This is a genomic window from Streptomyces cyaneofuscatus (genome assembly GCF_000718135.1).
Classification (GTDB): Bacteria; Actinomycetota; Actinomycetes; order Streptomycetales; family Streptomycetaceae; genus Streptomyces; species Streptomyces cyaneofuscatus.
The window spans coordinates 55763-112587 of sequence record NZ_JOEM01000018.1 but is presented as its reverse complement, the minus strand read 5'-3'; the positions used below and the strand labels follow the sequence as shown (position 1 = coordinate 112587).

The following is a 56825-nucleotide window of genomic DNA, read 5'->3' as shown; positions in this document are numbered from 1 at the left end:
GGTCAGGAAGTCGGGCAGCGAGAGCTTCACAGCGCCACGCCCAGCGAGGTGATGCGTCTGAACACCATCCGGGGGGCGTACACCGGCGGGGAGGCGGACCGCAGAGTGGGGAAACGATCCAGCATGCGGGCCAGCAGCGTCCGCGCCTCCAGCTTGGCGAGGGCCGCGCCCAGGCAGTAGTGCACCCCGCCGCCGAAGGTCAGGTGGCTGCCGCCGCGCAGGATGTCGAAGGCACCGGGGTCGGGGTTGCGCCGGGGGTCGTGGTTGGCGGCGCCGTACAGGACGTGGACCATGCTGTCCTTCGTGATCGGGACGCCGGCCAGGACGGTGTCCTCGGCGGCGATCCGGGTGTTGATGTGGATGGGCGGGTCGTAGCGCAGCACCTCGTCGACGGCCGCGTCGATGTGCTCGGGGTGGTCACGCAGCCACTGCCACCGGCCGGGCTCGGCCAGCAGCAGGGAAGTCATCGACGTCAGCAGCGTCGCCGTGGTCTCCAGCGAGGCGATGGTGACGAACATGGTGAGCCGGTAGAGGATCTCGTCCGCCCGCTCCCGGTCCGGCTCCATCGCGTCCCAGGTGTGGATCCACCCGGTCAGCACGTCGTGGCGGGGCTCGGCGCGGCGGCGGGCGACCAGGGCGGTGAAGTACGCGCGCAGCTGCACGGTCGCCTCGGCGGAGATCGCCAGCTGGCTCTTGGTGGGCAGCAACTCCTGGGCGTACACCTGGTTGTGGGTGATCTCCAGGATGTGGGGATAGTCCTCGGGCGGCAGCCCCAGCCAGGAGCCGACCGTGTGGATCGGCAGCTGCTCGCTGACCGTGGAGACGAAGTCCGCCTCACCCCAGCGGAGCTTGTCGGCCAGCTCGTCCAGGAGCCGGTCGGCGTCGCGCTCGACGTCGGGGGTGAGGCGTTCGATGGTGGAGCGGTCGAAGAGGTTGCCGAAGGAGCGGCGCTGGCAGGTGTGTTCGGGGGCGTTCAGCCGGGCGAGGGTGCCGGTCATCTCCCGGGTCGCGATCGCGTCCCACTGCTTGGAGTCGTCCTGCCGCTCCTGCCAGGCGAAGTCGGGGGCGAGCCAGTTGCGGCCGCGCAGCACCTGGCTGCAGGCGTCGAAGCCGGTGACGAAGTAACCGTTCCAGGGAGCGCGGACGACGTCACCCATCGCCCGCAGCTCCGCGAGTATTCCGTAAGGCTCGGCCTGTCCTTCGGGTGAATTGAGCCGTCGGAGCAAGCCGATGACCGCGCGCCGTCCGTCGGGGGTCCTGGTTGTACCGCCAGTGATGCTCACGCACAGTTCCTTGACCTAGGCCCGTGGCTACCGACCAGAACCTACCCTTCCGGATAGCTGCGCCAAGCATCGATCTTTGTTGCCCCCGTCACATGCAATCGTCACAAATGCCCGTTGTTATACGCGAATTGTCGGTCCGTGAGGGAAACGCCGACGACGGTGCGTCAGACCCGGAAAACGTCCAGGAATGAACTCCACCAGCCCTTGGGCTTCTTGGCCGGTTCCGCAGCGTGACGACCGGCGGGAGCCGGCTGGGGCGCCGCGTTCCGGTACGGGTCGGGCAGCTGCGCCGAGGTCGGGGCCGGCGGCTGGGTGCCGGTCGTGGTGCGGCGGGCGGCGGTCGGGGTGAACCGTACGGGCAGGGAGATCAGGGCCCGGTGGAAGGGGCCGGGACGCCAGCCGACGCCCGAGGCCGGGACGGCCAGCGAGAGGTCGGGCACGGTGTTGAGGATCTTCTCGATCGCGGTCAGCGCGATGAGGGTGGCGGGCGACTTGGCGGGGCAGACGTGCGGGCCCGCGCCCCAGGCCAGATGGGCCCCCTTGCTCAGGGTCTGGCGGGCGTCGGTGAGGGACGGGTCGCTGTTCGCGGCGGCGAAGCTGATCAGCACCGGGGTCTCCGCCTTCAGCACCACCCCGTCCAGCTCGATGTCCCGCACCGGGTAGTGCGTCGCGTAGTTGGCGATCGGCGGGTTGTTCCACAGGACGTCGTCCAGCGCGTCCTCCACGAGCATCCCCGAACCGCGCCGCTCGGGCCCACCCGGCTGGTCACCGGCGAGCATCAGCAGCAGCGCGTTGGCGATGAGGTTTCGCTCCGGCTCCACCCCGGCGCCCATCAGCATCACCAGCTGGTCCTTCAGCTCCTCGTCCCGCAGCCCCGCCGGGTGCTGGATCAGCCAGGAGGTGACGTCCTCACCGGGCTGGCGCCGCTTCAGCGCGACCAGCTCCATCAGGCACTCCGTCAGCTCCCCGTTGGCGCGCAGCACGTCCTCGCCGTCGAAGATGGCGGACATCGACCGGGTCAGCCGGTCGCCGATGTCGCCGGGGCAGCCGAAGAGCTGGTTGAACAGCAGCAGCGGCAGGAGCTTGGCGTACTCGTTGAGCAGGTCGGCGGTGCCGCGCTCGATGAACTGGTCGATCAGGTAGTCGGCGATCCGCTCGACGTCCCGGCTCAGCCGGCTGCTGTTGAGCCGCGCCAGCGACTCGGTGACCGCCTTGCGCAGCCGCAGGTGCTCGGCGCCGTCGGTGAACAGGCAGTTGGGCCGGTACATCATCATCGGCAGCACCGGGCTGTCCATCGGTACGGCGCCCTCGCGCAGCGCCGCCCAGCGCCGGGAGTCCCGGGCGAACAGCGCCGGGTTCTGGAGCACCCGCAGCGCCGCCTCGTGCTGCACGATCAGCGTGGCGTCCACCCCGGGCGCCAGCTCGATCGGCGCGGCGGGGCCGTGCGCCCGGAACGCGTCGTACGCGCGGTGCGGGTCGGCGGCGAACTCCGGCCCGTACAGCGAGGTCTGCTGCTGGCTCATGGGGCACCCGGCGGGCGCGCTGTACGGGGTGGCTCCCGGCGACGGGTCCATGTTCGGCTTCCTCGGTGTGATCGCGGGGACGGTCGCCCCGGCTTCGGTTGGGGGTGTGCGGGAGAGCGGGCTCAGGCCGCGTGCGCGAGGAGGTGACGTACGAGCGTGATCAGGGCCTGCGCGGAGGACTTCTGGTCCCGGGCGTCGCAGTAGACGACCGGGGTGGACGGCAGCAGGTCGAGCGCCTCGCGCAGTTCGTCCTCGGCGTGCCGCGAGTACGGGTCGAAGCTGTTGACGGCGACCGCGTACTCCAGCCCGTACGTCTCGACCAGGTCGATCACCGGGAAGGTGTCGGCCAGCCGCGCCGGGTCGACCAGGAGGAGCGCGCCGAGCGAACCGCGCGCCATGTCCTCCCACAGCTCCACGAACCGCTGCTGCCCCGGCGTACCGAACAGGTAGAGCACCAGCTCGTCGCTGAGGGTCAGGCGCCCGAAGTCCAGGGCGACCGTGGTCGTCTTCTTGTCGGGCGCCCCGCGCAGGTCGTCCACCTGGGCCGCGGCCTGGGTCATCCGCTCCTCGGTGCGCAGCGGGGTGATCTCGGAGAGCGTGCCGATCAGGGTCGTCTTGCCCACGGCGAAGTGCCCGACGACGAGGATCTTCGCCGCGCGCTGGACCGCGTCCGGCACATAGATGCTCTCAGCCGAACCGGACTTGGAGTCCATGCAACACCTCTTCGAGGATCTTTCTGTCGACGAGCTGGGCCGGTGGCGGCGCCTTGCGGCGCAGCAGGTGTCCCTGCTGGTTTAAGTCCTGGAGCAGCAGCCGGGCCACCCCGACCGGCAGCCCCAGGTGGCCGGCGACCTCGGCCACCGACAGATAGCCGCCGGAACACAGCTCCCAGATCGCCTTGACCTCGGGGCTCGGGTTGGGCGGCGGCTGCCGGTCGGGGGCGAGGGTGACCAGCGTGACGAGGGAGAGGTCCTCCGCGTCCGGCAGCCCCCGTCCCCCGGTGATGACGTAGGACCGGACGAACCCGCTGCTGACGCTGGACTCCTCGCCCGGTGAGCTCATATCTCGCTGCCCGCGTTCTGGCGGGGCGGCGTGGTCATCGCCTTCCCCAGCGCGGTGACCTGCTGCTGCATACGGAAGGACATCGCCTCCATGTCCACGTCGGCGGCGGCGGTGGCGGCGAGGTAGGCGCCGGTGCCGGCGGCGATGAGGAAGATCCAGCCGTCCTCGTACTCCAGGAGCGTCTGCCGCCAGCGGCCCGGGCTGCGGGTGCCGATGAAGGGGGCGACGGCCCGGCTGAGGGACTGCATGGAGCTCATGGCGGCGGCGACGGTCTCCGCGTCGTCCCGGCCGATCTCGCTGGAGTTGGCGAGCAGCAAGCCGTCGGCGGATACGAGGATCGCGTGCCGGGCTCCGGGTACCTGGAGCACATCGTTGAGTACCCAGGACAGATCGGGGTTCACTGGATCTCGGATCCTTCCGTGGTCGTCGTCGTGTCCCGCCCGGAGCGGGTGCCGCGCTGGAACGCACCCAGGCGGGAGGCGGTCTCCTCGTTGCTGCGGACCGGCTGCGGGGCGGCCGGGGGCACCGCGGAGACCGGGCTCTTGCGACGACGCTTGGGCAGCCCGCCGGAGGTGGTGGTGATCTGGGCGAGCTGCTGGGTCGCGGTGTCCTGGCGCCGGTCCGCCGGCGGGAAGAGCGGGGTGGGCGCGGGGGCCTGCTGCCACTGGTCGGGCTGCGGGGCGGCCTGCGGCTGCTGCTGGGTCCCGTAGGTGTCGTACGCCTCCGGGGCCTCGGCGGGTGCGGCGGACTGCGGCACCTCCGTGGTGAGCAGCTCGTCGGGGATCAGTACCACCGCGCGTACGCCTCCATAGGGGGAAACGGAGTCCACCGAGACCCGGAACCCGTAGCGGGCGGCGAGCATCCCGGAGACGGCGAACCCGAACTGCGGCGGGATGCCCAGGCTGGAGACGCTGATCGCCGCCTGGGGGGAGAGGAGGGCCGCCGCGCGGTCCTTCTCCTCCTGGCCCATGCCGAGTCCGGCGTCGTCGACGATGAGGCAGACGCCCGTCGGCACGGCCTGGATGTTGATCTCCACCGGGGTGCCGGGGGCGGAGTAGTTGGTGGCGTTGGCGAGCAGCTCGGCGAGGACCACCGCGACCGGTTCGACGGCCCGGCTGACGACCGAGAAGTTCACCTGGCCGTTGACCCGGACCCGGTCGAAGTGGCGGATACGGCCCTGGGCGCTGCGGGCCACGTCGAAGACGGAGGCCACGGTCTCGCGCCGGCCGAGCCAGCCGCCGCAGAGTACGGCGATGCCCTGGGCGCGCCGCCCGAACTGGCTGTTGGCGTGGTCCATGGCCATCAGGTCGGCGAGGATCCCGGGGTCGTCGCCGTACTTGCGCTGGGCCTTCTCGATCACGACCTGCTGCTCGTCGGCGAGGCCCTGGAGGGTGCGGACGGCCGCCTTGAGGACCGCCTTGGTCTCCTCCTCGGCGTCCTTGCGGACCTCGGCGAGCTCGGAGGCCTGCCGCTGGAGGAGCCCGTTGTGGACGACGTGGAGCTCGTCACGCTGGCGCAGGAGCGTGTCGCGCTCCGCGCTCAGCTCGGCGTTGCCTCTGCGCAGTTTGATGTTGGTCGCGCGAGCCCGCAGAACGGCACCCACGGCGACCAGTGCTACGACAACCAGCGCCCAGATGACGGGGCCCTGTGGAAATGTCATGAGACTCACTTCAAGTGCCATGGCTGGAAACGGCTTGACACCCCGTCATGCGGCACGCAGTCAGGGCTCGTTCGCCACGACCGTGCGCCGCTTCGGGAGGTGCCCCTCCGAAGGTGGGGCCGAGGAATTCATCCCTCCCGGAATGCCCCCATACGCCATCAGCCCACTGGAAGTAAGATGATCTTATCACCGGCCGCACGACGAAATGTCAAGCTCGCCATGCCAGTTGCCACTCGACGCAGAACGTTCACATTGCGGAGACGTGGAGGAGGCCGTTCCGGCCGGATTCCCGTCATGGGGAGGGGCGTTGGGGGCGGGTGGTTCCGTGCTCCATCGCATACGACGCCGGTGTGGTGGCAGGGGCCGGTGCCGGGGTCCGTCAGGGGGACACCGGGGTGAAGCGGAGCGGCAGGGCCTTCGGGCCGCGGGTGAAGACGCCGTGCTCCACCGGGCCGAAGCCGTCGGCGACGCGTAGGCCGGGCATGGCGTCGAGGAGGTGGCCGACGCCGGTCTCGACCTCGGCCTTGGCCAGCAGGGCGCCGACGCAGAAGTGGCGGCCGAGCGCGAAGGCGAGATGGTCGGCCGCCGCCGAGAAGGCGGTGGTGGTGGTCAGGTCGGTGCGGAAGATGTCGAAGGTGCCGGGGTCGCGGTAGCGGCTCTCGTCGCGGTTGGCGGCGCCGATCAGGCAGGTGACAGTGGCTCCGGCGGGTACGGTGCCGCCGCTGAGCTCCACGTCCGTCGCCGCCTGCCGCATGATCATGTGGACCGGCGGGGTGTAGCGGAGCGTCTCGGCGAACGCCTGCGGGATCAGGGAGCGGTCGGCGCGGACCGCCTCCAGCTGCTCGGGGTGGCGGAGCAGGTTGGCGAAGATGCCCGCGATCGCCTTGTCGGTGGTCTCGCCGCCGGCGGCGAGCAGCAGGCTGCAGAACGCCTTGACGTCCTCGTCGCTCATCCGGACACCGTCGACCTCGGCGGTGCACAGTGTGGACAGCAGGTCGTCGCCCGGATTCCTCCGCCGCTCCCGGATGATCGGCAGCATGTACTCGGCGAACTCGACACGCGTCCGCTCACCCGCCGCGGCGACCTCCGGATCGCCCGACAGATTGCCGAGAAAGGCGATGACGGCCGTGTACCAGCCCTGGAATCGCGCGTGGTCGGCCGTGTCGAGGCCCAGCATGTCCGCGATGACGTTGACCGGGAAACGGCTCGCATAATCGGCGACCAGATCGACCGAGCCGGAGGCGCGGAAACCGTCGATCAGCGTGCGCGAATTCCGCTCGATGACAGGCAGGAACTTCTCCCGCAGGTCGCTGCCCCGGAAGGCCGGAGCCACCAGGGCCCGGCGCACGGCGTGCTCGCCTCCGCTGAGCTGGAGGATCGTCCGCCCGTGGACGGGTTCGATCTGCCAGTCGTAGTTCTCGGTGGTGAACTCGCCCTTCCTGTCCTTGAAGACGTACGCGACATCGTCGTAGCGCGAGATCACATAACTGCCGGTGGCCTCGTGTTTGAAGAGGGGGAACTCGTCGCGCATCAGGCGGTACGCCTGATAGGGGTTCGCCTCGAAGCCGGGCGACAGGATGTCGGGCACCTGTGGTGCGGTGGACATACGCACTCCCTGAGAAGACGCTTCTTCGGGTGGGCGCGGGCGGGCGACCTGGGGCTCGGTCCGCGCCCGGATACGCCGGGAAGAGTATGCCGCATACATGCATGCCACAACGGGCTTGTCGGAGTGGCGAGTTGGGCGGTGCTGCTCAGGCGGGTCCGGCCGTGGTGGAGGCCCGCGTCTCCAGCGCCCAGGCGTGGAGGCGGACGGTGTCGGGGGGTGTGCGGCCCGCGAGGATGTCGCAGAGCAGCTCGGCGCAGGCGCGCCCGTACGCGGCGGGGCGCAGGTCGACCGCGGTGACGGGCGGCTCGGCGGAGCGGGTGGCGGTGCCGTCGACGCAGGAGGCTACGAGGAGGGGGGTACGGGGGTGGGGGCCGGGCTCGTCGTCCGTGGGACGGGGGGCTTCGGCCCGGGGGGCGCCGGGCTCCTCGCCCGTACGGTCCGATACGGCGGCGCTGTCCGTGCGGTCCGATGCGGTGGTGCCGACCGTGCGGCCCAGGGTCGCCGCCGCCCGCAGGACGCCCGGGGCCGCGCCGTCCGGGGCGCAGATCACCGCGTCCACCGCCGGGTCCGCCCGCAGCAGGGCCAGCGTCGTCTCCTCGGCCTCGCCCGGGGTGGCGGCGAACGGCACGGTCCGCAGCGCCACCTCCACCCCGTGCTCCTGCCCCCAGGAGGCGGCGGTGGCCCGCAGGGCGGTGGCCCAGGCGGAGGTGCCGGCGGGGGTCAGGACGGCGGGGCGGCGGGCGCCGCGGTCGGTGACGTGGTCCAGGAGTGCGGTGAGAGAGGCGGCGTTGTCGCAGATCACGGCACCGGTGGGGGCGGCGGTGGGGCCGAGGTAGCGCTCCCCGGTCACCACCGGAACGCCCGCGTCCAGCAGTCCCGGTACGGCGCTGTCGCCCACCTCGGGGTCGATCACCAGCAGCCCGTCGACCCGCGAGGCGACCGGCCCGCTCGCGCCGCCCGGCCCCGTCGCGTCGCCCGCGCCGCCCATGCTGCTCGCCGGGGCGAGCAGCACCACGTCGAAACCGTCCTCCTGGGCGCGTGCCACGGCCCCGAAGGCGAGGTTCATGTAGTAGTCCAGCCGGGTCGCCGTCTGCGGCAGGTGCAGCCCGATGGCCCCGGTGCTGGAGCGGCGGAGCCGCCGGGCCGCGCTGTTGGGCCGGTAGCCGAGCTCCTCCGCCACCGCGCGGACCCGGTCCCGGGTCGCCTCCGCGACGCGGCCCGAGCCCTGGAGGGCGTCGGATGCGGTGCTCTTGGAGACCCCGGCGGTGCGGGCTACGTCGAGCAGGGTCACGGTCCGGGAGGTCACGGAGGTGAAGTCTAGACGGTGGTGATCGTACGAGGTGGAGGGTTGCCGGAACGTTCCGGCAGAGTTAGATTCGGTCCCTGCCGGAACGTTCCGGCAGAACTCCTCCTCACCCCGTGCCCGCCCCCCGGCCCTCCCCCCTGGAACTGGTCATGCGCCTGATCACCGCGTACAACCCGCCCGCCTCCCCGACCCGGACCCGCCCCGCCGAGCGCGCCCCCCTGCGCGTCGCGGCCGTCCAGCAGCGGTGGCACCGCGACCCCGCCGAGCACCGCGCCGCCCTGCGGGAGGGCATCCGCCTCGCCGCGGCCGAGGGGGCGCGGGTGGTCTGCCTCCAGGAGCTGACGCTCTCGCCGTACTTCGCGGTCGTCCGCCGCGCCGACCACCCCGCACCGACCGAGCCGGAGGAGCTGCTGACCGGCCCCACCTTCACCTTCGCCGCCGAGGCCGCCCGCGAGTACGGCGTGTACGTCCACGCCTCCCTGTACGAGAAGGCCCCGGCGCCCGGCGGCCAGGACGACGGCCTCGGCTACAACACCGCGATCCTCGTCGCCCCCGACGGCACCCTCGCCCAGCGCACCCGCAAGACCCACATCCCGGTCACGGAGGGGTATTACGAGGACGACTGGTTCCGGGCCGGCCCGGCGGGCGACGACGCGTTCCCGCTGGTCACGGTGGACGAGGCCCGCTTCGGCCTGCCGACCTGCTGGGACCAGTGGTTCCCGGAGCTGGCGCGCGCCTATTCGCTGGCCGGCGCCGACGTTCTCGTCTACCCGACCGCCATCGGCTCCGAGCCCGGCTTCCCCGGCTTCGACTCCCAGCCGCTCTGGCAGAAGGTGATCACCGGCAACGCGATCGCCAACGCCACCTTCATGATCGTGCCGAACCGCATCGGCGCCGAGAACGGGCTCAGCTTCTACGGCAGCTCCTTCATCGTCGACCCGTACGGCCGCGTCCTGGCCCAGGCCCCGCGCGACGAGCCCGCCGTCCTGGTCGCGGACCTCGACCTCGACGCCCGCCGCGACTGGCTGGAGCTGTTCCCGTTCCTGACCACCCGCCGCCCGGACGCGTACGGCCCGCTCACGGTGACGGACTGACGGTGACGGCCTGACGGTGACGGCCTGACGGTGACGGGCTGGCGGGGTGACGTAGTCCGACGGGCCCTGGGGGCCTCCTCAGGTCCGGGGTTCGGCGGGCCTCAGGGCCGATCGGCGGGATAACCCCATGGCCCGGAGGCACGCCGAGCGGAGATCATTCGGACATGACTTCCACGAGCTCCGCCGGCACGACCACCACCGTCACCGCGACCGCGTCCGGCCGTTGGACCCTCGGCGATCTGCCGGTCAACCGCATCGGCTTCGGCACGATGCGGTTGCCGCAGACCGGCGGGGCACTGGTGCCCGACGCCGTCCCCCGCGACCGCGATGCCGCCCTCGCCGTCCTGCGCCGGGCCGTCGACCTCGGTGTGAACCACATCGACACCGCCGCCTTCTACTTCTCCCCGCTGCGCTCGGCCAACGAGCTGATCAACAGCGCCCTCGCTCCGTACGCGGACGACCTCGTGATCACCACCAAGGTCGGCCCGGCCCGGGACCTCACGGGGCAGTGGGCGGCCCACGCCCGCACCCCCGAGGCGCTGCGCGGCCAGGTCGAGGAGAACCTCCGCCAGCTCGGCCGCGACCACCTCGACGTGGTGAACCTGAGGATCGTCGGTACGGACTCGATAGCCGAGCGCTTCGGTGCCCTGGCCGAGCTGCGCCAGGCCGGGCTCATCCGCCACCTGGGCCTCTCCAACGTCACCCCCGCCCACCTCGCCGAGGCCCAGGCCATCGCCCCGGTGGTCTGCGTACAGAACCGGTACGGGCTCGGCATGCGGTCCAAGGACGACGCGTTCGTCCAGGACTGCGGGGCGCAGGGGATCGCCTTCGTCCCGTACTACGCGATAGCCGCGGCCGGCGGCGAGGCCGGCGCGACCGGGGCCGAGCCCGCCGAGGTGCTGGCCGTCGCGCAGGCGCATGGGGTGGGCCCGGCGGAGATCCGGCTGGCGTGGACCCTGCACCAGGGCCCGCATGTGCTGGCCATCCCCGGCACGGGCGATCCCGGCCACCTCGCGGCCAACGTGGCGGCCGGAGCCCTGAGCCTCTCCGAGGACGAGCTGAAGCTCCTGGACGGCCTGCACCGGAGCGCCACGACCGGCTGACCTCACGGTCCGTACGTCCGTACGGTTGCGGGGCCCGCCGACCCCGGCCGGTCCTCGCTGTTCCGGGGCGCGCGACGGGCCGGTCCTGGCGGCACGGGCCTACAGGGTGACGGGCTCTCCCGACGGCAGCTGTGCGCACCGGCGGCAGGCGCGGGCCGAACCGGCGACGACGGCGTGGGAGGCGGCGGCCAGCGCGCAGGCCGCCGCCGTCAGCGGCCAGTTCTCGGCGAGCACCGATGCGGTGGCGAGGGCCAGTGTGGCCACGGCCATGGAGATGCTCGCCGTGGTGCCCGTCCAGGCGACCGTGAGCGGCAGCCGGTGCGGGACGGGGAGATGCCGGGCCAGGGTGCCGGTGGCGGCCAGGGTGGCCGCGGCCAGGAGCACCGCCGCGCCGGCGACCGTGGCCAGGTGGGTCGCGAGCAGGTGCGCGGTGCGCGGAACCACCGCATCCTGCGGGCCGCCGACGCGCTGCACCAGGAACCAGCACGCGAGGAGGAAGGGGGCGCTGAGGGCGACGGCGCGAGCGGTGTGCCGGGCCTGGGCGATGGTCAGTTCGCGCTGGAAGCTCTCGGCCAGCTCCCGGGCCGATCCGAACTCCGCCACCGCCCGGCGGACCGCCCGCTCGTACGGCTCGCCTTCGCGGGTGTGGGCCGCCACGGTCTCCGTGAGCCCGTCGCGCGCCTCCTCGATCAGGCGGGACTTGGCCCGGGCGGGTCCGCGCAGGAGGGCGTCCAGCTCGCTGACGTACGCCTCCACGAGGCCATCGCCACGGCCGTCGCCATCGCCACGGCCGTCACTGAGGCCACGGCCGTCGCGCGGGGGGCCGCCGGTCGTCATGCGCCCTGTCCGTGCGGGTGAGGGTGCGGGGCGACCGGGTTGAGGACCGAGCCGATCGCGGCGGTGAAGTCCTGCCAGGCCGTGCGTTCGTCCGCCAGGAAGCGCGCTCCCGCCTCCGTCAACGCGTAACACCGCCGCTTGCGCCCGCCCTCCGCCTCCCAGGTGCTGCGCAGCAGGCCGAGCCGCTCCAGCCGGTTCAGTGCCGGGTAGATGGTGCCGGTCCGCAGCTCGAGCGCACCGCCGCTGCGCTGCTGGACCGCGGTGATGATCGCGTATCCGTGCAGCGGGGCCGGTTCGAGAACCGCCAGGAGGAGACCGTCCAGATGTCCGCGTACCGCATCCTGCCTCATGCGTAGGCAGGCTACAGATGGGCGGGCGGGAAGGCCAGCGGTCCGGCCCAATATGTTGGTGGCCTACCTATCGAGGCCCGGGTCGTGCTATTCCTGGGGCGGCCGCCCGTGCATTGGCAGCCAACGCAACAACACCTCGAAGGGACCCTCCGTGACCAAGCTGCTGCTCTCGCTGCACGTTCTGGCGTCGATCCTGGCGGTCGGGCCGATCACGGTCGCCGCCTCGATGTTCCCGCGCTACGCCAAGCCGCCCGCTCCCGGCGACGACGTACCGCACGACCATGACCTCCGGACGGCCGCCTTCCTGCACAAGATCTGCCGGGGGTACGCGGTGGTCGGCATCGCTGTCCCCGTCCTCGGACTCGCCACCGGGGCGCAGATGGGGGTGCTGGGCGATGCCTGGCTGGTGGCGTCGATCGTGCTGACGACGATCGCGGCCGCTCTGCTGATGTCCATGGTCCTGCCCGGGCAGCGCGAGCTGCTGGAGGAGGAGGGGGAGGGGCATGACCTTCCCGGTACGGGGGCGGGAGAGGGCGCCGCCGGTACGGGGGCGGGCTCGGGCGCTCTCACGGTGGCCGCGCGGCGGTCGGCGGCGGCGCGGCTCGCCATGACCACCGGGATATTCAACCTGCTCTGGGCGACGGTCGTCGTGCTGATGATCGTCCGCCCGGGGTCGACGACGGGGGCCTGACCTCGGGGGCCTGACCCGAGGGCCTGACCACGGGCCGGGCCCCCAGGCCCCAGGCCCCCGGGCCTCCGTACCGTGCGTCAACCCGCCTTCGCGTAGCGGCTGGTGGGGCGGGCCAGGCCGAGGTGGCCGCGCAAGGTGGTGGACGCGTACTCCGTACGGAACACTCCGCGCCGCTGCAACTCCGGGACCAGGCCCCGGGTGATCCCCGTGAGGTCGTGCGGCAGGGCGCCCGGGCGGAGGCGGAAGCCGTCCAGGCCGGTGGAGCGCCGGTCGAGGAGGAGGTCGGCCAGTTCGGCGGGGGTGCCGGTGAAGATCTCGGCGTCCGAGGCGAGTTCGGACCCGGCCACCTCGTCCAGGCGGGCCTTGCGGCGTGCTGCGGCGCCCGGTTCGTCGTCCAGGAAGACGATGAGGTCCGCGAAGGTGCGCAGCGGCCGGTCCGCCAGGTCCCGGCCGGTGCGCTCGACCGCCTCGGCGACCTGGGCGAGGATCGCAGCCGTGCCCGCCCGGTCGTGCGGCGTGACGGCGACGACGTCGGAGCTGAGCGCGGCGAACTCGTACGGGGTGGTGGCGTGCGCGAGGCTCACCACCAGCGGCTGGCCCTGGGGGGAGCGCGGGGTGATGGACGGGCCCTTCACGCTGAAGTCCGTGCCCTGGAAGTCGATGTGGTGGACCTTGTCGCGGTCCAGGAAGCGGCCCGTCGCCACGTCCCGTATCTCTGCTCCGTCCTCCCAGCTGTCCCAGAGCTGCCGTGCCGCCTCCACCACCTCGGCGCCTTCCGCGAAGAGGGCGCGCAGCGGTTGGGAGATCAGCTCCGAGTCGGCCACGTCGTCCGCGGTGAGCTGAGGGGTGGTGCGGCGTCCGAAGTGGGCGGAGTCGGCCGCGCGGGAGGCGATCTGCGGGCGCCAGCCGGCCCGGCCCCGGCTCGCGTGGTCGAGCGTGGCGATGCCGATGGCGAGGTGGAACGGTTCGGTGTGGGTGACGTTGGTGGTCGGGACCAGGCCGATGTGCGTGGTGAGAGGAGCGAGGTGGGCCGCGAGCAGCACCGCGTCGATGCTGCCCCTGACCTGGTCGGTGCGGTCGTCGGGCCGGTGGAAGGCGGCGGACTGGAGGCCGAGGGCGTCCTCGAAGGTGACGAAGTCGAGCAGGCCGCGCTCGGCCTCGGTGACGAGATCGGCCCAGTAGGCGGCGTCGAGCAGCTCGCCGGGCCGGGCGCCCTCCTCGCGCCAGGCCGCCGGATGCCAGCCCGCCCCGTCGAGCGCGACGGCCAGGTGCAGGGGAGTGACGGGGGTGCCGGTCGTGCCGGTCATGCGGAGGTCTCCTCGTGGTCGTGGTCGCGTCCGGTGCGCAGGGGCTGACCGGGGCCGCCCCACCCGGCCGGGCGGGGCGCGGCGGACAGGCCCAGGTGGTCCCGGAGCGTGGTGCCGGTGTAGTCGTCGCGGTGGACGCCCTTCTCCTGGAGGATCGGCACCACCCGGTCCACGAAGTCGTCCAGGCCGCCGGGGGTCAGATGGGGGACGAGGACGAAGCCGTCGGCGCCCTCGGTCTGGACGTAGTCGTCGATGGCGTCGGCGACCGTCCGCGGGCTGCCGACGAAGGTCTGCCGCCCGCCGACCTCGATGACCAGCTCCCGGATGGAGAAGTTCCGCTCCACGGCGAGCTTGCGCCACCGCCGGGCCGTCTCCGCCCGGCCCTTGCGGAAGACGGAGTGCCCCTTCAGGAAGTGGGCGTCGTCCTCGGGCTCGATGCCGGGCAGCGGCCCGTCCGGGTCGTACGCGGACAGGTCGCGGCCCCAGACCGCCTCCAGGTGGGCGATCGCGGTCTGCGGGCTGACCAGTTCGCGGCTGATCTCCTCCGCGTACGCGGCGGCCTCCTCGTCGGTGTCCGCGACGACCGCGTTGGCGGTGGGGAGGATCAGCAGGTCATCGGGGCTCCGGCCGTACGTGGCCAGGCGCCGCTTCACATCCCGGTAGAAGTCCCGGGCCACGTCGGTCCGGTTGTGCTTGCTGAAGATGACCTCGGCGTCGGACGCGGCGAACTCGCGGCCCGCGTCGGACTCGCCGGACTGGATGATCACCGGGTGGCCCTGCGGCCCTGGAGGGGTGGTGAACCGGCCGGAGATGTCGAAGTGCTGCCCCCGGTGGGCGAAGCGGCCGGTCCCGGCGGCGATGAACTCCCCCGTCGCCGCGTCGGCCTTCAGGTCCCCGTCCGACCAGCTGTCCCACAACTTCCGTGCGGTGGTGAGGAAGTCGGCGGCCCGGGTGTAGCGGTCGGCCTCCGGGAGGAAGCCGCCCCGGCGGAAGTTCTCGCCGGTGAAGGCGTCGTAGCTGGTGACCACGTTCCAGGCGGCCCGCCCGCCGCTGAGCCGGTCCAGGGTGGCGAACCGGCGCGCCACCTCGTACGGCTCGTTGAACGTGGCGTTGACCGTGGCGGCGAGGCCCAGGTGCGTGGTGACGGCCGCCAGGGCGCTCAGCACGGTCAGGTTCTCCGGGCGTCCCGCGATGTCCAGGTCGTAGACCTGCCCCTTGTGCTCGCGCAGCCGTAGCCCCTCGGCGAGGAAGAAGAAGTCGAACTTGCCGCGTTCGACGGTCTGCGCGAGCCGGATGAAGGAGTCGATGGATATCTGGCTCTCGGAGCGCGGGTCCGACCAGACGGTCACATTGTGGATGCCGGGCAGCTGCGCTGCGAGATGCACCTGTCTCTTGGTGGTGGCGGGCACGGTGCGGTCTCCTCCTGCGAAGTCCGGTAGCGGGGAAGGGGTGGTCGGGGCGGGAACGAGGGGGTGGCTCTCCGAGCGTGCCGGTGCGGGAAGCGGTCCGCACAGGTCAACCGACCCTGCTTCACGAGCTGTTCATGCCTCGGCGGCAGGCGCCGGGGCCGCCGCCACCGGCCGGTGGGCGGGGAAACCGGCCTTCCGGGCGTGGAGCACGACCGCGAGCACCGGCAGCAGGAGCAGCAGCACCGTCCACGGGAAGGACGCGCTGCCGAGGGTGTCGAGCAGGATGCCCCCGGCGATGCCGCCGCCCGCCATCGCGACGTTCCAGAGCGTGACGAGCATCGCCTGCGCCGCGTCGGCGGACTCGCCGCCCGCGTCACCGACGGCCGTCTGGAGGAGGGTGGGCACACCGCCCCAGCCGAGCCCCCACAGCACGGCTGCCACATAGACGAGGGCGGTGGTGTCGGAGAGGACGGCCAGGAGCAGCGAGGCGACGGCGACGAGCAGGGCGCCGCCGACGGTGAGGCCGCGCAGCCGGCGGTTGATCTGCGCGCCGACGATCCAGATGCTCGCCAGCGAGGCCGCGCCGAAGACCAGCAGGATCAGACCGGTGTGCCCGTCCAGGCCCAGGTCCTTGAGGTAGCTGGCGATGTACGCGTACAGGATGGTGTGCGCCAGCACGAAGACCAGCGTGACGAAGAGGACCGGGGAGACACCCGGGATGGTCAGGGTGCGCAGCAGCTTCGGCCGCTCGCCGCGCTCCTGGCCGGTGAAGTCGGGTACGCCAACGAAGATCCACACCAGGAGCACGACCGTGAGCACGGTCATCGACAGGAACGCCACGCGCCAGCCGAGCCAGTCGCCGAGGAAGGTTCCCGCGGGCACGCCGAGGGAGAGCGCGACGGGGATACCGGCCATGGCGACGGCCATCGCCTTGCCCTGGAGGTGTACGGGGGCCAGGCGGCGGGCGTACCCGGCGAGCAGGGCCCAGGCGAGACCGGCCGCCACACCGGCGACGAACCGCGCCACCATCGTCAGCTCGTAGACGGACGACAGGGCCGTCACGGTGTTGGCGAGGGCGAACCCGGCCATCGCCGTGAGCAGCAGCTTCCTGCGCCGCCAGCCGGCGGTGGCCGCGGTGAGCGGGATCGCGGTCAGGGCGGTGCCGATCGCGTAGACCGTGACCGTCTGGCCGGTCGCGGACTGGCTGACCCGCAGGTCCTCGCTCATGGCGGGCAGCAGACCGGCGGGGAGGGTCTCGGTGAGGCAGGTGATGAAGACGGCGGTGGCGAGGGCGAGCAGGGCGAAGAGCGGAAGCTTCTGCTGCTCCTCACCCCCGCCCTGGGGGTTCGGTGCCGAGGCGGCGGTGGGCGCCGTGTCGGGCGTGGTGCTCATGGGGTGTGCTCCAGGTTTCCGGAGGGCAAGGGGGGACGGTGGTGGATTGACGGACGACCAGAGCCGTCCTGCGCGCGTACGGGGGCCTGGTTGCCGCTCCCCTCAGGTGCCGCCTACTGGAACGACACTGCGCCCGGCCGCTTCGGGGAACCTTCGGGAAACCTTCGGGGGGCCGGTTCCCGGCACCTGTACGGTGGCGGCCATGCGGTTTGGGGTGCTCGGGCCACTGGCGGTGTGGGACGGCGAGGGACGGGAAGTCAGGGTCCCCGAGGCCAAGGTCCGGGCCCTGCTGGCGGATCTGCTCGCCGACGACGGGGGACCGGTCTCCGCCGACCGCCTCATCCACGACCTGTGGGGCGACGCGCCGCCGGGCAGGCCCACGGGCGCCCTCCAGGCCAAGGTCTCCCAGCTGCGCCGGGCCATCGGCCGCGACCGGGTGGTGCGCCAACCCCCGGGCTACCGGCTGCGGTTCGACGACGGCGGCGACGAGGTGGACGCCGTACGCTTCCGGGCCCTGGTGACACGGGCCCGCCCCGTCCAGGACCCGCGCGCCCGGGCCGCGCTGCTCACCGAGGCCCTGGAGCTGTGGCGCGGACCGGCGTACGCGGATTTCGCCGACGCCCCCTTCGTGCGGGCGGCCGCCCAGCGCCTCGCGGAGCAGCGGCTCTCCGTACTGGAGGAGCAGGCCCAGGCGCGCCTGGAGGCGGGGGACCACGCGCTCCTCGCCGGGGAGCTCGCCGACCTCGTGGCGCTCCACCCGCTGCGGGAGCGCCTGGTCGGCGTCCGGATGAGGGCCCTGTACGCGACGGGCCGCCAGAGCGAGGCGCTCGCGTCGTACGAGGATCTACGCGCCCGGCTGGCCGAGGAGCTGGGGATCGACCCGAGCCCGGAACTGGCCGCGCTGCACGGGGCGGTGCTGCGACAGGAGCCGGGGCTGAGCGCGGAGCCGTACGGATACGGATACGGGTACGAGTACGAGTACGGGTACAGGGCGTCGACTCAGGCAAGCACCGTGAACACCGCACCCACCACCACCGCCCCGCCCTCCCACTCCAACCTCCCCGCCCCCCTCACCCCCCTAGTAGGTCGCCGCCAAGCGCTCGCCGACCTCTCCCAACTTCTGGCGAACGCACGGCTGGTGACCCTCACCGGCCCCGGCGGCGTCGGCAAGACCCGGCTCGCCGTCGCGGCGGCCACCGCCGAGCGGGACAGCGAGCAGGCGGGCGAACTGGCCGACGGCACCTGGCTGGTGGAGTTCTCCGGCATCCGCGCCGGCACCCCCGCCGATCTCGCCCAGGTGGTCGCCGCCACCCTCGGCATCCGCGACGACGCGCCCCGCTCCCTGCCCGGTACCGGCACCAGCCCCTCCACGACCCCGCCCTCCCTCCCGCACCGCCTCGCCACCGCGCTGCGCGACCGCCGCACCCTGCTCGTCCTGGACAACTGCGAGCACGTCGTCGACGCCGCCGCCGAACTCACCGACCTCCTCCTGCGCACCGCCCCCGGCCTGCGGGTCCTGGCCACCGGTCAGGAGCCGCTCGGCCTCGCGGGCGAGGCGATGTTCCTGGTCGAACCGCTGCAACCGGCCGACGCGGTCAGGCTGTTCATGGAACGGGCCGCCGCATCCACCCCCGGCTTCCCGCGCGACCCGGAGGCCCTTGGCGCCCCGGACGAGCCCGAGTGCCGCGCCGTCGCCGAGATCTGCCGTCGTCTGGACGGGATCCCGCTCGCACTGGAGCTCGCCGCCACCCGCGTACGGGCTCTGGGGGTACGGGAGTTGGCGGCACGGCTCAACGACCGCTTCCGGGTCCTGACGTTCGGGCAGCGCGGCGCCCCGGCCCGCCAGCAGACGCTGCGCGCGGTGATCGACTGGAGCTGGGAGCTGCTCAGCGCCCCCGAACGCATCGTCCTGCGCCGCCTCGCCGCCCACACCGACGGCTGCGACCTGGCCGCCGCCGAGGCGGTCTGCGCGGGGGGCGGTGTGGCCCGGGACGAGGTGCTGGACCTGGTCACCCGGCTGGTCGACCGGTCGCTGGTGGTGGTGGCGGCCGGGCCCACCGGCCCCCGCTACCGGCTTCTGGAGTCCGTCGCCGCGTATGCGGCCGAGCGGCTCCACGAGATGGAGGACCCCACCGCCGTGCGGGACCGGCACCTCCTCCACTACCGGGCGCTGGCCGAACAGGCCGAGCCCCGGTTGCGCGGCGCGGGGCAGCGGCCCTGGCTGGCCCGGCTGGACGCGGAGGCGGGCAACCTGCGGACGGCCCTCGACGAGGCGGTGCGCAGGGCGGGCGCGGGCGAGCCGGAGGAGGCCGTCCGGCTGGCCACGGCCCTCGCCTGGTGGTGGCTGCTGCGCGGCCGCCTGACCGAGGCCCGCCGCAGCCTGGGCGCGGTGCTGGCCGCGACGGACGGCCCGCCTGAACTCTCCCTCCTCCACGCCGCGTTCGCGCTCCTCACCGGGGACCCGGCCGCAGCCGCCACGCCGAATGACGCCCACGGCCCCGCCCCCGCGTCCGAGGCCATCCCTGACCCCGTACGCCGAGGCCGCGCGCTCTGGATCTGTGCGTACGGCCTGTTCAGCGCGGGCGACGTGACCGGCAGCAGCGAGCTGAACACCCGCGCCCTCACCCTGTTCACCACCGCCGAGGACCGATGGGGCACCGCCGCCGCACTCGGCCTGCGCGCGACGCTCGCCCTGGTCGGCGGCGACCTCGCCGGCCTCGGCCGGGACGGCACGCGCAGCGCCCAGGTCTTCCACGAACTGGGCGACCGCTGGGGCGAGTTGCAGACAGTCTCCCCGCTCGCCGCGCTCGCCGAGATCAAGGGTGCGTACGAGGACGCCGAACGCCGCCAGCATGAAGGGCTGCGCATGGCACGGGAGTTGGGCCTTGAGGCGGAGGTGTCGGCCCGGCTCTCCGGGCTCGGCCGGCTCGCGCTGCTCGCCCGCGACTTCGGCCGCGCCCGCGATCTGCACGAACAGGCGCGCCGCATCGCCGCCGAACAGGGCTACAAGTACGGCGAGATCCACTCCGAGATGGGCCTCGCCCTCGGCGCCCGCCGCTCGGGCGACCTCGACGGCGCCGAGGCGCACCTGCTCCACATCCGCGACGGCTACGCCGACGTCTCCTCCCCGGCGGGCGACCACCTGCTCCTGGCCGAGCTCGGCTTCGTCGCCGAGCTGCGCGGCGACGCGCACGCGGCGGCGGCCCACCACCTGGCGGGCCTGGAGATCGCCCGCGCCCTCGCCGAGCCCCGCGCCCTGGCCCTCTCCCTGGAGGGCCTGGCCGGTGCGGCCGCCCTGCCCGGCGATGCTGCCGCCGCCACCCGGGCGGCCACCCTCCTGGGCGCGGCGGCGGCCGCCCGCCACCGGGCCGGGGCCCCGCTGCCGCCCGCCGAACGCGCCGACGTCGACCGCGTCACGGCGGCGGCGCGGGCCGCGCTGGGGGCGGCGGCGTTCTCGGAGGCGTACGAGAGGGGCGCGCGGCTGGACCCGGAGGAGGCGGGCCGCCAGGCCCGTACGGCACCAACGGCACCATCGGGTGTCCGGCCGATACGCAGCTGAAACAGACCCGCGCGGTCCCCGAAGCGCGCCCCTGACCGCCCGGAAGCGCGGGCCCCGGACGCTGGGGACGTACCCGATCTCCGGTGTACGCGACCGTAGGGAGACCCGTGCCGTGCTGACCACCGAGGAGGAGCCGAGCACCCGGGCCGACGCGCCCACCCCGACCCCCGCCCCGACCAATGCGACGCCCGCACCCACCCCGCCCCAGCGGCCCCCCGGCCGCCTCCTCGCCCTCGCCGCCCTGCTCTCCGCCGCCCTCATGGCCCTGCACGCGCACCTCCCCAACACCGCCCTCAACCTCGGCAGCCTCTTCCAGACCCTGCTGCCCTGGACCGGCCTTGCTGTCCCCGCCCTCCTCGCCCTGGCAGCCGTACGGCGCTCCCAGCTCGCCGCCGTCGCCGTACTCGCCCCCGCCCTGGTCTGGGCGACCCTCTTCGGCCCCACCCTCACCGACAAAGGCAAAGACAGAGGCAAGGGCACGGGCGCCACCGGCCAGGGCCTCACCGTCCTCAGCCACAACGTCGACGAGGCCAACCCCGACCCGGCCGGCACCGCCCGCGCCCTCGCCGGGGCCAAGGCCGACGTCCTGGCCCTGGTGGAGCTGTCCGAGGAGTCCACCCCCGTCTACGAGCGCGAGCTGGCCGCCGCCTACCCGCACCACGCGGTGCTCGGCGGCGTCGGCCTCTGGAGCAGGCACCGGCTCACGGCGGTCGCGGAGGTGGAGATCATGCCGTGGACCCGGGCGATGCGGGCCACGGCGGCCACCCCCGAGGGCCCCGTCGCCGTCTATGCCGCCCACCTCGCCTCCGTACGCGTGTCGGGCGCGGGCTTCACCACCGCCCGCCGCAACGAGGCGGCCCGCGTCCTGGCCTCCGCCGTAAGGGCCGAGCCCGCGCCCCGGGTGGTGGTGCTGGGCGACTTCAACGGCACGTACCAGGACAGGGCCCTGGCCCCGGTCACCTCGCAGCTGCGGTCGGCCCAGCGGGAGGCGGGGGGCGGCTTCGGGTTCACGTACCCCGCCGGGTTCCCGGTGGTCCGCATCGACGACGTCCTCGTGAAGGGGATGGATCCGCGCGCGTCCTGGACCCTGCCCGCCACGGGCAGCGACCACCGTCCGGTGGCGGCGACGCTGAGGTTCTGACCTCATGCGGCGGGCGGCCTACGATGCGCAAAGCACCCCATTACTCCCACCCCGTGATCACCCCCCCACGACCAGGCAGGAACTGTGCCGGAACCCCGGGTCCCCGACCCCGTCAACGTGCTCGTCGTCGAGGACGACGCCACGATCCGGCGCGCCGTCCAACTGGCCCTGGAGCGGTACGGCTACCGCGTCGACGTGGCCGCCGACGGCCTCAGTGGTCTGGAGGCGTTCCGGGCGGGCACGTACGACCTGCTGATCCTGGACGTGATGCTGCCCGAGCTGGACGGTATCGGCCTCTGCCACCGCATCCGCGAGGAGAGCCTCGTCCCGGTGCTGATGATGTCCGCGCGCGGCGACGCGCTGGATGTGGTCGCGGGGCTGGAGGCGGGCGCCGACGACTACGTGATCAAGCCCGTCGACACCCCCGTCCTGGTGGCCCGCATCCGCGCCCTCCTGCGCCGCGCCACCTTCGCACCGTCCCAGAGCCCGCCGCCGGACGCCCCCGACCACCTGCTGGTCTTCGGCGACCTGACCGTCGACACCCTCGGCATGGAGGTGCACCGCGCGGGGGAGCCCGTACCGCTGACCCCCACCGAACTGCGCCTGCTGCTGGAGTTCGCGGCCGCGCCCGGTTCCGTACTCGACCGCCGCCGGCTGCTGCGCGAGGTCTGGGACTACGGCTGGGAGGGCGACACCCGGGTCGTCGACCTGTGCGTGCTGCGGCTGCGGAAGAAGATCGGCAGCGGCAGGATCGAGACCGTACGCGGCTTCGGCTACAAACTCGTCCGCACCTGACCGGCCGACCGGCCGCAGACCGACGACCGACCGCCGACCGACCGACGGATCACCATGGGCCTTCTCAACCCCCGCGCCCTGCGCTGGAAGATCGCCGCGCTCGCCGCCGCCGCCTGCTGTGCGGTGGCGGCGGTCGTCGGCTTCCTGGTGCACGACGCCACCCGCGAGCGCGGACTCCGCGTGGGCCACGAGCGCACGATCACCCGCCTGATCGCTGCCGAGCGGGAGCTGAGCCGTACGGGGAAGGCGCCGCCGGACGTCGACGTACGGACGCCTGAGGAGCTGCCCGAGCCGCTGGCGCGCGATCTCGCCGACCAGCCGGATACCGGCGGCGAGTACGCCACCTGGTACGACGCCGATCCGCCCAACTGGTACTGGATGTGGGGTGCCGTGGCCGTCGGCGACCGTCAAGTCCTCGTCGTGCGCCACGACATGAGCACCGAGGTCCGCAGCCTCCAGCTCCTGGACCGCTCCATCGTGAAGTCCGTCCTCGCCGCTCTCGTCTTCGTCGTCCCGCTCGCCGCCCTCGCCACCGAGCCGATCAACCGGCGGCTGCGCCACGGAGCCCGTACCGCCCGCCGGATCGCGGACGGGGAACTGGACGCGCGGATCGGCTCCACCGGGCGGGCCCGGGACGAGATCACCGAGATGTCGGCCGCCGTGGACGACATGGCCTCCGCCCTCCAGCGCAAGCTGGAGAACGAGCAGCGCTTCACCGCCGACGTCGCCCATGAGCTGCGCACCCCGCTGATGGGCCTGGTCACCGCCGCCGGGCTGCTCCCGGAGAGCGACGAGGCGACCCATCTCGTACGGGACCGGGTCCGGGCCCTCAACGCCCTGATCGAGGACCTGCTGGAGATCTCGCGGCTCGACGCGGGCGCCGAGCGGGCCCGGCCGGACGCGGTGCCGCTGGGCGAGCTGGTGGCGGACGTGGTGCGGCGTACGGGGACGGAGACCCGGGTCACCGCCGGGGCGGCCGGGACGGTGGAGACAGACCCGCGCCGGGTGGAGCGGATCGTGGTCAACCTGGTCACCAACGCGCACCGCCACGGCGCCGCCCCCGTCGAGGTCACCGTCACCGGCGCCCGGATCTCCGTACGCGACCACGGCCCCGGCTTCCCCGCCGCCCTGCTCGAACAGGGCCCGCAACGCTTCCGTACGGGCGCCACCGAACGCGGCCGGGGCCACGGGCTCGGCCTGACCATCGCACAGGGCCAGGCCGACGTCCTCGGCGCCCGCCTGACCTACGCGAACGCACCGGAGGGGGGCGGGGACGGGGACGGACACGGCGCGATCGCCACGCTCGACCTGGCACCGGTCCCACCCGGCCCACCCGACGCGTCCCGTACACCCTGAAACGGAACCGCAACGCACTCTCGCGGCGGCGGAAACGGCACCGCACCGGACCGGAAGAGGGGCCCCGCGAAGGTGAGATCCGTGCGGGAATCGCACGCGTTCTCCCGGAGGTGCTCCATGACCGACTTTCGTGCTGCTGCCCGCCGCTCCCTCGTCGTCCCGCTCTCCGCCGCCCTGGCGCTCGCCACCGGGATGGGCACCTGGTACGCGCTGGACGGCGGCCCCCTGACCGGCCCGGGCGGCGCCCCCGCCGCGGGTTCCGGGCCCGGTGTCGCGGCCGTGGCCAGGTCGCTGCACCTGCCGTGGCCCGCCGAGGGCCAGGCGAGCGTGGAGGTCGAGGGGATCGGCGGCCTCGGCACCCGGGGCGAGCAGCGGCCGGTCCCGATCGCCAGCGTCACCAAGGTCATGACGGCGTACGTGATCCTCAAGGACCACCCCATGCGAGCGGGTGCGCCCGGCGCGGCCATCACCGCCGACGAGCAGGCGGCGAACGAGTCGTACTCCTCCGTCGAGACGACCGCCCCGGTCCTCGCCGGCCGCACCTACACCCAACGTCGCCTCCTGGAACTGATGATGGTGCCGTCGGGCAACAACATCGCCCGCCTGCTGGCCCGTTGGGACGCGGGCGGCGAGAAGGCGTTCGTGGCGAAGATGAACGAGGCAGCCGGCGCCCTCGGAATGGGGCGCACCACGTACACCGGGGTGAGCGGTATGGAGACCAGCACGCGGAGCACCTCGGCCGACCAACTCCTTCTGGCCCGCGCCGTGATGAAGGACCCGGCCTTCCGCGAGATCGTGGCCACCCGCACGGTCGAGGCCCCCGGAGCCGGGGTGACGTTCCGCAACACCAACAAGCTGCTGGGCCGGAACGGGGTCATCGGCCTGAAGACCGGCTCGTCCACCCCGGCGGGCGGCAACCTGGTGTGGGCGGCGACGCAGGAGATCGCCGGTACGCCGCGCCTGATCCTCGGGGTCGTCCTGCACCAGCGCGCGGGCACCACCCCGACCGAGGGCAGCACGGCCGCCCACGAGGCCAGCCGCGCCCTGATCACCGAGATCCGCGCCACGCTGCCGGACGCGGTGGGCCGCTCCGCGCGTGCCTGAGGGGGCCCCAGCGTGCCGTTCATGCACAGCACGCGACGGCCGTATTGCCTTGTGTGTAAGGGGAGTTGACGCGCAATCACGTATGTGGCGCGGTCATGACATCTCCCGGGGCGTCCTTGCCCCGCCCGAACGCACCCCGCCATCGTCGGATGCGGCGGACGAAACCCCGTACGCCGCATCCCCCCGGCGCGTGAACCCCTGGCGCGCCACCGTTCGAGGAGACTTCTTCATGGCAGCAGTGCGCACCACCAAGCGAAGGATCGCCGGAGCGATCGCCGCGGCCACGACACTGGCGCTCGCCGTCGGAGCCGGAGCGGCCTTACCGGCGCAGGCGGCCCCCGCCCCCGCGCCCGAGGGCAGAGTCCTGCACGCCGGGGCAGCGGGCACGGTCCCCGGGAGCTACATCGTCACGCTGAAGGAGACGGCCGGGTTCGGCGCCTCCGCGGCGCAGGGCAAGAAGCTGATAGCGGGCTACGGCGGGCACATCACGCGCACCTACACCTCCGCGCTGAACGGCTACGCCGCGAAGCTCAGCAGCACCGAGGCCAAGCGGCTCGCCGCCGACCCGGCGGTCGCCTCGGTCGAGCAGGACCGACAGGTCCACTCGACCGCCACCCAGACCAACGCACCCTGGGGCCTCGACCGGATCGACCAGCCGAACCTGCCGCTGAACGGCACGTTCACCTACCCGGACTCCGGCGGCGGCAACACCACCGTCTTCGTCCTGGACACCGGTGTCCGCATCACCCACCAGGACATCGCGGGCCGGGCCTCGTACGGCTGGGACTTCGTCGACAACGACGCCACCGCCCAGGACGGCAACGGCCACGGCACGCACGTCGCCACGACCGCCGCCGGAACCACCTACGGCGTGGCCAAGAAGGCGAAGATCGTCGCCGTACGCGTTCTCAACAACAGCGGCTCCGGCACCACCGCCGGGGTCATCGCGGGCGTCGACTGGATCACCGCCAACCGCACCTCCTCCTCCGTCGCCAACGTCTCGCTCGGCGGCGGGGCCAGCACCACCCTGGACGACGCGGTACGCCGGTCGATCGCGGCCGGGGTGACGTACGCGATCGCGGCCGGCAATTCCAACGCCCTCGCGTCCAACTACTCGCCCGCCCGGGTGGACACCGCCCTCACCGTCGGCGCCACGACCCGGACCGACGCACGGGCGAGCTACTCCAACTACGGCCCCCGCGTGGACCTCTTCGCGCCCGGCTCCGACATCACGGCCGGGTGGGCCACGTCGGACACCGCCACCTACACGGGCAACGGCACCTCCTTCGCGGCGCCGCACGTCGCCGGGGCGGCCGCGGTCTACCTGACGAACCACCCCGGCGCCTCCCCGGCCGCCGTGGGCGCCGCCCTGGTGAACGGTGCGACGAACAACGTCCTCACCGGCATCGGGTCCGGCTCGCCGAACAAGCTGCTCCGGCTCATCCCGTAGCAGTGGTGGCGGGGCGGTAGCGCATTGCGCCAAGGCCGTGGTCGGTACGGGAGTTGATCCCCGGACCGGCCACGGCCGTATGGCGTTCCCGGTTCAGCCCAGGTCGAGACGTGCGAGTTCCCGCCGTGAGCCCACACCCAGCTTCGGGTACGCCTTGTAGAGGTGGTGCTCGACCGTGCGCCGGCTGAGGAACAGCTGCGCGGCGATCTCCCGGCTGCTGCTGCCGCCCCTGGCGAGCCGCACCACCTGGAGCTCCTGCGGGGTCAGCCGGTCGATCGGCTTCTCCGCCGGCACCCGCGCGGCCACCCGGCGCTCACCGGAGGCCCGCAGCTCGGCGGCGGTCCGCCGCAGCCAGGGCTCCGCCCGCAGCCGCTCGAAGGTGGCCAGGGCCGAACGCAGCACTTCCCGGGCCTCGTTGGGCCGCCGGGCGCGGCGCAGCCACTCCCCGTACAGGAGCTCGGTGCGGGCGCGCTCGAAGGGCCGGCCCCCCTTCTCGTGCAGGTGCAGCGCTTGCGCGTACGGCTCCGGCCGGTCGTCGATGAGCGCCCGGCACCTGAGAGCCACCGCCTGTGCCCAGGGGGCCGTGGTGGCCCGCGCCCAGCTCTCGCAGTGGCGCAGCGCCTCCTCGGCGCGTTCCGGCTGCCCGAGCCGCACCGCCGCCTCGATCCGGTCGGCCGCGGTGGAGAGGGACAGCCAGGTGTACCGGTCCGGGCCCGGCGGCGGTGGATCCAGCCGGCTGAGCGCCGAGCCGAAGTCGCCGAGGCCCAGGTCGAGCAGGACGAGGGCGCAGTCCACGCCGGTGCGCAGCGCGGGGGGCGTGGCGTCGGCGAGTTCGCGCACGCGCCGCGCGTCGCCCTCGATGGCGGCCATCCGCGCGCGCACCGCGCCGAGGCGGACCAGGCGCCGGTGCATCCCGGTGTCCCGGGCGATCTCCTCGGCCTCCGTCACCGCGGCCTCGGCGTCCCGGTGGTGTCCCGCCAGGAGGTGCGTCTGCGCCAGGACGTCGAGTGCGTAAGGGAGTTGACCGATCAGCGCCTGCGAGCGGCAGCGGCGTACCTCCGCCGATGCCAGGGCGTGGGCCGCCTCGTCGTCGCCGAGGAGCAGGCCGCAGGTGAGCGCGAGCATCCGGACGGCCTGCTCCTCGTCGGCGTCGCGGGGGCCGGTGGTATCGGGCCGTCCCTCCAGGAAGCGGGTGAGCAGCGGCAGTCCGTGCTCGGCGTCGTCCTCGCAGAGCCGCTCCAGGCCCTCGACCAGGGGGTCGGCGGCGCTCGCGGCCGTCTCGAGCCGGGCGGCGGCGGTGCGTACCGCGTCCGCGTCACCGGCCAGCCAGCCGTAGGCGGCGGCGGTACGGAGCAGGCCGGACGCCTCCGGCGGGGCGGTGTTCGGGGCGGCGTTCCCAAGGCGGGCCAGCAGGCCGTGGGCCGCCTCGCTCCGGTCGCCCAGCTCGAAGGCGACCGCCGCGCGCACCGAGGCGACCCGGGCCCCGGCGGCCGGGTCGTCCGCCAGCCCGTCCGCCAACTCGCCTGCTTCCTGTGCGAGTCGGTCCGCCTGGGCGGCGTGGCCCGCGGCGAGCGCCAGCGCGGCCGCTTCGGCCAGCCAGGAGGTCCGCTGCCGGGGGTCGGTGGTGAGCCGGGCGGCCTGGCCGAACAGGCCGGAGGCCGCCGCGTACGCCGTACGGCCCCGGGCGCGTCCGGCCGCCGCCGCCAGCTCCAGGGCCGCCTCCTGGTCGGGCCCGGTGGACACCGCCAGCAGATGCCGGGCGCGGCAGTCGGGGTCCGTGGCGGCCTCGGCCAGGGCCCGGTGCACGGCGATCCGGCGGGCGAGCACCGCGCCCTGGTACGTCGCCGAGGCGATCAGCGGATGCCGGAACGTCACGGCGCCGCCCATGACGTACATCAGGCCCGTCCGCTCGGCCTCCGCCAGATCGCCGAGATCCACGCCCAGCAGCTCCGACGCCCGAAGCAGCAGCGGCAGATCGCCCCGCCCCTCGGCCGCCGCGATGAGCATCATCAGGCGGGTGCGCTCCGGGAGCCCGCCGATCCGGGCCCGAAAGGCGGAGGACACGCGGTCCGCGACCGGCAGGGGAGCGTGCTGGTGGGGCTGGTCACTCCGCGCGGCGTCGAACTCGATGAGGGCCAGCGGGTTCCCCGCCGACTCGGTGATGATCTGGGAGTGCAGCGCGGGCGCCCGGCCCCGGTCGGCCAGCAGGCGTGAGGAGTCCTCGAAGTCCAGGCGGGGCAAGGCCAGTTCGGGTATCCCGGGGGCCGTGAATCCGTCGTCCTCCCGGCCGGCCAGCACCATCGCCACGCCCTCGGCGGCCAGCCGGCGGGCGGCGAAGAGCAGGGCCTCGGCCGTGGCCCGGTCCAGCCACTGGGCGTCATCGACCAGACAGAGAAGGGGGCCGTCCTCGGCGAGATCCGCCAGGACCGTGAGCACCGCGAGCCCGGTGAGGAAGCGGTCGGGGCCGCGCTGCTCCCGCCCGGTGCCGAGGACCGCCCGCAACGCGGCGGCCTGCGGTGCGGGCAGCGCGTTCAGGCGGTCCTGCACCGGCCACAGCAGTTGTACGAGGCCGCCGAAGGCCAGATCCGCCTCCGGCTCGACCCCGGTGACCCGAAGGACGCGCACCTCACGGCCGTCGCTCCTGGCGTCCCCGTGGGCCTGGGCGGCAGCCCTCCCGGCCAGCCAGTCGAGCAGGGCCGTCTTGCCGATCCCCGCCTCGCCGCGCAGCAGGAGAGCACCGCTGCGTCCGGCACGCGCCTCCGCCAACAGCCGTGCCAGCCGCTCCTGTTCCGCCGACCGCCCGTACAGCACCGATGTCCCGCCCCCCCTGCATGCCCCCGTCGGTGTACCGTCCCGCGCCGCATGCCGTCGGTGTACCGTCCCGCGCCGCTCACCCGTGCCTACGTACCCGGACCAGTAGAGACTACGGATTCCCGGCGAGAGCGCCGCTCCTACCGTCGTGATCAGGACATCCGCTGATGATCGCGACCTGATGGAGAAGACCATGGACGAGCTGTTCACGCCGCTGCGGGTCGGCAAGATGACCCTGCCGAACCGCCTGGTGATGGCGCCGATGACCCGCAGCCGCTCCGTCGACCGCTCGGTGAACGCGCTCACCGCCGAGTATTACGCCCAGCGCGCCACGGCCGGGCTGATCATCACCGAGGGCACCCAGCCGAGCGTCATCGGCCAGGGCTACATCGACACCCCCGGTCTGCACTCCGCGGAGCAGGCGGCGGCCTGGCGGGGCGTGACCGACGCGGTGCACGCCGCGGGCGGCCGGATCTTCGTCCAGCTGATGCACTCCGGCCGGGTCGGCCACCCCAGCCTCTACCCGGACGGCGCCCTCCCGGTCGGGCCCTCGGCGATCGCCACCGGCGGGCAGATGTACACCCCCCACGGCATGGTCGACCACCCCGTGCCGCGCGAGATGACCCTGGAGGACATCGGGTGGGCCGTGGCGGACTTCGTCTCCGCCGCCCGGTACGCGATGGACGCCGGGTTCGACGGGGTGGAGCTGCACGGGGCCAACGGCTATCTGATCCAGCAGTTCCTCGCCGACGGCTCCAACCACCGCACCGATGCCTACGGCGGTTCGGTGGAGAACCGGGTGCGGTTCGCCGACGAGGTGGTGCGGGCCGTCGCCGACGCGATCGGGCCCGAGCGCGTGGGCATCCGGATCTCCCCCGGGTCCACCAGCGAGGGCGTCAGCGAGAGCGACCCGGCCGAGCTGTACGGCGCGCTGATCCGCACCCTGGCGCCGTACGGGCTCGCGTACGTCCACATCATGGAGTTCGGCCACCGCGAGGTCTCCGAGCTGATCCGGTCCGCGTGGCCGGGCACGCTCATCCTCAACCCGCACCGGACGGGTACGGAGCCCTCGGTGACCCCCGAGGCCGCGCGGGACGTCCTGCGGGACGGCCTCGCCGACGCCGTCAGCCTGGCCTCCCTCTGGCTCGCCAACCCGGACCTGCCCCGCCGCATCCGGTCCGGCGGCCCGTTCAACCGGCCGGACCCGTCCACGTACTTCGGCGGCGACCACCGCGGCTACACCGACTACCCGACGCTGTCCGCCTGACCCGGGCCGGGCCGTCCCTCACCTCTGGAGGACCGATGAGTGAATCCCCCGCAGGCCGGGGCCCCGTGCGTCCGGCGGACGCGGACGCGGGCACCTACGCCGACGCGGACCCGCCCGGGCCCGGCGCCCCGCGCATCCCCACCCCCTGGCTGGGGCTGATGGCCGGCCCCCTCTCGTTCGGCATCGCCGGGCCCGCGCTGGTCCTGGACGACATCGCCCGGGACCTCTCCACCACCACCGGAACCGTCACCTGGGGCGTGACCGCCTTCGGCTGGGGCATCGCGGTGGGCACCCCCCTTATGGCCGGCCTGCTGCGGCACCGCGGAGCCCGGGCCGCGCTCGGCGCGTGCGGGACGCTGGTCCTGCTCGGCGCGCTCCTGGTGCTCACCGTGCCGGTGCTGCCGGCCGTCATCACCGGCTGCGCGCTCCAGGCGCTCGGCACCGCCGGTCTGACCTCCATCGCGATGAGCCTGACGGACTCCGCCCGCTCGATGGGCTTCGTCACCGCCTCGCTCGCGGTGGTCGGCTCCACCGCGCCGCTGGCCGGGTCGCTGGTCAACGACGCGCTGACCTGGCAGGCCACGCTCGCCCTGCCCGCGCTGAGCCTGATCGGCCTGCTCGTCGTCATCGGACGGGTCTCCACCCGCCCCGCCTCGACCGCCGCCTTCGACGGGCTCGGCGCGGTCCTGCTCACCGCCGTGGTCACGGCTCTGGTCCTCGTCCCGCACCACCCGCCGGTCGCCGGGCTCCTCTCCGTACTGGCGATCGCCGCGCTCGTGCGGCATCTGCGGCGCAGGCCGCAGGGGTTCGTACCGGCGGCGGTGGTACGCAGCCCCGTCTTCCTGATCTCGTCGGCGCTGGCGTTCCTGCTGGCGGCGGTCAACTTCGGGCTGATGTTCGCGGTGCCGGACGCCCTGGCGGACCACACCGCGTGGTCGAGCGGCGGGATCGGCGTGGCGATGGTGTGGCCGCTGGTGCTGGGCGGTGCGCTCTCCTGGGTGGTGGTCGCCCTCTCGGCGAAGGTGGGCCGGCGGCCGGTCGTCATCGCCCTGGTCGCCCTGAGCGTCGCCGGGGTGGTGCTGGCGTCGGTGAGCGCCGTCGCGGTTCTGCTGCTCGTCGCACAGGCTCTCGCCTCGATCGCGGCCGCCTCCGGACAGGGCGTCTTCGCGGTCCACTCCACCCAGGCCGTGCCCGACGAGGAACGACCGGCGGCCATCGGCCTGTTCAACCTCTGCTACCTGCTCGGCGCGGCTTTCGGCCCGGCGGTCGTCTCGCTGCTCCAGGACCTGTGACGCGGACCACACGGCCGGATCCGGTTCGCTCCGATGACTTCGCGGCCCGCCACCCGTCATAAGGAAGGACAGCACAGCAGCAACGACACCACCCTCGCATCCTCCGACTCGACTCGACTCGACTCGACAGACGGGACACCCCATGACCGACGCCGTGAAGGGCCCTGCCAGCTACTTCCCCTCGATCGAGAAGAAGTACGGCCGCCCGGTCGCCGAGTGGAAGGACCTGATCCGCTCCTCCCCGCTCACCAAGCACGGCGAACTGGTCACCTGGCTCAAGACCGAGCACGCCCTGGGCCACGGCCACGCCAACGCCCTGGTCGCCCACACCCTCGCCGAGGACAAGGCCCGGTAGGCGCGGTAGGCCGCGGTAGGCCCGGTAGACACCGCTAGGGCGTGTCCGGCCAGGCTTCAGAAGGCGTACCGGACGCGCAGCCACGGCGCGTGCTCCGCGATCAGCTCCCGCAGCCGGGCGAGGGCGTCGCGCTTGATGTCGCGGGCGTAGCGGACGTTGAGGGCGCCGTTCTCCGAGCGCTTCGTCTCCTGCGCGGCCGGCTGCCACAGGACCTCCTCCGCCCGCGGGTGCCAGCCCAGGTTGACCTCGTGGAGCTGCTGGTTGTGGGTCAGCATGATGATCTCGGCGGCTGCCTGCGCCTTCACCCGGCCGGGCAGGACATCGTCCAGCTGGTCCAGCAGCTCGGCCCAGTCCCGCTGCCAGCCGGGCCGCAGCACCACGGGCGAGAGGTTGAAGTGGACCTCGTACCCCGCGTCCAGGAAGTCGGCGGCGGCCGCGATGCGCTCCGCGACCGGGCTGGTACGGAGGTCCAGCAGGCGGGAGTCGTCCGCGGGCATCACCGAGAAGCGCACCCGGGTGCGGCCTCGCGGATCGAGCGCGAGCAGATCGGGATTGACGAACTTGGTGGCGAACGAGGCCTTGGCGGTGGGCAGTTCGCGGAACGCGGCGATGAGGTCGGCCGTGTTGTCGCAGATCAGGGCGTCGACGGAGCAGTCGCCGTTCTCGCCGATGTCGTACACCCAGGCGTGCGGGTCGCACTGATTGGGCTCCCGCTTGGGCCCCTGGGCCCGTACATGCCGTCGTACGTGGGCGGTGATCGCCTCGATGTTGGTGAACAGGGTGATCGGGTTGGCGTACCCCTTGCGGCGCGGGACGTAGCAGTACGCGCATGCCATGGCGCAGCCGTTGGAGGCACCGGGCGCGATCCAGTCGGCCGACCTGCCGTTGGGCCGGGTGGTGAGGGACTGCCGGACGCCCAGGACCAGGGTCTCCGACTTGATCCGGGTCCAGCGGGCGATGTTGCCGTCGTTGCCGTGGAGGGAGGGGATACGCCAGTGCCCGGCCACCTCGGTGACGGGGACGCCCGGCAGCCGCGCCAGGATCTGCCGACCGCGCGGGGAGGCGAGCGCGGCGGGCTCCGCGTAGACCTCCCGTACGTTCAGCATCCGCCGGGCCCGCGGACTGTCCCGGAACCCGCCGCCACGGTCCGGCGGATCGGCGGGAACGGTGTCCTCCCAGCCGAAGAGCGCCTGCTGTTCAGGCTGTTCGGGCTGTTCGGGGCGCCGGTTCACGGCCTCGACCCTACGGCGGTGGCCGGGCGGAACGGCGCGAGGGACCCGGGACGGAGTGTCGCGTACGCAACGGAGTGTCGCCGTACGCATGCGGGTGGTGACTGCCAGCATCGACGGAGGCTGCCGGGATCGACGGGGCCGGACACCGGACGCGAGAGGCGGCCCCTCCCATGGCACCACGCCCCCACTGGCTGTTCGGGGACCAGCTGGGCCCGCACTTCCTCGACCCGCGCCACGGTGGCCCGGACGACAAGGCCCCGGTGGTCATGATCGAGGCGCGATCGGTGCTGCGCCGGCGCCGCTTCCACCGGGCGAAGGCGCACCTGGTCCTCTCGGCGATGCGGCACCGCGCAGCCGAGCTGGGCGACCGGGTCACCTATGTCCGGGCCGAGACGTACGCGGAGGGCCTGGAGAAGGTACGCGGACGCCGGGCATCGAGCCCCCTGACCGTCCGCCACCCCACCTCCCGCCGGGCGCTGGACTTCGTGGGCGGCCTGGAGGGCGTCGAGATCCTCCCCGCGAAGGGGTTCCTGGTGAGCCACGACGACTTCGCGGAGTGGGCGGGACGGAACAAGGGGAAGGGGAGCGGGAAGGGGGAGAAGGGCGGCGGGCAGCCCCAGCCCCTCCGGCTGGAGGGCTTCTACCACTGGGTGCGCGAGCGGCACGATCTGCTGATGGACGGCGACCACCCGGCCGGCGGACGGTGGAACCTGGACCACGACAACCGCGAACCCCCGCCCCGGGGACAGGACACCCTCGACGTCCGGGGCCCCTGGCGGCCGAGCGAGGACGACATCGACGACGAGGTCCGCCGCGACCTCGACCGCTGGGAGCGCGACGGCGACGTCTCCTTCGTCGGCCGGGACGGCCCGAGGAGCTTCCCCGCCACCCGGCGCGAGGCCCGTACCGCACTCCGCCACTTCGTCGCCCACCGCCTGGCCGGCTTCGGCCGCCACGAGGACGCGATGCTGGCGGCCGACCCGGTGATGAGCCACAGCCTCCTCTCCGTACCCCTGAACCTCGGCCTCCTGGACCCGGCCGAGTGTGTGGAGCCGGCCGAGCAGGCGTACCGCTCGGGCGACGCGCCCCTCAACAGCGTCGAGGGCTTCGTCCGGCAGATCGCGGGCTGGCGCGAGTACGTCTGGCACCTGTACTGGCACTTCGGCGAGGACTACCGCCACCGCAACGCCCTGCGCCACACCACCCCGCTGCCGGACTGGTTCCTCGACCTGGACGCCGACGCGGTCACCGCGAACTGCCTGTCCACGGTCCTCGCCCAGGTACGGGACACCGGCTGGACCCACCACATCCCCCGCCTGATGGTGCTCGGCAGCCGCGCCCTCCAGGACGGCTGGGACCCGGCGGCCGTCACCGACTGGTTCCACCGCTGCTTCGTGGACGGCTACGACTGGGTGATGCTCCCGAACGTGGTCGGCATGTCCCAGTACGCCGACGGCGGCATGATGACGACCAAGCCGTACACCTCGGGCGGCGCGTACATCAAGAAGATGAGCGACTTCTGCGCCCCCTGCGCCTACCGCCCCGACCACCGCACCGGCGAGGAGGCCTGCCCGTACACCGCCGGCTACTGGTCCTTCCTCCACCGCCACCGCACCCGCCTCGCCGCCAACCACCGCACGGCCCGCGCGGTGAAGGGCCTGGACCGGCTGGGGGACCTGCGGGAACTCCTCGACACGACGGCGGAGCGGGGCGACGCGCCCCCCTGATCAGCGCCCGATGCTCAGGGCCCGAAGCTCAGCGCCCCCTGATCAGCTCCCGGCGGCTGGGCCCTCTTCGGGCTTCCGGCCCCACGCTGTGAGCATCCCGGCCGACAGGGCGGCGCACGCGTCCGACCCCAGGTACCGGACCGCCGCGTCGACAGCGGCGTCGTCGACCAGGCCGGTGGCGACCATCGCCTGCCTGCTGCGCTCCCAGGTGTCCGCCCAGAACCGGCTGATGGGGCTGCCCGGCTGGAGCGGCGGCACGTGGATCTCGGCGGCGACGGGTTCGAGCCCCGCCCCGCGCAGCAGGTGCGGGTACGACGGCACCCAGGAGACATCGGTGCCGATGGTGGACCGCAGCCCCCGCCACATCGCCCGCATCACCGAGGTGTACGGCGTATCGGGCGTCCGGTCGCTGGTCAGATCGACCGCGTCGCTGAGCACCAGGACACCGCCGGGCGCCACGCGTTCGGCCAGTGCCCTGATCAGGCGTTCGTGCTCGGGCAGGTGCATCAGCACGAACCGCGCGTGGACGAGCTGGAATGGGCCGGGGGCGAAGTCGGCGCCCGTGATGTCGGCCTCCCGCACCTCCAGCCCCGGAACGGCCCGCGCAGCGAGGAACCGTACGTCGCGGTCCACGGCGAGCACGCTCGCCACCCCCGCCTCCTCCAGCAGCCGGCGGGAGACCGTACCGGTACCGGCCCCCACGTCGAGGCAGCGCCACCCCGGACCGGCCCCGAGCGCCCGCAGCCGCGCCAGGGTGATGTCGTCGTAGGCGAGGGCCCCGAAGTCGATGCGCTCGCCTTCGCCCGCCGCTTCGGGGCTGAAGAAGGTCTCGCCGTAGCGGCCGTCACGGACCGGCTCGGACGGTTTCATGACTGGGCCTCTCCACGCGGCGGTGCGGTGCCGGCAGCCCTGCACCCAAGGCCGCCAGCCCCGGTCATCCTCCACCGAGCGCTGTCCGTACGAGCGAGGCTCGCCGCCCCTGAGCCGATCGGCCCACCGCCACCGCCACCGTCCCTGCCACCGCCACCGTCGGCACTACCCGCTGCCCCCCTCAGCGCAGCGCGCTCCGCTGCTGCCACGCGGCCCACGAGAGGTTCCACGCGCCGAAGCCGTTCCCGGGGTCGACCACGCCCTTGGTGTCCTTGCCGGTGATCTCGAACGGGTCGCCCGGCCGCACCTGCGCGTAGAACCAGGCGGCGTCCGCGTCGCTCATCCCTATGCACCCGGAGCTCTGGTTGGACCGGCCGAAGTGCTGGGCGTTCCACGGGGCGGCGTGCGCGTACATGCCCGACCAGGTCAGCCGCATCGAGTGGTCGACCATCTTGTCGTAGGCGTTGCCCAGGCCCACCGTCTCGGAGTTCATGTTGATCGTGCCCTCCTTGGCCATGAGGACGGCGGTCCCGCGCCAGGAACGCTTGTCGCCGCCGGGTGTGCCGCCGGAGACCGGGATGCGACGGACCGTCTTCCCGTCGCGTACGAGGGAGAGCTGGTGGCGGTCGAGGTCCACCTCGACGATCTGGCGGTCGCCGATGGTGAAGGCCGTCGTGTAGTCGCGTACGAACCAGCCGCCGGCCGGTCCCGAGTCGGTGCCGTTCAGCTCGGCCTTCAGCGTGACCTCGGTTCCGGGCTTCCAGTACGTCCGGGGCCGCCAGTCCACCCGGTCCCGGCCCGACCAGTCGCGTATCCAGCCCCAGGAGCCCTCGGTGTCGTTCGAGGTGGTGATCCGGAGCTGCTTCTCGACCTCGGCCCGGTTCTTGACCGGGTGGTCGAAGACCAGCGAGACCGGCTGGGCGACGCCGACGGTGGAGCCGGTACCCGGTCGCCAGTCCACCTTGTTGACCTTCTCCGCCGGCGCCGTGGTGAACCCGGCCTCGGTGCTCCTGGCGGTGCCGCCTACGGTGCGGGTCGCCGCCTTCACCGTGTACGCCGTGCCGGGTACGGCCTTGCGGTCGGAGACCCAGGACCGGCCGTCGGCGGCGGCCCGGCCCGCGAGCCGGTGGCCCTCGGCGTCGGTGACGGTCACCGAGGTGAGGCGGCCGCCGGTGGCCGTGACCCGTACGGGTTCACCGGCCGGGGCCTTCGCCCCGGCGGGCGTGACGGTGACCGTGACGGGGCGGTCGTCGGGGCTCGGCGTCACCTCGGTGACCGGGGCGCCGGGGGAGGCGGCCGGCGAGCAGGCGGCGAGCGGCGCCAGTAGGGCGGCCACGACGGTGGCCCGGACGCGGGCATGAGCGAGTACACGGATGCGGGACAACGGGACCTCCGGAAGAGCGACGAGAGCCGCACCAGCCACGGGGGCGGTTCGATCGGCGATGTCGTGACTGTAGAGCCGGAAAACCGAAGGTCAGAGGCTACGGAGCAGTGTGACGGCGACTGGTGAGGAACGGTCATGGTCCGGTCACATTCGCCGCGCGGAGCGGTCATGAACCGCTGTGAGCATCCTCTGCATCCCCGAGAGAGGCCCGGGGAGCCGCCCCCGCGACAGGTGCCGGGGAGAAGGAGAGGCCAGACCGTGTCAGCGCTGCTCGTGCCGCCGTCGTCCAGCCCCGCACACCCCAGCCGAAACGGCGATGGCGACAGGAACCGGGACGTCGTCCTGGGCCCCATCACCGCTCAGACCTACCGCGCGTTCCTCGCCTCCCCGCACGGCGAGGCCCTCGGCGCCGGTTTCCTGCAGTGCCCGTCCTGGGCCGACGTCAAGGAGGGCTGGCGCGCCCAGCTGCTCGGCTGGGGACCGGACCCGGAGGCAGGCGAACTGACGGGCGTGGCGCTGGTGTTGCTGCGCCAGTTCCCCGGCACCCGTAAGTACTTCGCGTACCTCCCCGAAGGCCCCGTGGCCGACTGGAGCGATCCGGACCTCGACGCCTGGCTCACCCCGCTGCTGGAGTACCTGCGCCGCACCGGCGCCTTCGCCGTACGCATCGGCCCGTCACCCGCCCACCGGCGCTGGAGCGCCGCCCGGCTCAAGCCGCTCACCGGCCCGGGCCGCCGCCTGGGCGACGTCCTCGCCAGTGAGGTGGACCCGCTCGGCACCGCCGTCGCCGAGCGGCTGCGGGCCCGGGGCTGGGGCCGCTGCGGCCGCGCGACCGGCACGGACGGCGCCGGCGGCGACGGGGGAGGGGGGACCGGAGGCGGGGGCGGTGACGCCCAGCCCCGGCACGTCTTCCAGGTGCCGCTCGCCGGACGCACGACCGAGGACCTGTGGTCCGGGCTCAACCAGGAGTGGCGCCGCAATGTCCGACGGGCCCGGAAGGAGGGCGTGGAGGTGGTGGTGGGGAGCGCGGCGGACCTCCCCGAGTTCTGCCGGCTGCTCGCGCTCACCGAGCGGCGCGACGGCTTCCGGCTCGGCCGCTCGCTCGCCTACTACGAGCGCCAGTACGCCGCGCTCAACGCCGAGGAACCGGGCCGGATGAAGCTGTACCTGGCCCGTCACCAGGGCGAGATCCTGGCCGCCCACACGATGATCACGGTGGGCCGCCGGACCTGGTACCAGACCGGCGCCTCGGCCGACCACCGCCGCGAGGTCCGGCCCTCCAACGCGTTGCAGTGGCGGATGCTGCTGGACGCCCACGCGGGCGGCGCGGACGTCTACGACATGCGCGGGGTACCCTCCACTCTCGATCCGGCGGAACGTGCGTACGGATTGCTGCGGTGGAAGCTCGGCACCGGGGGACAGGTCGTCGAGACACTGGGGGAATGGGAGAGGTCCGTGGGCGGCAGCGCCAACCATGCGCTTCACCGTGCCTTCCAGGCGTACTTGAAACGCCGCTGAAGCAACGCCCCCACCACCGCCAACGCCCACGCCACCGATCCCCCCCCCGCCACCACCCCCAGGGAGAACCGCCGATGCCCCGCGTGCTCCTCATCGAGGACGACCCCGCCGTACGCGAGGGGGTCGAGCTCGGCCTGCGCCGCCGCGGCCACGACGTACGGGCGGCCGCGACCGGCGAGGACGGCCTCGCCGCACTGGCCGAATTCCGGCCCGACCTGCTCCTGCTGGACCTGATGCTGCCCGGGATGAACGGCGTACAGGTCTGCCGTCAGGTCCGCGAGAACAGCCAGCTGCCGATCATCATGCTCACCGCGCGCGGCGACGACTTCGACGTGGTCATCGGCCTGGAGGCAGGCGCCGACGACTACATCGTCAAGCCCGCCCGACCCGAGGTGATCGAGGCCCGGATCCGTGCCGTGCTGCGCCGCATGGACGACAGCGGAACGGGCCGCCCGGCCATCGACGTGTACGGCGAGCTCACCATCGACCGGGTCGGGCTGACGGTCACCAAGGCGGGCCGGCCGCTGTCGCTCGCCCCCTCGGAGCTGAGGCTCCTGCTGCACCTGTCCGCCGCCCCCGAGCAGGTGTTCAGCAGGCAGCAACTCCTGGAGAGCGTCTGGGAGCACACGTTCCACGCCGATGCCCGGCTGGTCGACGCCTGTGTCGCCCGGCTGCGCGGCAAGATCGAGCCCGAGGCCGGCAGCCCCCGCTACGTCCAGACCTTGCGGGGCTTCGGCTACCGCTTCGGCCCGCTGTGACCACCGCCCGGCGTTCACGGAGGATCACGGTGCCGCGGTCACGGGGGATCACCGACCGGCGTTCCCGGATCCGGGCGTTCGGCCTGCGCACACGCCTGCTGGCCGCCTTCCTCCTGGTCGCCGCCGTCAGCGCGGGCACGACGTCCGCGCTGACCTACCGCGAGGCGCGCAACGCGCTGCTGAAGACCACCCAGGACACGGCGGTTGCCACGTTCCGCGAGCAGGTCCAGCAGACGGGCTTCGGCCTGCCCATCCAGGGGGAGGGGCTCGAGGAGGTCCTGCGCGACCTCGCCCGCAAGGGTAAACCGCGCCCCTGGGTGGTGTTCGCCGAGTACGGTTCGCTCCGCGCCTCCTCCGGCGAGAACCCCGTCTCCACCGTCATCACCCCCCAACTGCGCCGGGCCGCGCAGGCCAACCCGTACGGAGGCTTCGAGCGGGTCGTCAAGGACGGCGTCCCGTACCTGACGATCGCGATGCCCACGGTCTTCAGGACCGGCCCGTACAGCACGCTCCCCAGCGGGCTCGTCCTGTACGCCGTCATGCGGATGACCGACGAGCAGATCAACGTCGACGCCCTCCTCACGGCCGCCCGCGACGGCGCTCTGCCCGGCCTGGCCGTCGCGCTGGTACCCGGCCTGATCGCCGCGCGCAGTGTGCTGCGCCCGGTGCGGGAACTGCGCCGGGCGGCCAGCAGCATGGGCAGCGGCCGCCTCGACACCCGGATCGCGGTGCGCGGAAACGATGAACTGGCCGACCTGGCAGCCACGTTCAACGAATCGGCCTCCCACCTGGAGGACTCCGTCAACGAACTACGCGAGGCGGAGGCGCGCGCCCGCCGCTTCGCCTCCGACGTCTCGCACGAACTGCGCACCCCTCTCGCCGGGATGCTCGCCGTCACCGAGGTCCTCGACGAGGACGCGGACCATCTGGACGCCGACACCGCCCGGGCGGTCCGGCTGGTCAGCGCGGAGACCGGAAAGCTCGCCGTACTCGTCGAGGACCTGATGGAGATCTCCCGGTTCGACGCCCGTGCGGCCGAGCTGAACGCCGACGAGGTGGATGTGGCCGAGGCGATCCGCAAGACTCTCCAGAACCGGCACTGGCACGAGGACGACCGGGTCCACGCCGAACTCCCCGCCGGCATCCGGGCCCGGCTCGACCCCCGCCGCTTCGACGTCGTGATCGCCAACCTGGTCGGCAACGCCCTGCGGCACGGCGGCGCGCCGGTCACGGTGGGCCTGCGCACCGGCGAACGCCCGAAGGGAACCCCCGTACTGATAACGGAGGTCACGGACCGGGGCCCCGGCATCCGCCCCGAGTCGATCCCGTACATCTTCGATCGCTTCTACAAGGCCGACGCGGCCCGTACCCGCTCGGCGGGCAGCGGCCTGGGGCTGGCGATCACCCAGGAGAACGTACGCCTGCACGGCGGAACGATCCGCGCGGGGAACCGGCCGGACGGCGGCGCGGTCTTCACGGTGGAGATCCCACTCGACACCGGGGAGGCGACCGCGTGAGCCGTACCCGGGTGGCGGCCCTCGCCGTCGCGGTGGCCTCCGTACCGCTGCTGCTGGCCGGCTGCGGCATCCAGGAGACCGACCCCATCGAGGCGGGCGGCCCCGCGACCGTCGAGGCCTTCTACAACCGCGACGACGACATGATGCTGTTCTTCCGCACCCCCGACGGCGGGCTGAACCCGGTACTCAGGACGGTCAGGCCCTCGGCCGGCTTCGGCGGCGACTACGTCGAGTCGGACCCCGGCACCACACCCGGCCCGCCCTCGACGGAGAAGACCGTCCTGGCCCTGCTGGCCGGCCCGCGCGAGGAGGACCGGGCCGCCGGCCTGACGACGGCCCTCCCGCCCGCCCGCCCCGGCACCACCGTCACGGTGAAGACGACCCCGGGCGGCACGGTGACGACCGGCCTCCCCTTCCCCCTCAAGGCCCTGAACACCACCGCCCGACGCCAGCTGACCTGCACGATCGCCTACAGCCAGGCGGCCGACGGCCAGGCCGTCGTGAAGCTGACGGGCCAGGACGGGGCGTCGAGCTCCGACACCTGCGGACTGGCGCCCTGAGCGCTCTCCACTGCGCTCAGTGCTTTGAGTGCTCTCCACCTGCGCTCAGTGCTTCGAGTGCTCTCGCCGCGCCGCTCCCTCCTGCAGGTACGCGGAGATCATGGCGAGGTCGTCGGCGATGTCCAGCACGCCGTTGACGTCGGTGGTAGGGGTGGAGGCGCCGTTCACGCCGGCGAAGAAGGCGTCGAAGCGGCCGTTGCCCTTGTCCAGGTAGCCGGCGATGGTGATGGCGCCGACGGCCAGGCGGTTGTTGAGCGCGTCCAGCCCCACTGCGGCACCGGTCTTGGCGAACACCTTCCCGCGCGCGGGGCAGTCGGTGCAGTTGTCGGCCAGCAGCCCGTCGACGCCCAGGATGGGCAGCGCGTTCCGGAAGACCGCCGCCTCGGGCGTGCGGTGCCAGTAACTCAGCAACTGCACCACGGCCTTGGGCGTGGTCCGGTCGACGGGGTTTCCGCCCCGGCCGTCCAGGAGCTGGACCTGCTTGCGGTCGACGCCGGCGCGATCCAGGAAGCCGGCCAGCACCGGGAAGCCGTCCATGCAGTCCTTGCTGCCGGACGCGACCGCCATCAGACAGATCGCGAGATTACCCCCCAGGTTGTGGCTGACCTTGAAGATGAGCTTGGCGTACTGGGCGTACGGCGGGGAGGTGAACAGAGCCACGCGCGGCCGGCCCTCGTACGAGCCGGGGAGCCGGCCGACCGGGTTGGCACCGGTCGGCTTCGCGGTCACCTCCACCCCGGCCCGCCCCAGCGCCTCGATCAGCGCGGTGCGTCCGAAGGCCGCCGGGTCGGCGATGGGCGACACCTTCAGGGCCGGTGCGGAGCCGGCCGCGATGGTGCCGGAGAGCTGGATCCGGGTGCCGTCGCCGGAGGTCGTGACCTCGATGTCGGTCGGCTCACCCGGCGCCACCGTCCGTACGGTCGATGTGACGCGGTACGGGGAGACCTTCGGCCGCCAGTCCAGTCGCGCGGGCGCGCCGGGGCGGGCGCCCGGGGTGGTCAGCAGGTCGATGAGATTGTCGTTGATGATCAGCGGGGTCGGGGTGGGGTCGAAGACCGGCTCTGGTCGGAAGAGCCGGTCGTCGACGATCACGTCCCCTTCCACTCGCGTGATGCCGGACCGCCGCACCTGCTGGGCGAGCTGGTCGATCCCGGCGAGCGGGTCCTGCGGAGTGAGCGTGGCGCCGGGGAAGTCGTTGGCGTACGTGTGGTCGAGGTCGGTGTAGTCGACCGTGCCGTCGGGCCGGGTCCTGCCGCCCATCGTGAGGTCGCCCTGGGCGACCAACCCGAGGTCGCCGTCCAACGTACTGCCGCGCCGCTCGCCGACCGCGTAGACCGGCGTCCTGAAGCGGTGGTCGCCGCCGAGGGTGTCCCACGCCCCGGAGGTGCCGAACAGCTTGGCCACCGACCCGGGGATGAAGAACTGTTCGGCGAACCGGCTGTGGACGACCCGCCCGCTCTCCACATCCTGCTGGAGCAGGCCCCACTGGGCGTTGGGGTAGTCCGGCTTCCGCATGATCTCCGTGATCCGCGGGTCGAGCCGGCCGTCCCCGCCCTCGGGCGACGAGACCGCCCGGGCCGCCTCGCCCGACGTCAGGGCCAGCAGCAGCAGACCACAGCCGCCCGCGACAACGCGACGCCAGAAGGACCCGGATCTCTCTCCTCGCATGGCGATACGCACTGTTCGTCCTGTTTGTCTCCGCGGTTTCCTGTCCATGGGGTCAGGTATGGACCCCGCCGGAGGCCGGATACGGGTGGCGCGAACGGTAGTCACCCGAACGGCACGGCGTATTCGTCGCAATGCGCGGGAGCACCGGCCGCAGCAGCAGCCGATCAGCGCCGTTGCCGCTGGATCACGACCATGTGGAGCAGTCCTCAGCGGAGATCTCCGCGACCGCGGCATCCACTACGTCCTCCAGGCCCGGGATGTAGCCGCGTACGTCGGGAAGCGGGGTGCAGAAGGTGACGTTCGAGGTGAGGAGGGCCTCGTCGGTATCGGCGAAGGAGAGGGAGACGTACGCCCTCACATCGGTGTCGCCGAACTCCTCCCGAGCCCGCCGGAGGCAAGCACCCACATACGCCAGACACCTTCGGACGAGGAGGGGTGTGCGTTCGTCCGGTGCGGCCGGGAGGTCGTAGTCGGTCATCCCCCTCCCGTTGACCGTCGTCTCCTCCGCGAGCCGGTCGGAGTGGACGCCGGGCACCTCCGTCCGCAGGGCGGTCAGCACGCGCCCACCGGAGGCCGTGACGGACCACCCGCGCTCCACGACCTCACGGAACATGAGCGGAATGTCCCGGTCGCTGAGGCGGGTGACGTCGGTGGCCCGCAGGATGTCCCGCATCCGAGGATTGCAGCGCATCCCTATCCCTATCCCTATCCCTGTGCCTATCCCTGTGCCTGTGCCTGCCCCTCGCCGACGCCTACGACGGGGGGACCGTCGAGCGGCCTGAGGAAACGGCGCTCGTAGCGCTTGATGCAGCGGGTCTCACGCGCCAGCGCGAACGCTTCCTGGCACTCCGGGTCGGACATGCTGTCCGAGCGGTACTGCTCGTACGCGGCCAGGCTGGGGAAGGAGAACAAGGCGTAGGCGATGTCGCTGTCGCCCTCACTCGGCAGGAAGTAGCCGTGGTGCGTCCCGCCGAACCGGTTGACGAGCCGGACCCAGCGGCGACCGTACTCCTCGAAATCGTCGAGCTTCTCGGCGTCGATCTCGTACTTCAGATGAATGGTGATCATGCCTGCATGATGCCGCCACCGCCTTGGTCCTGGCCACGGCAGGGGGATGCTCCATGCCACCGCCGTACCCGCCCACGCGGCGGTGAACTGCGCTTCCCCGTCTTCAAGCGGCATCCGGCACCGCATCGCCCGCAGCGGAACGGCTGGATACGCTGGCCCGTCATGACCAGCTGAAAGGTACCGCTTCCCGTATGTTCCAGCGCCAGGTGGCGGTCTTCGAAGCGGAGCTGGAACTCCCGTCGGGCATCGGGCCTATGGAGAACGACGAGTGCCAGATCACCCCTGACACCTTCGAGGTCTTCGTCAACGCCCTCCTGGCGAAGCACCGAAGAACGAGCCACGCCATCTGGCTCGCGCTCGCCGATGGCTTCACGGCCACCGTGCTGGTTCTTGCGGAGCGCGCCGGGGTCACGGTGGACTGGGCACTGCTCGGAGCCGCCCCGGAAGCCGAGATGGCAGACGTGCAGGTGTCCGCCGTCACTGGGTTGTCCGCCCCTGCCGAAGCCGGAGCCTGGGCTGCGGGCCTGCGTAAGAAGGCGCAAGAGCTGGGACGGCGGATGCCCCGCTGACCGGAGCGTCCGCCTACGGCGAACCGAACACCATCCGCACCGCTGCGGCCTGCTGGGTACGGACGGGCACGAGGCCGGCGGTGCAGCGGCTGTGTACGGAGTTCCCCTGGCGGTTGCGCTGTTTGCTATTGCGCAGAATGAGCCTATGTCCTCATCGAGTTGGCCGAAATTGTCCCTTGGGGGGGGCTGTCCTCGAAGGGCCTCAGCGTTTCTAGCGTGCCCCTGTCAGCTGTGAGGGCTAGGTTGGGTCGTGATCGCCGCCGCACCCAGGGCACGGGGCTCTGCTGGGAACAGTGGGATCAGGAAGGGCCAGTATGTCGAAGCGGTCCGAAGCAGCAGATTCGGCTTGCGCGTACCGGCGAACCGGAATCGCTCCAGTGAGTGGGATCGGAAGGCTCAAGCAACTGACGGGCCGGGAGAAGGAAGTCCTTCTCCTGCTGGGTACGGGATTGGGCAACCGGCAGCTGGCGCGGGAGCTGGGTATCGCAGAGCGGACAGTGAAGGCTCATGTGGCACGAATAGTGGATAAACTAGGGCAGGAGACTCGGCTGCAGGCCGCAGTGTTGTCCGTGCTGTTCCATGGTGTGCTGTGTGCCGATCCGCACTGCTCATGCCAGCACCTTGCGCTCACTCCCGTCATCCGGAACGTGTCTGCCGCGTGAGTGCCGGCCGCGTCCGGCTTCCTGACCCGGGGCCGGACGCGGCCTTCTCGGCAGGGGTGCCCCACGAGGTCCGCCCAGTTCGGCAGACCGTGCTCCTGAGCGTCACCGCGAGGGCGGATCACGTCAGAACGAGCTCCGCCGCCTGCCGAACAGGCGCCCTTGGCAGGGCGATAGTTGAATTCTGCATTTGTAAATCTTGCGCCATCGAAGGTCGTGGGGCGACCGCCCTCCCCGCTCCAGGCAGGCAAGCGCTGGGTGGTCGAGCGCACGCACGCGTGGACGAACGGCTTCGGCGAGCTCCGGCGTCACGCTCCGCATGCTCATCCGCCGAGCAACGAGCAACGAGCAACGAGCAACTGCCGCTGGGGCGGACGCCCCATCACCCGGCGCCTCAAATGGGCCATTTGCCGGTGGGTCTCAGGCAAGTGGAGAGCATGAAGGCCCCGAGCAGGGCCAGACAGCGACAAAGCCCCGGGCGGTCGGCCTGGGGGCTCTCTGCGTGGAACGGGTCGACGAGGCCGACGAGCTGGCCAATGCGGTCGGGCCTCGTCGGCGCCCTGGGTGAGCCTCTTGGGCTACGGCTTGGCGGCGGCCGCGGAGGTCTGGCCTGCGGCAGCGGGGCGGGGGTCGGGTATGGGATGTTCGGGTACTGCCCTGCGGTGCGCTGCCTCCAGGTGCAGGGCCCGTGCGGGCAGTTCAGAAGAGGTGGGGGGTGTCCCGGTTACGCCACACCCAGGGCACGGGGATCCGCCCGGTCCCGGCTGTCCCGCGAGGCCCGCACCCCGCCTGGGTGCGGGCCTTCGTGCTGTCGGGGTCAGGGGGTGTGGTGCCCGGTGGGGGTGGGGTATGCGGCGTCGGCCTGGTCGATGCACTTGCGGTCGTTGTGGGGGAGGTTCTTCACGGCGGCGGCGAGTTCGACGAGAGCGACGTCGGAGGGGACTTCGGGGTCGATGACGGCTTGGGCGGCCGGCTTACGGCCGAAGGTGGTGATGGTCTTGTCGGCCTCGCCCTGCCCGCTGTCCTTCAGTACCCAGTCGACGCCGTCTGCGGTGACGCACAGGTCGGTGGTGGGCAGCATTTCGGGCAGGCCGCACCGCAGGGTGATGACATGGTCGCCGTAGACGGCGGCGCCGGGGGAGGTCACGGTCTTCTCGTGTCCGCCGATCTTGTCGGGGTAGCCGGCGGCCAGGTCGCGGCAGACCGCGCTTTCCGCCTGTGGGGCTCCTTCGGTGGAGGGTCCGGCGACGGGGAGGAATTGGATGGCCAGCAGGGCCAGACCGGCCACGGTCACGATGGTCGCAAGGACGGGCAGGGTGCGGGAGTGCTTGGGCATGAGAAAAACTGTAAGAGGCGGTATTGCCCCCAAGTGCGCTGCCCCCCAGGCCAATATCGCCCACTGATCTCCGTGCGTAGGCTCGGCGGAGCTCGGGCCGCAGGGGTCACGGGCGCTGTTGTGGGAGGGGGCCTGTGGTGTTGCAGGCGATGAGGGCCGTGTTGGTGTCCGGGGCCGCCGTGGCGGTGCTGGGGGGCGTTGCCGCTCCGGCAGGGGCGGCGCCTGCACCGGCGGGGGACGACCCGTACAAGAACACGGGCCTTACCAAGGTGTACGGAAAGACCGGATTGTGCTTCTCGATGGACAACTCGAAGAAGTCCAAGACGGCGGTGAAGCTGCGGGGCTGCAACAAGAAGTCCACGACGCAGCGTTGGAACCTGCTCTGGGTCAACGCGAACAAGCCGGCCGAGCGGCCCCGGTATGTGATCCAGAACCGTAAGTCCGGCAAGTGCCTGGCGCCGACGTCGAAGAAGTCGGGGGCGACGGTCCGCCAGTACGGGTGCAACAAGCGCTCCAAGACGCAGTGGTGGACCCTGTCCGACCGGCGGATCACCTCCTACGGCGGGGGGAAGCTGGTGATGTCGGCCCAGTCGGACAAGAAGGGCAAGGCGATCACGCTGATGAAGTACTCGAACAAGACGGCCAAGCTGAAGAAGCAGGCGTTCGCCCTGATGTGGAAGAAGAACGACCCGACAGGTCTGTGAACGCGAGGAGGAGCCCCGCCGTTCGGACACTGTTGACCCATGCCGCTTCACTCCGCCCCACCGGATCTGTCCGGTGGGGCGGAGTGCTGTGAAGTGTGAGGTGCGTGTCGGGGTGAGCGGGGTGTCTGTTCATTCCGGCTGCGGTCACCAGGTGGTGCAGGTGGTCCAGGTGGTGCAGGTGGGTTCTGGGGTGGCCTCGGTAACACGACCTGCCCACCCGAACACGACGTCGGCCTGATCCACCGACAAGGTGGATCAGGCCGACGTCACGACGAAGGGGCATGGGTCAATGGTGTCCGTTCGGCGGGCCCCTCCTGTGTTGCGGCTGGTCGAGGTCTACTCGATTCCGCCGAACGCCCTGCTGCCCGTCTTTCCGTACTTCCACACGATGTAGTAGCTACCCGCGCTGTACTTCTTGTCGCTGGTGAAGGCCTCGGTGTTGTTGGCCTTGCCCTTGAGGGAGTGGACCTTGATGTCCTTGCCCTTGACCTTCTTGTAGACCGAGGCGGTCCAGCGGGTGTTGTTGCCCTTGATGCCGAAGTGGAAGAAGTGCTTGCCCTTCTTCACCTTGTGGGCGGCGCTCTTCTGCGTGCCCTTCTTCGTCTTCCAGCAGTCCAGCCAGCCGCCGCCGGGACGCTTTTCGTAGCCGCACTTCGCGGCGGCCTTGCTCTTGGGGGCGGGCTCGGCGGCCGTGGCGGTGGTGGCCCCGCCCAGCATGCCGGCCACGATCGCGGCCGAGATGACAGCTTTTCCTACCTGCACAGCAGCACTCCGTTCTGTTCGCGTCCCCTGGTCGTGGGGAAGCGGCTTCCATGCTGCTTGGGTCGAACGGGTGGCCGGTAGTGGCTCTTGGGGCACTGCCCCTGGGGGCATAACCCCAATGTGCGGAGGGCGTACGAGCGTTGAGAGGATGAGCGGCAAGTTTTCCGCCCGAGCGAGGAATTGACCTGTGAAGCGTGCCGTTATCTCCGCCGCCGTGGCTGCTGTTGTGGTGGGAGGTGTCGCCTTTGCCGTCCTGGCGCAGGACCGGCCGGATCAGACCAGCTACCACATGTCCGACAGGGGGGTGCTGACTATTGATGTGAAGGACCGTCCCAAGGTTCCGGATATCAGGGGGAAGACGGTCGAGGGGAAGCCGTTTCGGCTGTCGGACTACCGGGGCAAGACGGTCGTGGTCAACGCCTGGGCGTTCTGGTGCGGGCCGTGCCGTCTGGAGATGCCCATGCTCGTCGACTTCGAGAAGTCGATGAAGGACAAGGGGGTGGTCGTGGTCGGCATAAACCACGGAAGCAACATCGGCGCCTCGAAGGCCTTCGTCCGGGAGTTCGACGTCACCTACCCGAATCTGCACGACCCCTTGGGCAAGTCCACCCTCGACATGCCCAAGGGCATCATCCAGTCCCGGGGGGTCCCCTACACCTTCGTCATCGACGCCCAGCAGAAGGTCGCGTCCTCCGCATCGGGTGCGATCAACCGCGAAATGCTCGACGAGATGACCGCCTGGGCCATCAAGCCTTCAAAGAAGCCTACCGGCCGGTGACGCGGCCGGGCTCTGCTCCCGGCGGGGCCCGGCGGACGTGAGGTGGCCGGTGGCCCAGGCGATCAGGGCCCAGGCGGCGGGGAGTTGGAGGGTGTACAGGGCCATCAGCGCGACTGAGAAGGCCCCGCCGATCGCCTCACCTACGTTGCTGCCATCGGTCATGAGGACGGCGCCGTAGCAGGCCAGGAGCAGCAGCAGGTAGAGGCTGCTGTCGACGATGGCGGCCTTCCAGCGGGGCGCGGGGGGAAGGAACAAGCGGGCCGCGGTCAGGACGATCAGGCAGGCGCCGGGGAAGATCAGGTCGCTGCGCTCGCCGTAGAGCAGCGGGTCCCAGGGGCCTTCCTCGAAGGAGGCCAGAACCTTATCGGCGACCAGGCCGATAAGCGATGAGCTGACGGTGACGTTCAGGGCGTAGAAGAGAGCACTGCCCAACGTGACTTTGCCGAACGTGACTTTCCGGAACGTGACTTTCATGATCTCCCCTCCAGGGGCGGTTTCCCGCAGCGGGAGACCGCCCCTGGATCATCCCACCGGGCCTACAGCCGGCAATGGGCGGGGTCAGCCCTTGGCGGCGATGTTCTGGAGCTGGCAGGCCGGCTGCGAAATGCACCGCAGGTCCAGCATCTTGTCCCGCAGAATCGTCTTCGTCTTGTACTTCTTGCCCGCGTAGTTGTACATGTAGAGCTCGTGGTCGGGGGCCTGGCGGTGCTTGCCCGTCACGTGGAAGCTGCCGCCCCGCGTCATCTCTACGGTGGCGGACGCGCCGATTCCCGCACGCTTGGCGCCGGTCTTGGGGCAGAACGGGTCGGTGGCGTCGATGATGATGCGAACGCCGCGCTCCTTGCCGTTGTGCTTGTTCAGCGCCTTGAACTTGATCTTCTTCACGCTGGCCTTACGGGTGGCGACCAGCCGGGAGTTCGACGTCTTGTACACGCGGGTCTTCCCGGTGAAGCGGTCCCATGTGATTTTGCCGCTCTTCCAGTTGACCGTTCCGGTCACCCCGGCGCGCGAGCCGGGGTTCTTCTGCTTCGCGGAGAAGCCGCGGGCATCCCCTGCGTACTTGTAGCCCTTGGTGTACTTGCAGCCCGAGAGCTTCGCGAGTTCCTTGGGGATGCCGGCCCAGGTCGGGCGGATGAACGAGCGCCAGCGCAGCGTCGACTTGGAGTACTTGCGGGCTTTGGCCTCGATGTCCTTCGCTGTGGCGTTCAGCGCCTCGGCGGTATCGCTGCTGGGGATGGTCGCGGTCATCCCCCAGGTGTGGGTGTCCTTCTTCCCGGCGCCGATGATCCGGTAGTCCGCCTCCGTGCCGGGCGTGACACCGGTATCGCGGAAGCTCGGCTGCGACGTCGTACCGATCTTCGCGCCGTCACGGTAGAGGGTGTAGGTCTTCGCTCCGACGTCCGCCCAGGAGAGGTCCGCGAACTTCGAGGACGCCGCCCACGCAGAGCGCGCGGAAGGCTCCGAGGACCGGGCGAAGGTGGTATCCGACACGGCCCACTCGTCCCCGGCTCGGAGGATCTTCGTGTCCGCGCCCTGCCCTATGCGGGTGGCCAGCACGCTCACGCGCGGACCGCCGGCCGCCTTCGCCGAGAAGGTCCCCTTGGAGGCGTCGAGGGTGAACACCGCTGTCGGGGCCGACGGTTCGGGGGAGGACGGCGGCGAGGCCGCAGCCGTCGTCACGACGAGCGCGGGCAGCGCGGTGAGCGCCAGAGCAACGGGCGCGGTACGGGAAAGACGCACAACAACTCCCAGCATGATCATGTTCCGGCAGGGGAGTTGAACGGTACCCAGGCGTAACACCGGTCCGTCAGTGTCCAATTGGCCACTGCCCCCAGGTGCACCACCACCGGCTCACCAGTTCCACCCCTTCGGAGCCCACGCCGGACCGTCCCTCCGACGGAGGCTTGAGATGTGGCGGCGGCTTCGCTCACGCACGTGCCCAGGCCCGTGGGGTCGGTGATCAGGTCACGGCCGAAGCCGAGATCATGATCTCCGCGATCCTCTCCGATCCGGAGTACCTGCCGAGCGTGGCAGCCCGAGCCTGGCGCTGGGCGCCCGAGATGGAAGAGGTCGCCGACACTCTCCGCGCGGCTGACCTACCCACGGACATGACCGAGGCCACAGCTCGGGTGCTCGCCCTCCGGGAGCAGGACAAAGACCGGTACGACGTGCCCGTCGTACACACCCTCTCCCAGCTCCGGTCAGGGAGGAGCAGGCAGACAGGGCCGGACAACAAACAAGGCCCGGGTCGATGACCTGGGCCTTTGTCGTGGAGCGGGTGACGAGAATCGAACTCGCGCTCTGAGCTTGGGAAGCTCATGTTCTACCATTAAACTACACCCGCGAAGCATGCCGATGATCGGCGCTGCATCGTCACACACTGTACCCCATGTCAGGCCCCCGGTGGATGAGCCGTGGGGCCTGACTGCTGTGGGGGCCGAGCTCGGGGCCGAGGCCGAGCCCGGAGCCGGGGCGGGGTGGACGCGGTTGTCGGGGGCGGTAGTTGGGGGCGTAGCGTGCGGGGTCGGAGTGCCGCTTGTGGTGGCGTCCTGTTCATCCCCTAATGTGGCGGTCTCGTCCATATGCGGTTGGGGAAGGGACTTGATGGAGTCGATGGAGCGCACCGTCGTCCGCTGTGCCGAAGGGCACGTTTTCGCTACCTCGTCGTTCCCGATGCAGCAGCTCGGGGCCGACCGGATCGGCCCGGGGCGGTTGCTCCGGTGCCCCCGGTGTGCCCGGTTGCGGCAGGCCGTTCCTGTGGGGTTCGAGAAGCGGTAGGAGGGGCGACAGTCGGGGGAGCGGAGCCCGTCGCTGCCCCCGCCGGCGTCTCGTTGCCGTCCTGCCGCCGCCCCTGCCCTCCGGTTCCTGGGTGGTCCGGTTGGGGTGGGGTCGTGGCTTCTGCGTATCCTCGGGGCGTGCTTCTCTCAGACAAGGACATCCGGGCCGAGATCGACGCCGGGCGAGTCCGTATCGATCCGTACGACCCTTCGATGGTGCAGCCGTCGAGCATCGACGTGCGGCTGGACCGCTACTTCCGGGTGTTCGAGAACCACCGGTACCCGCACATCGACCCCGCCGTCGAACAGCCCGACCTGACGCGGACCGTCGAGCCCGAGGGGGATGAGGCGTTCATCCTGCACCCCGGGGAGTTCGTGCTGGCGTCCACGTACGAGGTGATCTCGCTCCCCGACGACCTGGCCTCGCGGCTGGAGGGGAAGAGTTCGCTCGGGCGGCTCGGTCTGGTGACGCACTCGACGGCCGGGTTCATCGACCCCGGGTTCTCCGGGCACGTGACGCTGGAGCTGTCGAACCTCGCGACCCTCCCCATAAAGCTCTGGCCGGGTATGAAGATCGGGCAGCTGTGCCTGTTCAAGCTGACCTCGTCCGCCGAGTTCCCCTACGGCTCCGAGCGGTACGAGTCGCGGTACCAGGGGCAGCGGGGGCCCACGGCCTCACGGTCGTTCCAGAACTTCCATCGGACTCAGGTGTGATCACTCGTGGCCAGTGACGTGCGGGAAAACCTTACCTACGAGGGCTTCGGGCGCGCCGTGCGCGAGCTGGCCCAGGCCGTTGCCGATGACGGGTACGAGCCCGATGTCGTGCTGAGCATCGCGCGGGGTGGGGTCTTTGTCGCGGGCGGGCTTGCCTACGCCCTTGACTGCAAGAACATCCACCTGGTCAATGTGGAGTTCTACACCGGGGTCGGGACCACCCTGGAGATGCCCGTCATGCTGGCGCCCGTCCCCAACGCGATCGACTTCTCCGACAAGAAGGTTCTGATCGCCGACGATGTCGCCGACACCGGCAAGACCCTCAAGCTCGTCCATGACTTCTGCGTGGACCATGTCGCCGAGGTCCGCAGCGCCGTCATCTACGAGAAGTCCCACTCCCTCGTGAAGTGCGAGTACGTGTGGAAGAAGACCGATCAATGGATCAACTTCCCGTGGTCGGTCGAGAAGCCCGTCGTTCGGCGGGACGGGCAGGTTCTCGACGCGTGATCCCTCTACGTACGTAGTACGTACGTGAGAAGGCCCCCGGAGCGCAGTACGCGCCCGGGGGCCTTCTCACGGCCGTCTCGGCCTCAGATCGTGCCCAGCTTGATGATCGACAGCAGCGCCAGCAGCTGGATCGCCGACGCTCCCAGCGCCTTCGGCCACGGCAGGTCGTGCGACTTGCTCACCATTGACGTGAACAGCGCGCCGGCCGCCAGCCAGGTCAGCCAGCCCATGATCTGGACCAGGGAGTTCTCGCCGCCCAGGAAGACGGCGAAGAGCAGTCGCGGGGCGTCGGTGATCGACATGATCAGCATCGACAGGCCGACCGTCGGCTGCCACGAGCCCGTGCCGCCGAGCTGGCGGGCCAGGGCGTTGGTCACCGCGCCGAGGACCAGGCCGCCGATGACGAAGCCGACGCCGGTGAAGAGGACGTACGGGATGGCCGTCGAGATCGTCGCGTTGATCGCTTCTTCGCGCGCCTGGTCGAAGCCGAACAGCGCGAGCAGGCCGTAGAGGAACGTGACGATCAGCGCCGGGCCCCAGACCGCGTAGTCCCGCATCTGCCAGAACGTCGGTCCCGGGCGCGTCACGATGCCGGTCAGCAGCGCCTTCCAGGGCAGGCGCGGGCCTGCGGGCTGGGCGGGGGCGGAGCCGGCGCGGTAGGTGTCGCCGTCGCCGTACGGGGAGTCGTCGATGCTGAACGCCTGCGTGTGACCCGGGTTGTTGGCGTACGGGTCCTGGGGGGCGGGGCCGGCGTAGGGGTCGCCGAAGTACTCCGGCTCGCCGTGGCCGCCACGCGTCCCGTTGGGGCCCTGGCCGGGGCCGCCGTGGTGCCCGCCGTGTCTGCCGTCGTGTCCGCCGCCCGGATGGCCGCCGCCGTTGTACGGGGTGCCCTGCGGCGCTCCGTACTGCGGGGGCGCCGCGCCTCCTGCCGTCGGCCACGGCTGAGCTCCGTACGGGGGCTGTGGTGCCTGCCCTCCGTACGGCTGCTGCCGCTGCTGCTGCGGTTGTTGCGGGGTGCGGTTGTCCCGGCCGCGTCCGATCCTGAATCCAGCCACCCATCGAACGTACCTGGTCCCCGGTGGTGGGGAGTGGGGGCCGGGGGAACCCGTGCGCCATTGCGGCCGAGCTGTGACATCCCCTAGGGGGCGTGGGGAGGGGAGTTGGGGGCGTTCTCCGGGCTCAGGGGAGGAACAGGGCTGTGGAGAACGTCAGGACCGGGTCGTCCGTGTTCCCCGCCGCGTACAGCGCCACCAGGTCCTCGCGTCCGCCGCGGTACGTCGTCCGTACCACCGTGTCCGCCTTCTTGTCGCCGTCGAAGTCACCGTGGGAGAGGAGTGTGGTGCGGGTGGTGCCCGTGGTCGCCTTGGTGTCCTTGGTGCGCAGGGAGGCCTCGGGGAGCTTCTCCGCCGGGAAGGTGTACGTGCCGCCGGGGCGTGCCGGGCCGTCCGCCGAGCCCAGCAGCAGGGTGCCCTCGGCCGCCGTGCCGGGTGTGCGCGGGCGGGTGGTGGCGACGAGGTCGTCGTAGCCGTCGCCGTCGGTGTCGGCCTTCGGCTCGGGGGCGTGGAGGTACGGGGTGCCGTCCGGCAGCAAGGTCGCGCCGGCCGGGGCCCCGGTGCGGGCGAAGGGGCCGCGCAGGAAGGAGATCCGGCCGTCGCTCGCGGTGACCGCCAGGTCGGTGCTGCCGTCGCCGTCGAAGTCGCCGCAGACCGGGTGCTCGGGCCACTCCTTGCCGAACCTGGCCTGCGCCGGGATCCGTACGGTGACCGCCTTGCCGGTCAGGCCCTCCGGCGAGCCGAAGAGGATCTGGAGGGGGACGGGCGGGGCGCCGACGCCGTTGTACGGGGGGTCGGTGGAGACGATCAGGTCCGTGAAGCCGTCCCGGTCCAGGTCGCAGGCGGCCTCCGCGTCGAACGCGGCGGGCAGGGTGTCGCCGGACTTCGCCGCGTTGGCGCGGGCGTTCAGCAGCCGGCGGGCGGCCGGGTCCAGGGGGCTGTCCTCGGTGCCGTACACGATGCCCGTGCCCGCGTCGTCGCCGCGCGGGTCCTCGGGCGCCTTCACCAGGTCGTTGATGACCAGGTCCGGGTGGCCGTCGCCGTTGAAGTCGTACGGGACACGGCTGCCCTCGCCGCGCGGGACGGGGACGGCGGGGACCGGGGCGCTGTCGCCGTTCTTGGCGTCGGCGGCGGAGGGGGCCGGGTCGGTGGCCGAGGAGCTGTCGCAGGCCGTGAGCACGAGCAGGAGACCGGCGAGGGCGGCCGCGGCCCTGGTGGTGGCCGTCGCCGCTGCCTTCGGGTGCGGGATGCGTGTGCGCACGGGCCCTCGTCCGTTCGTCGTACGTGCTCGTGGTGCGGCTGCCGTTCGGGCGCGGGTCCGGTCCCGGCACCGCCACATGATGCTCCAGATGCGTCCGCGCGTACATGTCCGGGATCACACGCTCCACCCGCGGGCCCCCGGCACGGAAAGAGCGGCCGGTCCTGCCCCCGAGGCAGGTCCGGCCGCTCATCGCGCTGATGCGTTACGTCACTTTGCCGGTTCCGGCTCCGGTGCGTCCACCTGCTCCGGCTCGCCCGCCGGGTCCGCGGGGGTCTTCACCGACTCCAGGAGGAGCTGCGAGACGTCCACGACCTGGATGGACTCCTTGGCCTGGCCGTCGTTCTTCTTGCCGTTGACCGAGTCGGTCAGCATGACGAGGCAGAACGGGCAGGCCGTCGAGACGATGTCCGGATTGAGGGCGAGGGCCTCGTCGACGCGCTCGTTGTTGACGCGCTTGCCGATCCGCTCCTCCATCCACATCCGGGCACCACCGGCGCCACAGCAGAAGCCGCGCTCCTTGTGGCGGTGCATCTCCTCGTTCCGCAGGCCCGGGACCTTCGCGATGATCTCGCGCGGCGGGGTGTAGATCTTGTTGTGACGGCCCAGGTAGCACGGGTCGTGGTACGTGATCAGGCCCTCGACCGGGGTCACCGGGATCAGCTTGCCCTCGTCGATGAGGTGCTGGAGCAGCTGGGTGTGGTGGATGACCTCGTACTCGCCGCCGAGCTGCGGGTACTCGTTCGCGATCGTGTTGAAGCAGTGCGGGCAGGTCGCGACGATCTTCTTCGACGACTTGGGCTTCTTCGTCTCCGGCTCGTCGTCGTCCTCGCCGTACGCCATGTTCAGCATCGCGACGTTCTCCTGGCCGAGCTGCTGGAACAGCGGCTCGTTGCCCAGGCGGCGGGCGGAGTCACCGGTGCACTTCTCGTCGCCGCCCATGATCGCGAACTTGACGCCCGCGATGTGCAGCAGCTCCGCGAAGGCCTTGGTGGTCTTCTTGGCCCGGTCCTCCAGGGCGCCCGCGCAGCCGACCCAGTACAGGTAGTCGACCTCGGTGAGGTCCTCGACGTCCTTGCCGACGATCGGGACCTCGAAGTCGACCTCCTTGGTCCACTCCACGCGCGCCTTCTTGGCCAGCCCCCAGGGGTTGCCCTTCTTCTCCAGGTTCTTGAGCATCGTGCCCGCCTCGGACGGGAACGCGGACTCGATCATCACCTGGTAGCGGCGCATGTCGACGATGTGGTCGATGTGCTCGATGTCGACCGGGCACTGCTCGACGCACGCACCGCAGGTGGTGCAGGACCACAGCACGTCCGGGTCGATGACGCCGTTCTCCTCGGCGGTGCCGATCAGCGGGCGCTCGGCCTCGGCGAGGGCGGCCGCGGGGACGTCCTTGAGCTGCTCCTCGGTGGCCTTCTCGTTGCCCTCCATGTCCTTGCCGCCACCGGCCAGGAGGTAGGGGGCCTTGGCGTGCGCGTGGTCGCGCAGCGACATGATCAGGAGCTTCGGCGAGAGCGGCTTGCCGGTGTTCCAGGCGGGGCACTGCGACTGGCAGCGTCCGCACTCGGTGCAGGTGGAGAAGTCGAGGATGCCCTTCCAGGAGAACTGCTCGACCTGGGAGACGCCGAAGACCGCGTCGTCGGCCGGGTCC

At 72.0% G+C, this 56825-nt stretch carries 52 protein-coding genes and 1 tRNA gene (2 of these 53 running past the window's edge); 24 read left to right on the top strand and 29 right to left on the bottom strand.

The window, feature by feature from the left end; genetic code table 11:
• The 9 genes from IF17_RS0127245 to IF17_RS0127205 form a co-directional block, all read right to left on the bottom strand.
• A protein-coding gene (locus tag IF17_RS0127245; RefSeq protein WP_030571121.1) for an enoyl-CoA hydratase/isomerase family protein crosses the window boundary here: on the bottom strand, positions 1 to 30 show its 5' portion. The gene continues 828 nt to the left of window position 1, outside the view; 30 of the gene's 858 nt are visible here — the first part of the coding sequence; it begins with the start codon at positions 28 to 30; its stop codon lies beyond the left edge, outside the window.
• Entirely contained in the window at positions 27 to 1157 is a 1131-nt protein-coding gene (locus IF17_RS0127240; RefSeq protein ID WP_030571118.1) for a cytochrome P450, read from the bottom strand. The genes IF17_RS0127245 and IF17_RS0127240 overlap by 4 nt, the downstream gene beginning before the upstream one ends.
• 290 nt (positions 1158 to 1447) lie before the next feature.
• On the bottom strand, positions 1448 to 2857 hold the full coding sequence (locus IF17_RS0127235) for a cytochrome P450 family protein (RefSeq protein WP_030571116.1): 1410 nt from the start codon (positions 2855 to 2857) through the stop codon (positions 1448 to 1450).
• A 71-nt stretch (positions 2858 to 2928) separates the two neighbouring features.
• Positions 2929 to 3519 (bottom strand): GTP-binding protein, encoded by a 591-nt coding sequence (locus IF17_RS0127230; RefSeq protein ID WP_030571112.1) that lies wholly within the window; start codon positions 3517 to 3519, stop codon positions 2929 to 2931.
• Positions 3494 to 3868, bottom strand: coding sequence for a DUF742 domain-containing protein (locus IF17_RS0127225; RefSeq protein ID WP_030571110.1), 375 nt, complete (start codon positions 3866 to 3868; stop codon positions 3494 to 3496). Before IF17_RS0127225 ends, IF17_RS0127230 begins: the two co-directional genes overlap by 26 nt.
• The gene (locus tag IF17_RS0127220; protein ID WP_030571107.1) at positions 3865 to 4269 is read right to left on the bottom strand and encodes a roadblock/LC7 domain-containing protein; all 405 of its coding nucleotides are present in this window, start codon (positions 4267 to 4269) and stop codon (positions 3865 to 3867) included. The genes IF17_RS0127225 and IF17_RS0127220 overlap by 4 nt, the downstream gene beginning before the upstream one ends.
• Positions 4266 to 5528 (bottom strand): ATP-binding protein, encoded by a 1263-nt coding sequence (locus IF17_RS0127215; protein WP_030571104.1) that lies wholly within the window; start codon positions 5526 to 5528, stop codon positions 4266 to 4268. Before IF17_RS0127215 ends, IF17_RS0127220 begins: the two co-directional genes overlap by 4 nt.
• Before the next feature lie 379 nt (positions 5529 to 5907).
• Complete coding sequence (locus IF17_RS0127210) at positions 5908 to 7134, bottom strand: cytochrome P450 (RefSeq protein WP_030571101.1); 1227 nt, start codon at positions 7132 to 7134, stop codon at positions 5908 to 5910.
• Positions 7135 to 7279: 145 nt separating this feature from the next.
• Positions 7280 to 8440, bottom strand: a complete 1161-nt coding sequence (locus IF17_RS0127205; RefSeq protein WP_030571098.1) for a LacI family DNA-binding transcriptional regulator — start codon at positions 8438 to 8440, stop codon at positions 7280 to 7282.
• Positions 8441 to 8589: 149 nt separating this feature from the next.
• Between IF17_RS0127205 and IF17_RS0127200 the strand changes: the two genes are divergently transcribed.
• Positions 8590 to 9534 (top strand): carbon-nitrogen hydrolase, encoded by a 945-nt coding sequence (locus IF17_RS0127200; RefSeq protein ID WP_030571095.1) that lies wholly within the window; start codon positions 8590 to 8592, stop codon positions 9532 to 9534.
• A gap of 164 nt (positions 9535 to 9698) precedes the next feature.
• Positions 9699 to 10637 carry an oxidoreductase gene (locus IF17_RS0127195; protein ID WP_030571092.1) on the top strand — a complete coding sequence of 313 codons (939 nt, stop codon included), beginning with the start codon at positions 9699 to 9701 and terminating at the stop codon, positions 10635 to 10637.
• 99 nt (positions 10638 to 10736) lie between these two features.
• Here the strand turns inward: IF17_RS0127195 and IF17_RS0127190 are convergent, their stop codons facing one another.
• Both IF17_RS0127190 and IF17_RS0127185 read right to left on the bottom strand, forming a co-directional pair.
• Positions 10737 to 11474, bottom strand: coding sequence for a permease prefix domain 1-containing protein (locus IF17_RS0127190; protein ID WP_030571089.1), 738 nt, complete (start codon positions 11472 to 11474; stop codon positions 10737 to 10739).
• Complete coding sequence (locus tag IF17_RS0127185) at positions 11471 to 11824, bottom strand: PadR family transcriptional regulator (protein WP_030571086.1); 354 nt, start codon at positions 11822 to 11824, stop codon at positions 11471 to 11473. Before IF17_RS0127185 ends, IF17_RS0127190 begins: the two co-directional genes overlap by 4 nt.
• Before the next feature lie 151 nt (positions 11825 to 11975).
• On the opposite strand from IF17_RS0127185, the gene IF17_RS0127180 reads away from it, so the two are divergent.
• Complete coding sequence (locus IF17_RS0127180; protein ID WP_030571084.1) at positions 11976 to 12515, top strand: hypothetical protein; 540 nt, start codon at positions 11976 to 11978, stop codon at positions 12513 to 12515.
• A gap of 77 nt (positions 12516 to 12592) precedes the next feature.
• On the opposite strand, the gene IF17_RS0127175 is transcribed toward IF17_RS0127180, so the two are convergent.
• The 3 genes from IF17_RS0127175 to IF17_RS0127165 all read right to left on the bottom strand — a co-directional run bounded on the left by IF17_RS0127175 (position 12593) and on the right by IF17_RS0127165 (position 16623).
• Complete coding sequence (locus IF17_RS0127175) at positions 12593 to 13822, bottom strand: LLM class flavin-dependent oxidoreductase (protein WP_030571082.1); 1230 nt, start codon at positions 13820 to 13822, stop codon at positions 12593 to 12595.
• On the bottom strand, positions 13819 to 15231 hold the full coding sequence (locus IF17_RS0127170; protein WP_030571081.1) for an NtaA/DmoA family FMN-dependent monooxygenase: 1413 nt from the start codon (positions 15229 to 15231) through the stop codon (positions 13819 to 13821). The genes IF17_RS0127175 and IF17_RS0127170 overlap by 4 nt, the downstream gene beginning before the upstream one ends.
• A 132-nt stretch (positions 15232 to 15363) precedes the next feature.
• Entirely contained in the window at positions 15364 to 16623 is a 1260-nt protein-coding gene (locus IF17_RS0127165) for an MFS transporter (protein WP_030571080.1), read from the bottom strand.
• A gap of 202 nt (positions 16624 to 16825) precedes the next feature.
• Here IF17_RS0127165 and IF17_RS0127160 point away from each other — a divergent pair, with 202 nt between their 5' ends.
• The 6 genes from IF17_RS0127160 (at position 16826) to IF17_RS0127135 (ending at position 26028) form a co-directional block, all read left to right on the top strand.
• Positions 16826 to 20182: an ATP-binding protein gene (locus tag IF17_RS0127160; RefSeq protein ID WP_030571079.1), complete on the top strand. Its 3357-nt coding sequence runs from the start codon at positions 16826 to 16828 to the stop codon at positions 20180 to 20182.
• A gap of 112 nt (positions 20183 to 20294) precedes the next feature.
• Positions 20295 to 21323: an endonuclease/exonuclease/phosphatase family protein gene (locus tag IF17_RS0127155; RefSeq protein ID WP_030571078.1), complete on the top strand. Its 1029-nt coding sequence runs from the start codon at positions 20295 to 20297 to the stop codon at positions 21321 to 21323.
• Positions 21324 to 21407: 84 nt separating this feature from the next.
• Entirely contained in the window at positions 21408 to 22118 is a 711-nt protein-coding gene (cseB, locus tag IF17_RS0127150; protein ID WP_030571077.1) for a two-component system response regulator CseB, read from the top strand.
• A 54-nt stretch (positions 22119 to 22172) separates the two neighbouring features.
• Positions 22173 to 23474: a sensor histidine kinase gene (locus IF17_RS0127145; RefSeq protein ID WP_030571076.1), complete on the top strand. Its 1302-nt coding sequence runs from the start codon at positions 22173 to 22175 to the stop codon at positions 23472 to 23474.
• Positions 23475 to 23591: 117 nt separating this feature from the next.
• Positions 23592 to 24578, top strand: coding sequence for a D-alanyl-D-alanine carboxypeptidase family protein (locus IF17_RS0127140; RefSeq protein ID WP_030571075.1), 987 nt, complete (start codon positions 23592 to 23594; stop codon positions 24576 to 24578).
• A gap of 229 nt (positions 24579 to 24807) precedes the next feature.
• Positions 24808 to 26028, top strand: a complete 1221-nt coding sequence (locus IF17_RS0127135) for a S8 family peptidase (protein ID WP_030571074.1) — start codon at positions 24808 to 24810, stop codon at positions 26026 to 26028.
• A gap of 93 nt (positions 26029 to 26121) precedes the next feature.
• Here IF17_RS0127135 and IF17_RS0127130 read toward each other — a convergent pair whose 3' ends face one another.
• Positions 26122 to 28839 (bottom strand): helix-turn-helix transcriptional regulator, encoded by a 2718-nt coding sequence (locus IF17_RS0127130; protein WP_030571073.1) that lies wholly within the window; start codon positions 28837 to 28839, stop codon positions 26122 to 26124.
• A gap of 181 nt (positions 28840 to 29020) precedes the next feature.
• Between IF17_RS0127130 and IF17_RS0127125 the strand changes: the two genes are divergently transcribed.
• From IF17_RS0127125 to IF17_RS0127115, 3 genes are all read left to right on the top strand, one after another.
• Complete coding sequence (locus IF17_RS0127125) at positions 29021 to 30106, top strand: alkene reductase (protein ID WP_030571072.1); 1086 nt, start codon at positions 29021 to 29023, stop codon at positions 30104 to 30106.
• A gap of 35 nt (positions 30107 to 30141) precedes the next feature.
• The gene (locus IF17_RS0127120; RefSeq protein ID WP_030571071.1) at positions 30142 to 31398 is read left to right on the top strand and encodes an MFS transporter; all 1257 of its coding nucleotides are present in this window, start codon (positions 30142 to 30144) and stop codon (positions 31396 to 31398) included.
• A 142-nt stretch (positions 31399 to 31540) separates the two neighbouring features.
• Complete coding sequence (locus IF17_RS0127115; RefSeq protein WP_030571070.1) at positions 31541 to 31753, top strand: DUF4287 domain-containing protein; 213 nt, start codon at positions 31541 to 31543, stop codon at positions 31751 to 31753.
• 56 nt (positions 31754 to 31809) lie between these two features.
• Here the strand turns inward: IF17_RS0127115 and IF17_RS0127110 are convergent, their stop codons facing one another.
• Positions 31810 to 32985: a spore photoproduct lyase family protein gene (locus tag IF17_RS0127110; RefSeq protein WP_030571069.1), complete on the bottom strand. Its 1176-nt coding sequence runs from the start codon at positions 32983 to 32985 to the stop codon at positions 31810 to 31812.
• Between the two features lie 170 nt (positions 32986 to 33155).
• On the opposite strand from IF17_RS0127110, the gene IF17_RS0127105 reads away from it, so the two are divergent.
• Positions 33156 to 34712: a cryptochrome/photolyase family protein gene (locus IF17_RS0127105; protein ID WP_030571068.1), complete on the top strand. Its 1557-nt coding sequence runs from the start codon at positions 33156 to 33158 to the stop codon at positions 34710 to 34712.
• 42 nt (positions 34713 to 34754) lie between these two features.
• Here IF17_RS0127105 and IF17_RS0127100 read toward each other — a convergent pair whose 3' ends face one another.
• Together IF17_RS0127100 and IF17_RS0127095 are read right to left on the bottom strand one after the other, a co-directional pair.
• On the bottom strand, positions 34755 to 35582 hold the full coding sequence (locus tag IF17_RS0127100; protein WP_030571067.1) for a class I SAM-dependent methyltransferase: 828 nt from the start codon (positions 35580 to 35582) through the stop codon (positions 34755 to 34757).
• A 181-nt stretch (positions 35583 to 35763) separates the two neighbouring features.
• Positions 35764 to 36966, bottom strand: a complete 1203-nt coding sequence (locus IF17_RS0127095) for a L,D-transpeptidase (protein ID WP_030571066.1) — start codon at positions 36964 to 36966, stop codon at positions 35764 to 35766.
• A 258-nt stretch (positions 36967 to 37224) separates the two neighbouring features.
• Here IF17_RS0127095 and IF17_RS0127090 point away from each other — a divergent pair, with 258 nt between their 5' ends.
• The 4 genes from IF17_RS0127090 (at position 37225) to IF17_RS0127075 (ending at position 41319) form a co-directional block, all read left to right on the top strand.
• Positions 37225 to 38484: a lipid II:glycine glycyltransferase FemX gene (locus tag IF17_RS0127090; protein WP_030571064.1), complete on the top strand. Its 1260-nt coding sequence runs from the start codon at positions 37225 to 37227 to the stop codon at positions 38482 to 38484.
• Between the two features lie 74 nt (positions 38485 to 38558).
• The gene (locus IF17_RS0127085; protein ID WP_030571062.1) at positions 38559 to 39242 is read left to right on the top strand and encodes a response regulator transcription factor; all 684 of its coding nucleotides are present in this window, start codon (positions 38559 to 38561) and stop codon (positions 39240 to 39242) included.
• Between the two features lie 29 nt (positions 39243 to 39271).
• On the top strand, positions 39272 to 40759 hold the full coding sequence (locus IF17_RS0127080; RefSeq protein WP_237667112.1) for a sensor histidine kinase: 1488 nt from the start codon (positions 39272 to 39274) through the stop codon (positions 40757 to 40759).
• A complete protein-coding gene (locus tag IF17_RS0127075; RefSeq protein WP_030571058.1) occupies positions 40756 to 41319 on the top strand; it encodes a hypothetical protein in 564 nt (187 codons plus the stop codon). The genes IF17_RS0127080 and IF17_RS0127075 overlap by 4 nt, the downstream gene beginning before the upstream one ends.
• 45 nt (positions 41320 to 41364) lie before the next feature.
• Here IF17_RS0127075 and dacB read toward each other — a convergent pair whose 3' ends face one another.
• The 3 genes from dacB to IF17_RS0127060 all read right to left on the bottom strand — a co-directional run bounded on the left by dacB (position 41365) and on the right by IF17_RS0127060 (position 44055).
• On the bottom strand, positions 41365 to 42987 hold the full coding sequence (dacB, locus tag IF17_RS0127070) for a D-alanyl-D-alanine carboxypeptidase/D-alanyl-D-alanine endopeptidase (RefSeq protein WP_030571056.1): 1623 nt from the start codon (positions 42985 to 42987) through the stop codon (positions 41365 to 41367).
• A 184-nt stretch (positions 42988 to 43171) separates the two neighbouring features.
• Entirely contained in the window at positions 43172 to 43678 is a 507-nt protein-coding gene (locus IF17_RS0127065) for a hypothetical protein (protein WP_157851177.1), read from the bottom strand.
• Between the two features lie 26 nt (positions 43679 to 43704).
• Positions 43705 to 44055, bottom strand: a complete 351-nt coding sequence (locus IF17_RS0127060) for an NIPSNAP family protein (protein ID WP_032772660.1) — start codon at positions 44053 to 44055, stop codon at positions 43705 to 43707.
• Positions 44056 to 44246: 191 nt separating this feature from the next.
• On the opposite strand from IF17_RS0127060, the gene IF17_RS0127055 reads away from it, so the two are divergent.
• The gene (locus IF17_RS0127055; RefSeq protein ID WP_306173338.1) at positions 44247 to 44624 is read left to right on the top strand and encodes a DUF6086 family protein; all 378 of its coding nucleotides are present in this window, start codon (positions 44247 to 44249) and stop codon (positions 44622 to 44624) included.
• 314 nt (positions 44625 to 44938) lie between these two features.
• On the top strand, positions 44939 to 45286 hold the full coding sequence (locus IF17_RS1000000138095; RefSeq protein ID WP_078616055.1) for a helix-turn-helix domain-containing protein: 348 nt from the start codon (positions 44939 to 44941) through the stop codon (positions 45284 to 45286).
• A gap of 814 nt (positions 45287 to 46100) precedes the next feature.
• Here the strand turns inward: IF17_RS1000000138095 and IF17_RS01000000136715 are convergent.
• A complete protein-coding gene (locus IF17_RS01000000136715; protein WP_051884135.1) occupies positions 46101 to 46619 on the bottom strand; it encodes a DUF3515 domain-containing protein in 519 nt (172 codons plus the stop codon).
• 299 nt (positions 46620 to 46918) lie between these two features.
• Between IF17_RS01000000136715 and IF17_RS0127045 the strand changes: the two genes are divergently transcribed.
• Positions 46919 to 47323, top strand: coding sequence for an RICIN domain-containing protein (locus tag IF17_RS0127045; protein WP_051884134.1), 405 nt, complete (start codon positions 46919 to 46921; stop codon positions 47321 to 47323).
• A gap of 336 nt (positions 47324 to 47659) precedes the next feature.
• On the opposite strand, the gene IF17_RS0127040 is transcribed toward IF17_RS0127045, so the two are convergent.
• Positions 47660 to 48085, bottom strand: coding sequence for a hypothetical protein (locus IF17_RS0127040; RefSeq protein WP_030571044.1), 426 nt, complete (start codon positions 48083 to 48085; stop codon positions 47660 to 47662).
• Positions 48086 to 48272: 187 nt separating this feature from the next.
• Between IF17_RS0127040 and IF17_RS1000000137235 the strand changes: the two genes are divergently transcribed.
• Positions 48273 to 48863 (top strand): TlpA family protein disulfide reductase, encoded by a 591-nt coding sequence (locus IF17_RS1000000137235; RefSeq protein WP_051884133.1) that lies wholly within the window; start codon positions 48273 to 48275, stop codon positions 48861 to 48863.
• On the opposite strand, the gene IF17_RS0127030 is transcribed toward IF17_RS1000000137235, so the two are convergent.
• Entirely contained in the window at positions 48840 to 49337 is a 498-nt protein-coding gene (locus IF17_RS0127030; protein WP_051884132.1) for a hypothetical protein, read from the bottom strand. The two genes, IF17_RS1000000137235 and IF17_RS0127030, sit on opposite strands and share 24 nt — an antisense overlap.
• Before the next feature lie 84 nt (positions 49338 to 49421).
• Positions 49422 to 50603: a hypothetical protein gene (locus IF17_RS0127025; RefSeq protein ID WP_157851176.1), complete on the bottom strand. Its 1182-nt coding sequence runs from the start codon at positions 50601 to 50603 to the stop codon at positions 49422 to 49424.
• Positions 50604 to 50698: 95 nt separating this feature from the next.
• On the opposite strand from IF17_RS0127025, the gene IF17_RS01000000136710 reads away from it, so the two are divergent.
• Positions 50699 to 51118 (top strand): DUF1932 domain-containing protein, encoded by a 420-nt coding sequence (locus tag IF17_RS01000000136710; RefSeq protein ID WP_373036943.1) that lies wholly within the window; start codon positions 50699 to 50701, stop codon positions 51116 to 51118.
• A gap of 15 nt (positions 51119 to 51133) precedes the next feature.
• Here IF17_RS01000000136710 and IF17_RS0127015 read toward each other — a convergent pair.
• Positions 51134 to 51207 (bottom strand) — tRNA-Gly (locus IF17_RS0127015).
• A gap of 571 nt (positions 51208 to 51778) precedes the next feature.
• Here IF17_RS0127015 and dcd point away from each other — a divergent pair.
• Entirely contained in the window at positions 51779 to 52354 is a 576-nt protein-coding gene (dcd, locus tag IF17_RS0127005) for a dCTP deaminase (RefSeq protein WP_003967584.1), read from the top strand.
• A 6-nt stretch (positions 52355 to 52360) separates the two neighbouring features.
• Entirely contained in the window at positions 52361 to 52861 is a 501-nt protein-coding gene (locus IF17_RS0127000; protein WP_018514097.1) for a phosphoribosyltransferase, read from the top strand.
• An 83-nt stretch (positions 52862 to 52944) separates the two neighbouring features.
• Here the strand turns inward: IF17_RS0127000 and IF17_RS0126995 are convergent, their stop codons facing one another.
• The 3 genes from IF17_RS0126995 to IF17_RS0126985 form a co-directional block, all read right to left on the bottom strand.
• Entirely contained in the window at positions 52945 to 53916 is a 972-nt protein-coding gene (locus IF17_RS0126995) for a Yip1 family protein (protein WP_030571032.1), read from the bottom strand.
• A 124-nt stretch (positions 53917 to 54040) separates the two neighbouring features.
• The gene (locus tag IF17_RS0126990) at positions 54041 to 55174 is read right to left on the bottom strand and encodes an FG-GAP repeat domain-containing protein (protein WP_030571030.1); all 1134 of its coding nucleotides are present in this window, start codon (positions 55172 to 55174) and stop codon (positions 54041 to 54043) included.
• Between the two features lie 207 nt (positions 55175 to 55381).
• Positions 55382 to 56825 carry the 3' portion of a (Fe-S)-binding protein gene (locus IF17_RS0126985; protein ID WP_030571027.1) on the bottom strand. It continues 824 nt past the right edge of the window, so the window shows 1444 of its 2268 coding nt (coding positions 825-2268); its start codon lies off the right edge, out of view — the gene reads right to left on this strand; its stop codon occupies positions 55382 to 55384.

Bases quoted from the DNA above. Each gene is read 5' to 3' on its own strand.
- IF17_RS0127235 (WP_030571116.1), bottom strand. From the start codon at position 2,857: ATGGACCCGTCGCCGGGAGCCACCCCGTACAGCGCGCCCGCCGGGTGC.
- IF17_RS0127225 (WP_030571110.1), bottom strand. From the start codon at position 3,868: ATGAGCTCACCGGGCGAGGAGTCCAGCGTCAGCAGCGGGTTCGTCCGG.
- IF17_RS0127215 (WP_030571104.1), bottom strand. From the start codon at position 5,528: ATGACATTTCCACAGGGCCCCGTCATCTGGGCGCTGGTTGTCGTAGCA.
- IF17_RS0127145 (WP_030571076.1), top strand. From the start codon at position 22,173: ATGGGCCTTCTCAACCCCCGCGCCCTGCGCTGGAAGATCGCCGCGCTC.
- IF17_RS0127200 (WP_030571095.1), top strand. From the start codon at position 8,590: ATGCGCCTGATCACCGCGTACAACCCGCCCGCCTCCCCGACCCGGACC.
- IF17_RS0127060 (WP_032772660.1), bottom strand. From the start codon at position 44,055: ATGATCACCATTCATCTGAAGTACGAGATCGACGCCGAGAAGCTCGAC.
- IF17_RS0127085 (WP_030571062.1), top strand. From the start codon at position 38,559: ATGCCCCGCGTGCTCCTCATCGAGGACGACCCCGCCGTACGCGAGGGG.
- IF17_RS0127105 (WP_030571068.1), top strand. From the start codon at position 33,156: ATGGCACCACGCCCCCACTGGCTGTTCGGGGACCAGCTGGGCCCGCAC.
- IF17_RS0127135 (WP_030571074.1), top strand. From the start codon at position 24,808: ATGGCAGCAGTGCGCACCACCAAGCGAAGGATCGCCGGAGCGATCGCC.
- IF17_RS0127030 (WP_051884132.1), bottom strand. From the start codon at position 49,337: ATGAAAGTCACGTTCCGGAAAGTCACGTTCGGCAAAGTCACGTTGGGC.
- IF17_RS0127190 (WP_030571089.1), bottom strand. From the start codon at position 11,474: ATGACGACCGGCGGCCCCCCGCGCGACGGCCGTGGCCTCAGTGACGGC.
- dacB (WP_030571056.1), bottom strand. From the start codon at position 42,987: ATGCGAGGAGAGAGATCCGGGTCCTTCTGGCGTCGCGTTGTCGCGGGC.
- IF17_RS0127185 (WP_030571086.1), bottom strand. From the start codon at position 11,824: ATGAGGCAGGATGCGGTACGCGGACATCTGGACGGTCTCCTCCTGGCG.
- IF17_RS0127195 (WP_030571092.1), top strand. From the start codon at position 9,699: ATGACTTCCACGAGCTCCGCCGGCACGACCACCACCGTCACCGCGACC.
- IF17_RS0127045 (WP_051884134.1), top strand. From the start codon at position 46,919: ATGGACAACTCGAAGAAGTCCAAGACGGCGGTGAAGCTGCGGGGCTGC.
- IF17_RS0127160 (WP_030571079.1), top strand. From the start codon at position 16,826: ATGCGGTTTGGGGTGCTCGGGCCACTGGCGGTGTGGGACGGCGAGGGA.
- IF17_RS0127120 (WP_030571071.1), top strand. From the start codon at position 30,142: ATGAGTGAATCCCCCGCAGGCCGGGGCCCCGTGCGTCCGGCGGACGCG.
- IF17_RS0127165 (WP_030571080.1), bottom strand. From the start codon at position 16,623: ATGAGCACCACGCCCGACACGGCGCCCACCGCCGCCTCGGCACCGAAC.
- IF17_RS0127175 (WP_030571082.1), bottom strand. From the start codon at position 13,822: ATGACCGGCACGACCGGCACCCCCGTCACTCCCCTGCACCTGGCCGTC.
- IF17_RS0127100 (WP_030571067.1), bottom strand. From the start codon at position 35,582: ATGAAACCGTCCGAGCCGGTCCGTGACGGCCGCTACGGCGAGACCTTC.
- IF17_RS0127115 (WP_030571070.1), top strand. From the start codon at position 31,541: ATGACCGACGCCGTGAAGGGCCCTGCCAGCTACTTCCCCTCGATCGAG.
- IF17_RS0127065 (WP_157851177.1), bottom strand. From the start codon at position 43,678: ATGCGCTGCAATCCTCGGATGCGGGACATCCTGCGGGCCACCGACGTC.
- IF17_RS01000000136715 (WP_051884135.1), bottom strand. From the start codon at position 46,619: ATGCCCAAGCACTCCCGCACCCTGCCCGTCCTTGCGACCATCGTGACC.
- IF17_RS0127240 (WP_030571118.1), bottom strand. From the start codon at position 1,157: ATGGGTGACGTCGTCCGCGCTCCCTGGAACGGTTACTTCGTCACCGGC.
- IF17_RS1000000138095 (WP_078616055.1), top strand. From the start codon at position 44,939: ATGTCGAAGCGGTCCGAAGCAGCAGATTCGGCTTGCGCGTACCGGCGA.
- IF17_RS0127210 (WP_030571101.1), bottom strand. From the start codon at position 7,134: ATGTCCACCGCACCACAGGTGCCCGACATCCTGTCGCCCGGCTTCGAG.
- IF17_RS0127055 (WP_306173338.1), top strand. From the start codon at position 44,247: ATGTTCCAGCGCCAGGTGGCGGTCTTCGAAGCGGAGCTGGAACTCCCG.
- IF17_RS0127230 (WP_030571112.1), bottom strand. From the start codon at position 3,519: ATGGACTCCAAGTCCGGTTCGGCTGAGAGCATCTATGTGCCGGACGCG.
- IF17_RS0127140 (WP_030571075.1), top strand. From the start codon at position 23,592: ATGACCGACTTTCGTGCTGCTGCCCGCCGCTCCCTCGTCGTCCCGCTC.
- IF17_RS0127125 (WP_030571072.1), top strand. From the start codon at position 29,021: ATGGAGAAGACCATGGACGAGCTGTTCACGCCGCTGCGGGTCGGCAAG.